The sequence below is a fragment of the Pseudomonas sp. G5(2012) genome, from assembly GCF_000408945.1.
Taxonomy (GTDB): domain Bacteria; phylum Pseudomonadota; class Gammaproteobacteria; order Pseudomonadales; family Pseudomonadaceae; genus Aquipseudomonas; species Aquipseudomonas umsongensis.
Genome location: NZ_APIO01000033.1, coordinates 57672 through 114961, shown reverse-complemented (window position 1 = coordinate 114961; position 57290 = coordinate 57672). Strand labels below are relative to the sequence as shown.

The 57290-nt window shown below is 60.4% G+C and carries 51 protein-coding genes (2 of these 51 cut by a window edge); 19 read left to right on the top strand and 32 right to left on the bottom strand.

From position 1 onward, the window contains the following. Positions 1-500, top strand: the end of a protein-coding gene (locus PG5_RS11035; protein ID WP_020797206.1) for a glycerate kinase. It extends 643 nt beyond the left edge of the window; 500 of the gene's 1143 nt are visible here — the last part of the coding sequence; its start codon lies off the left edge, out of view; it ends in the stop codon at positions 498-500. 314 nt (positions 501-814) lie between these two features. On the opposite strand, the gene PG5_RS11030 is transcribed toward PG5_RS11035, so the two are convergent. Continuing rightward, positions 815-1099, bottom strand: a complete 285-nt coding sequence (locus tag PG5_RS11030; RefSeq protein ID WP_033040402.1) for a LuxR family transcriptional regulator — start codon at positions 1097-1099, stop codon at positions 815-817. A gap of 2 nt (positions 1100-1101) precedes the next feature. On the opposite strand from PG5_RS11030, the gene PG5_RS11025 reads away from it, so the two are divergent. After that, entirely contained in the window at positions 1102-1401 is a 300-nt protein-coding gene (locus PG5_RS11025; RefSeq protein WP_042955339.1) for a hypothetical protein, read from the top strand. Between the two features lie 40 nt (positions 1402-1441). After that, the gene (locus PG5_RS11020; RefSeq protein ID WP_033040407.1) at positions 1442-2629 is read left to right on the top strand and encodes a pyridoxal phosphate-dependent aminotransferase; all 1188 of its coding nucleotides are present in this window, start codon (positions 1442-1444) and stop codon (positions 2627-2629) included. Between the two features lie 141 nt (positions 2630-2770). Here PG5_RS11020 and PG5_RS11015 read toward each other — a convergent pair whose 3' ends face one another. The 8 genes from PG5_RS11015 to PG5_RS10980 form a co-directional block, all read right to left on the bottom strand. Next, positions 2771-3748 (bottom strand): D-glycerate dehydrogenase, encoded by a 978-nt coding sequence (locus tag PG5_RS11015; protein WP_020797202.1) that lies wholly within the window; start codon positions 3746-3748, stop codon positions 2771-2773. 14 nt (positions 3749-3762) lie between these two features. Further along, positions 3763-5058, bottom strand: coding sequence for an MFS transporter (locus PG5_RS11010; RefSeq protein WP_020797201.1), 1296 nt, complete (start codon positions 5056-5058; stop codon positions 3763-3765). Positions 5059-5170: 112 nt separating this feature from the next. Continuing rightward, positions 5171-6145: a sugar kinase gene (locus PG5_RS11005; protein WP_020797200.1), complete on the bottom strand. Its 975-nt coding sequence runs from the start codon at positions 6143-6145 to the stop codon at positions 5171-5173. Continuing rightward, a complete protein-coding gene (locus tag PG5_RS11000) occupies positions 6138-6920 on the bottom strand; it encodes a sugar phosphate isomerase/epimerase (protein WP_020797199.1) in 783 nt (260 codons plus the stop codon). Before PG5_RS11000 ends, PG5_RS11005 begins: the two co-directional genes overlap by 8 nt. Positions 6921-7085: 165 nt before the next feature. Next, positions 7086-8111, bottom strand: a complete 1026-nt coding sequence (locus PG5_RS10995; RefSeq protein ID WP_020797198.1) for a LacI family DNA-binding transcriptional regulator — start codon at positions 8109-8111, stop codon at positions 7086-7088. Positions 8112-8401: 290 nt separating this feature from the next. Further along, entirely contained in the window at positions 8402-9043 is a 642-nt protein-coding gene (locus PG5_RS10990; RefSeq protein ID WP_020797197.1) for a DUF1345 domain-containing protein, read from the bottom strand. Between the two features lie 84 nt (positions 9044-9127). Further along, positions 9128-12226, bottom strand: a complete 3099-nt coding sequence (locus tag PG5_RS10985) for an efflux RND transporter permease subunit (RefSeq protein ID WP_020797196.1) — start codon at positions 12224-12226, stop codon at positions 9128-9130. A gap of 15 nt (positions 12227-12241) precedes the next feature. Further along, a complete protein-coding gene (locus PG5_RS10980; RefSeq protein ID WP_020797195.1) occupies positions 12242-13399 on the bottom strand; it encodes an efflux RND transporter periplasmic adaptor subunit in 1158 nt (385 codons plus the stop codon). Positions 13400-13663: 264 nt separating this feature from the next. On the opposite strand from PG5_RS10980, the gene PG5_RS10975 reads away from it, so the two are divergent. Both PG5_RS10975 and PG5_RS10970 read left to right on the top strand, forming a co-directional pair. After that, positions 13664-14365, top strand: a complete 702-nt coding sequence (locus PG5_RS10975) for a response regulator transcription factor (protein WP_020797194.1) — start codon at positions 13664-13666, stop codon at positions 14363-14365. Between the two features lie 4 nt (positions 14366-14369). Next, positions 14370-15668 (top strand): ATP-binding protein, encoded by a 1299-nt coding sequence (locus tag PG5_RS10970; RefSeq protein ID WP_020797192.1) that lies wholly within the window; start codon positions 14370-14372, stop codon positions 15666-15668. A 104-nt stretch (positions 15669-15772) separates the two neighbouring features. Here the strand turns inward: PG5_RS10970 and PG5_RS10965 are convergent, their stop codons facing one another. The 7 genes from PG5_RS10965 to PG5_RS10935 form a co-directional block, all read right to left on the bottom strand. Then, positions 15773-16534: an anti-sigma factor gene (locus PG5_RS10965; RefSeq protein WP_020797191.1), complete on the bottom strand. Its 762-nt coding sequence runs from the start codon at positions 16532-16534 to the stop codon at positions 15773-15775. Then, positions 16531-17016 carry a sigma-70 family RNA polymerase sigma factor gene (locus tag PG5_RS10960; protein WP_020797190.1) on the bottom strand — a complete coding sequence of 162 codons (486 nt, stop codon included), beginning with the start codon at positions 17014-17016 and terminating at the stop codon, positions 16531-16533. Before PG5_RS10960 ends, PG5_RS10965 begins: the two co-directional genes overlap by 4 nt. 66 nt (positions 17017-17082) lie before the next feature. Further along, on the bottom strand, positions 17083-17616 hold the full coding sequence (locus PG5_RS10955; RefSeq protein ID WP_020797189.1) for a tetratricopeptide repeat protein: 534 nt from the start codon (positions 17614-17616) through the stop codon (positions 17083-17085). Between the two features lie 138 nt (positions 17617-17754). Further along, on the bottom strand, positions 17755-18708 hold the full coding sequence (locus PG5_RS10950) for a D-2-hydroxyacid dehydrogenase family protein (RefSeq protein WP_020797188.1): 954 nt from the start codon (positions 18706-18708) through the stop codon (positions 17755-17757). 13 nt (positions 18709-18721) lie between these two features. After that, positions 18722-19744, bottom strand: a complete 1023-nt coding sequence (locus PG5_RS10945; RefSeq protein ID WP_020797187.1) for an alpha/beta fold hydrolase — start codon at positions 19742-19744, stop codon at positions 18722-18724. An 83-nt stretch (positions 19745-19827) separates the two neighbouring features. Beyond that, positions 19828-20262, bottom strand: coding sequence for a YqaA family protein (locus tag PG5_RS10940; protein ID WP_033040427.1), 435 nt, complete (start codon positions 20260-20262; stop codon positions 19828-19830). Then, complete coding sequence (locus PG5_RS10935) at positions 20262-20708, bottom strand: DUF411 domain-containing protein (RefSeq protein ID WP_020797185.1); 447 nt, start codon at positions 20706-20708, stop codon at positions 20262-20264. Before PG5_RS10935 ends, PG5_RS10940 begins: the two co-directional genes overlap by 1 nt. 380 nt (positions 20709-21088) lie before the next feature. Between PG5_RS10935 and PG5_RS10925 the strand changes: the two genes are divergently transcribed. Next, positions 21089-21277: a hypothetical protein gene (locus PG5_RS10925; protein ID WP_020797184.1), complete on the top strand. Its 189-nt coding sequence runs from the start codon at positions 21089-21091 to the stop codon at positions 21275-21277. A 23-nt stretch (positions 21278-21300) separates the two neighbouring features. Here PG5_RS10925 and PG5_RS10920 read toward each other — a convergent pair whose 3' ends face one another. After that, positions 21301-21672: a hypothetical protein gene (locus tag PG5_RS10920; protein ID WP_020797183.1), complete on the bottom strand. Its 372-nt coding sequence runs from the start codon at positions 21670-21672 to the stop codon at positions 21301-21303. A gap of 255 nt (positions 21673-21927) precedes the next feature. On the opposite strand from PG5_RS10920, the gene PG5_RS10915 reads away from it, so the two are divergent. Then, positions 21928-24264: an acylase gene (locus tag PG5_RS10915; RefSeq protein ID WP_020797182.1), complete on the top strand. Its 2337-nt coding sequence runs from the start codon at positions 21928-21930 to the stop codon at positions 24262-24264. Between the two features lie 54 nt (positions 24265-24318). Here the strand turns inward: PG5_RS10915 and PG5_RS10910 are convergent, their stop codons facing one another. Continuing rightward, positions 24319-25320 carry a FecR family protein gene (locus PG5_RS10910; protein ID WP_020797181.1) on the bottom strand — a complete coding sequence of 334 codons (1002 nt, stop codon included), beginning with the start codon at positions 25318-25320 and terminating at the stop codon, positions 24319-24321. Between the two features lie 96 nt (positions 25321-25416). Continuing rightward, the gene (locus tag PG5_RS10905) at positions 25417-30267 is read right to left on the bottom strand and encodes a dermonecrotic toxin domain-containing protein (protein ID WP_020797180.1); all 4851 of its coding nucleotides are present in this window, start codon (positions 30265-30267) and stop codon (positions 25417-25419) included. A 183-nt stretch (positions 30268-30450) separates the two neighbouring features. On the opposite strand from PG5_RS10905, the gene PG5_RS10900 reads away from it, so the two are divergent. Beyond that, the gene (locus PG5_RS10900; RefSeq protein WP_020797179.1) at positions 30451-31491 is read left to right on the top strand and encodes an Ldh family oxidoreductase; all 1041 of its coding nucleotides are present in this window, start codon (positions 30451-30453) and stop codon (positions 31489-31491) included. A gap of 84 nt (positions 31492-31575) precedes the next feature. On the opposite strand, the gene PG5_RS10895 is transcribed toward PG5_RS10900, so the two are convergent. Next, positions 31576-31893 (bottom strand): YqjD family protein, encoded by a 318-nt coding sequence (locus PG5_RS10895; RefSeq protein WP_020797178.1) that lies wholly within the window; start codon positions 31891-31893, stop codon positions 31576-31578. 164 nt (positions 31894-32057) lie between these two features. Here PG5_RS10895 and PG5_RS10890 point away from each other — a divergent pair, with 164 nt between their 5' ends. After that, positions 32058-32309: a hypothetical protein gene (locus PG5_RS10890; protein ID WP_008061409.1), complete on the top strand. Its 252-nt coding sequence runs from the start codon at positions 32058-32060 to the stop codon at positions 32307-32309. A gap of 120 nt (positions 32310-32429) precedes the next feature. Here the strand turns inward: PG5_RS10890 and PG5_RS10885 are convergent, their stop codons facing one another. Then, positions 32430-33338, bottom strand: a complete 909-nt coding sequence (locus tag PG5_RS10885) for a LysR family transcriptional regulator (RefSeq protein WP_042955336.1) — start codon at positions 33336-33338, stop codon at positions 32430-32432. Between the two features lie 84 nt (positions 33339-33422). Between PG5_RS10885 and PG5_RS10880 the strand changes: the two genes are divergently transcribed. Then, a complete protein-coding gene (locus tag PG5_RS10880) occupies positions 33423-34346 on the top strand; it encodes a carbon-nitrogen hydrolase family protein (RefSeq protein WP_020797176.1) in 924 nt (307 codons plus the stop codon). Here the strand turns inward: PG5_RS10880 and PG5_RS10875 are convergent. Then, the gene (locus PG5_RS10875; RefSeq protein ID WP_020797175.1) at positions 34336-35763 is read right to left on the bottom strand and encodes a nucleobase:cation symporter-2 family protein; all 1428 of its coding nucleotides are present in this window, start codon (positions 35761-35763) and stop codon (positions 34336-34338) included. The two genes, PG5_RS10880 and PG5_RS10875, sit on opposite strands and share 11 nt — an antisense overlap. A 189-nt stretch (positions 35764-35952) precedes the next feature. Then, complete coding sequence (locus tag PG5_RS10870) at positions 35953-36846, bottom strand: LysR family transcriptional regulator (protein WP_042955335.1); 894 nt, start codon at positions 36844-36846, stop codon at positions 35953-35955. 101 nt (positions 36847-36947) lie between these two features. Between PG5_RS10870 and PG5_RS10865 the strand changes: the two genes are divergently transcribed. Both PG5_RS10865 and speB read left to right on the top strand, forming a co-directional pair. Beyond that, positions 36948-38039 carry a polyamine ABC transporter substrate-binding protein gene (locus tag PG5_RS10865; RefSeq protein WP_020797172.1) on the top strand — a complete coding sequence of 364 codons (1092 nt, stop codon included), beginning with the start codon at positions 36948-36950 and terminating at the stop codon, positions 38037-38039. 13 nt (positions 38040-38052) lie between these two features. After that, a complete protein-coding gene (gene speB, locus PG5_RS10860) occupies positions 38053-39012 on the top strand; it encodes an agmatinase (protein WP_020797171.1) in 960 nt (319 codons plus the stop codon). A 24-nt stretch (positions 39013-39036) separates the two neighbouring features. On the opposite strand, the gene PG5_RS10855 is transcribed toward speB, so the two are convergent. Next, on the bottom strand, positions 39037-40089 hold the full coding sequence (locus PG5_RS10855) for an aldo/keto reductase (RefSeq protein ID WP_020797170.1): 1053 nt from the start codon (positions 40087-40089) through the stop codon (positions 39037-39039). Positions 40090-40257: 168 nt separating this feature from the next. On the opposite strand from PG5_RS10855, the gene zapE reads away from it, so the two are divergent. The 3 genes from zapE (at position 40258) to PG5_RS10840 (ending at position 42620) form a co-directional block, all read left to right on the top strand. Then, on the top strand, positions 40258-41376 hold the full coding sequence (zapE, locus tag PG5_RS10850) for a cell division protein ZapE (RefSeq protein WP_033042471.1): 1119 nt from the start codon (positions 40258-40260) through the stop codon (positions 41374-41376). A gap of 18 nt (positions 41377-41394) precedes the next feature. After that, entirely contained in the window at positions 41395-41976 is a 582-nt protein-coding gene (locus tag PG5_RS10845; protein WP_020797167.1) for a DinB family protein, read from the top strand. A 152-nt stretch (positions 41977-42128) separates the two neighbouring features. Then, entirely contained in the window at positions 42129-42620 is a 492-nt protein-coding gene (locus PG5_RS10840; RefSeq protein WP_020797166.1) for a GNAT family N-acetyltransferase, read from the top strand. Between the two features lie 132 nt (positions 42621-42752). Here PG5_RS10840 and PG5_RS10835 read toward each other — a convergent pair whose 3' ends face one another. From PG5_RS10835 to PG5_RS34420, 4 genes are all read right to left on the bottom strand, one after another. Beyond that, on the bottom strand, positions 42753-42968 hold the full coding sequence (locus PG5_RS10835) for a hypothetical protein (RefSeq protein WP_020797165.1): 216 nt from the start codon (positions 42966-42968) through the stop codon (positions 42753-42755). A 109-nt stretch (positions 42969-43077) separates the two neighbouring features. Then, positions 43078-45318, bottom strand: coding sequence for a TonB-dependent siderophore receptor (locus PG5_RS10830; RefSeq protein WP_020797164.1), 2241 nt, complete (start codon positions 45316-45318; stop codon positions 43078-43080). A gap of 236 nt (positions 45319-45554) precedes the next feature. Then, positions 45555-47300 carry a phosphoethanolamine transferase CptA gene (locus PG5_RS10825; protein WP_020797162.1) on the bottom strand — a complete coding sequence of 582 codons (1746 nt, stop codon included), beginning with the start codon at positions 47298-47300 and terminating at the stop codon, positions 45555-45557. A gap of 197 nt (positions 47301-47497) precedes the next feature. Then, complete coding sequence (locus PG5_RS34420) at positions 47498-47674, bottom strand: DUF6026 family protein (RefSeq protein ID WP_020797161.1); 177 nt, start codon at positions 47672-47674, stop codon at positions 47498-47500. Between the two features lie 273 nt (positions 47675-47947). Here PG5_RS34420 and gnd point away from each other — a divergent pair, with 273 nt between their 5' ends. From gnd to PG5_RS10810, 3 genes are read left to right on the top strand one after another with little or no spacing between them, the layout of a single operon-like run. After that, positions 47948-48928, top strand: coding sequence for a phosphogluconate dehydrogenase (NAD(+)-dependent, decarboxylating) (gene gnd / locus PG5_RS10820; protein WP_020797160.1), 981 nt, complete (start codon positions 47948-47950; stop codon positions 48926-48928). After that, positions 48925-50448, top strand: coding sequence for a glucose-6-phosphate dehydrogenase (gene zwf / locus PG5_RS10815; protein WP_020797159.1), 1524 nt, complete (start codon positions 48925-48927; stop codon positions 50446-50448). Before gnd ends, zwf begins: the two co-directional genes overlap by 4 nt. Then, the gene (locus tag PG5_RS10810; protein ID WP_020797158.1) at positions 50445-51266 is read left to right on the top strand and encodes a Cof-type HAD-IIB family hydrolase; all 822 of its coding nucleotides are present in this window, start codon (positions 50445-50447) and stop codon (positions 51264-51266) included. The genes zwf and PG5_RS10810 overlap by 4 nt, the downstream gene beginning before the upstream one ends. Positions 51267-51381: 115 nt before the next feature. Here PG5_RS10810 and nhaB read toward each other — a convergent pair whose 3' ends face one another. The 3 genes from nhaB to PG5_RS10795 form a co-directional block, all read right to left on the bottom strand. After that, complete coding sequence (nhaB, locus tag PG5_RS10805) at positions 51382-52884, bottom strand: sodium/proton antiporter NhaB (protein ID WP_020797157.1); 1503 nt, start codon at positions 52882-52884, stop codon at positions 51382-51384. Between the two features lie 78 nt (positions 52885-52962). Continuing rightward, a complete protein-coding gene (locus tag PG5_RS10800; RefSeq protein WP_020797156.1) occupies positions 52963-54252 on the bottom strand; it encodes a delta-60 repeat domain-containing protein in 1290 nt (429 codons plus the stop codon). A gap of 283 nt (positions 54253-54535) precedes the next feature. After that, a complete protein-coding gene (locus PG5_RS10795; RefSeq protein ID WP_033041741.1) occupies positions 54536-54802 on the bottom strand; it encodes a hypothetical protein in 267 nt (88 codons plus the stop codon). Positions 54803-55145: 343 nt separating this feature from the next. Between PG5_RS10795 and PG5_RS10790 the strand changes: the two genes are divergently transcribed. Next, positions 55146-56471, top strand: coding sequence for a sigma-54 dependent transcriptional regulator (locus PG5_RS10790; protein WP_020797154.1), 1326 nt, complete (start codon positions 55146-55148; stop codon positions 56469-56471). Between the two features lie 160 nt (positions 56472-56631). Here the strand turns inward: PG5_RS10790 and PG5_RS10785 are convergent, their stop codons facing one another. Continuing rightward, positions 56632-57290, bottom strand: the 3' portion of a protein-coding gene (locus tag PG5_RS10785; RefSeq protein WP_042955334.1) for a hypothetical protein. 622 nt of this gene lie beyond the right edge of the window; the window shows 659 of its 1281 coding nt (coding positions 623-1281); its start codon lies beyond the right edge, outside the window — the gene reads right to left on this strand; the stop codon is at positions 56632-56634.

The window sequence follows — 57290 nt, the reverse complement described above, 5'->3', positions numbered from 1 at the left end:
CGCCTGCGCAGGTCGAACAACTGGATCTTGCCCTCGGGCACTTTGCCGACCACTGCGCAAAAGCCTTGAGCAAAGACGTGCGCGACGAACCGGGCAGCGGCGCAGCAGGCGGCCTGGGGTTTGCCGCCAAGGCGTTCCTGGGGGCGCAGTTCAAGGCCGGGGTGGAAGTGGTCGCCGAGCTGGTGGGGCTGGCCGATGCGGTTGCCGGTGCTGATCTGGTGATCACCGGCGAAGGCCGCTTCGATGCACAGACATTGCGCGGCAAAACACCCTTTGGCGTGGCGCGTATTGCTCGTGAATGCGGTGTTCCGGTCATCGTCATTGCCGGTACGTTGGGCGAGGGCTATCAAGCCTTGTATGCCCATGGTATCGACGCCGCGTTTGCCCTGACGAGCGGGCCGATGACATTGGCGCAAGCCTGCAGCGAAGCACCGCGTCTATTGCGTGAACGAGCGGGTGACGTAGCGCGGGTCTGGCGGATGGCCGCTCGTGCGGCCTGACGCGCCTGGGGGAGTCAGTTTTATTGTCAGGACGATCACCAGGGCACAGGGCATTTTCAGCCTTGGCGACCACTGAGCATGTGAAATCGGTAAAGGAGGAGAGAACCATTTCGATGCCCGTCAGTACGATCGGATGATCGTCGGCAATGATGATTCGCAGCCCTTTGTTCGGTCGGTGCCCATGGGACACTGGCGCATCGTCACAGGCACTGGCGTGGTAGAGGTCAAACGGTCGGGATCGAGGTATGGGGTCCCGGCTCATGAATTGTCTCAACAGGGGTCAATGAGAAGCCGACCGCTGAAGAGACAGGGGGTCAAGGTGACTGGATCAGACCTTGTTGCAGTGCCATCACCATGGCGATCCAGCGCGATCTCACGCCGAATTTCCGGCGAATATTGCAAAAGTGATAATTCACACCTGCTTCAGTGCATTGAACGATTTGCGCGATTTCCCAGGACGATTTGCCCAGAGCTGTCCACTTCAAGCACTCCTGTTCCCGAGCCGTCAGCTTGATCGCTTTCGGTTGAGGGCTCTCCTGTGATTGGAAATTGGCCTGTGTGGGCGTTGATCGAACTGATCCGATATTGGCACGGTACATAGTTGAATCTCCCATTCATCATCTTTGACGGCGTGGGCGCGGCGGAATCTTCCTACATCTTGATGGCATGGTTCGCGCGGCCGTCCTTCAGGCACCTGATTCAGGGCTGGAGGCTCGACTTCCTTATAGCGCGAATCACTCCACTTGGAACCTGTCACAAATTACAGGTGCTGGACCTTAATCCGACTGCGCCGAGTTGGCTGTCAGTAAAAGAACCCAGCCATGTAGGAGGATTTGCTGAATTTCTGTTGCCTAACCCGTTCGTCGATTTCATCGAGGTAGTGGCGCGTGGCGCGATTTGAGATAGGGTTGACTCAGGAACTCGCGCGATTGGAGAACTACATGCGCTATTCAGGCTTGACCCAACGCATCGCCGGAGATGGCGCTGCGGCCTGGCAGATTCACGACCGCGCACTGCAAATGCGCGAACAAGGCGTCGACGTACTGCTGCTATCGGTCGGCGACCCGGATTTCGATACACCCAGCCCCATCGTCCAGGCCGCCATCAACAGTTTGCTGGCGGGCGACACTCATTACTCGCAGGTGCGCGGAAGTCGGGGTTTGCGCGACAGCATTGCCCGCCGTCATCGGCGTCGAAGTGGTCAAGTGGTGGATGCCGATCACGTGATCGTGATGCCCGGTGCGCAATGTGCGGTTTATTCGGTCGCGCAATGCCTGCTCGATCCGGGGGACGAAGTGATCGTTGCCGAGCCGATGTACGTAACGTATGAAGGCGTATTCGGCGCGTGCGGGGCCACTGTGGTGCCGGTGGCGGTGCGTCCGGAGAACGGCTTTCGGGTCGATCCGGCGGATGTGGCGGCCCGCATCACACCCAAGACCCGCGCGCTGTTGCTCAACAGTCCGAACAACCCCTCCGGCGCCAGTTTGTCGCTGATGATCTGGCAGGAGCTGGCCTTGCTGTGTGTGCGTCACGATCTTTGGTTGATCAGCGATGAGGTCTACGGCGATCTGCTGTACGAGGGCGAACACATCAGCCCGGCCAGCTTGCCGGGCATGGCCGAGCGCACCGCGACCATCGACAGTCTGTCCAAATCCCACGCCATGAGCGGTTGGCGAGTGGGTTGGGTGATCGGACCGAAAACCTTGAACGACCACCTGGAACATCTCTCGTTGAGCATGCTGTTTGGCATTCCGGAGTTCGTTCAGAAGGCGGCGCAACTGGCGCTGGATGAAGACCTGCCGGAGGTGGCGCTGATGCGTGAAGAATATCGCCAGCGCCGCGACCTGGTGTGTACGCGCCTGAACCAATGCCCGGGTATCAGGGCCATTCGCCCGGATGGTGGGATGTTCGTGATGGCCGACGTGCGCCAGACCGGGTTGTCCGCCCAGCATTTCGCCGAGCGGCTGCTGGAGGGGTATGGCGTGTCGGTACTGGCAGGTGAGGCGTTCGGGCCGAGTGCGGCGGGGCATATCCGCATTGGGCTGGTGGTGGACCGGCGCAAACTGGCGGATGCCTGTCAGCGAATTGGGCAGTGCGCCATGGACCTTCTGGAGGCGCGGCGGGCCTGACAGTTTTTTGTTGTTCGGACCGGCCCCTTCGCGGGCAAGCCCGCACCCACAGGGTCTGATGTGGACACGGATTTTGTGATCACCACCGACACTGTGGGAGCGGGCTTGCCTGAGAAGACGGCCTGACGGACAACTAATTCCTCAAGCCTTCCACGCCCGCACATTCACCAGATTAGCCGGCCGTTCACCCGCCAACGCCGCCAACAGATTTTCCACCGCACACCGCGCCATTGCCTCCCGTGTCTCATGGGTCGCCGAGCCCATGTGTGGCGTTGCCACCACGTTGTCCATCTGCAACAGCGGCGAGTCCAGGTCCAGCGGCTCACGCTCGAACACATCCAGCCCCGCTGCGCGAATCTGCCCCGCACGCAGTGCCTCGGTCAACGCCGCTTCATCCACCACTTTGCCTCGGGAGATATTGATGAAGATGCTTTGCGGGCGCATCAGGGCAAATTCTTCGGTGCCGATCAGCCGCTCGGTTTGCGCGGTCAACGGCAAGGTCAGGCAGATGAAATCCGCCTGCTGCAACAGCTCGCCCAGGCTGCGGTACTGCGCATTGAAACGCTGCTCGACTGCAGGTTTTGGCGAATGGCTGTGGTAGATGACCGGCATGCCGAAACCGAAGTGTCCGCGCTGGGCCAGTGCCTCGCCGATACGGCCCATGCCAATGATGCCCAGGGTTTTGCCATGCACGTCGCTGCCGAAATGTGCGGGGCCGAGGTTACGCTGCCAACGGCCTTCGCGAACCATATTGGCCAGTTCCACCACGCGTCGAGCGGTGGCTAGAATCAACGCAAAACCGGTATCGGCGGTGGTTTCGGTGAGCACGTCCGGTGTATTGCTGAGCAGGATGCGGCGCTCGGTCAGGTAGTCGATGTCGTAGTTGTCGACGCCCACCGAGACGCTGGCGATGGCTTCAAGGTCGGGCGCCAGGTCGAGCAGTTCGGCATCCAGCTTCAGACTGGCACCGAGCAGGCCGTGAGCGCGGGGCAGGGCATCGCGCAATCGGGCCAGGCCATCGGCGTCGAGGTTTTCGATCAGCGTCACTTCGGCCTGCTCGTGCAAGCGAGCCATCAGCAGCGGCGAGAGTTTCTTGTACAGAACAACCTGCTTTTTCATTGTCGTCATCCAATTCAGGAATGTGCAGCGGTGCGGGTTAATGCGACCGTGGGCCGTTCCCGGTCACTGGCGCCGGGCTTGAGGCAAATCGTCAGCACCACCGAGAGCATCAGCGCGCCGCTCATCAATAGGTAGGACGCGCCGGGCGAGCCGGTGGAGCTGTTCAGGTAACCGACCAGGTAGGAGCCGCCAAACGAACCGAGGGCGCCCATGCTGTTGATCAGCGCCATCGCGCCGCCGGCGACGTTGGCTGGGAGGATCTCCGGGATGATCGCGAAGAACGGTCCGTAAGGTGCGTACATGCAGGCACCGGCAATCACCAGCAACGTGTAGGACCACCAGAAATGTTCGGCGCCCAAGGCGTAGGAGCCATAGAAAGCGAATGAGGCGATCAGCAGCGGCGGCCAGACGAAGCGCTTGCGTTTTTGCAGTTTGTCCGAGCCCCAGGACACCAGCAGCATGCCGATCACCGCCGCCAGGTAAGGCAACGCCGACAGCCAGCCGGCTTGCACCATGTCCATCTGTGCACCGGCCTTGAGGATTGAAGGCAGCCACAGCACGAAGCCGTAGACGCCGATGCTCCAGCAGAAAAACTGCAGGGCCAGGAGGATGACTTTCGGCGAGCGGAAGGCTTCGGCGTAGTTCTTCACTGCCTTGATGCCGACTTGCTCGGCGGCCAGGGCGCTTTCCAGGTCCTGCTTTTCCTGGTCGTTGAGCCACTTGGCCTGGGACGGACGATCATCGGCCAGACGCCACCAGATGAAGGCCCAGAACACTGCTGGCAGACCTTCGACGATGAACATCCAGCGCCAGCTGTAATGCTGCACCAGATAACCCGAGACCACCGACATCCACAGCATGGTCACCGGGTTGCCGAGGATCAGGAAAGTGTTGGCCCGCGAGCGTTCGGCGCGGGTGAACCAATGGCACAGATAGATCAGCATGGCCGGCATCACTGCGGCCTCGACCACCCCAAGCATGAAGCGGATGACGATCAGCCAGTAGGCGTTGGAGACGATACCGGTCAAGGTTGCCAGACTGCCCCAGAGGATAAGGCTGACGAAAATCAGCTTCTTCACGCTGTGTTTCTGCGCATAGATCGCCCCCGGCACCTGGAAGAAAAAGTAGCCGAGGAAGAACAGCGCGCCGAGCATCGACGACAGGCCCGGAGTGATCATCAGGTCGGCCGCCATGCCCGAGGCGGCGGCGAAGCCGTAGTTGGCGCGGTCCAGATACGCCAGGCTGTAGGTGATAAAGACGATGGGCATGATGTACCACCAGCGGCGGGTGGCGAGGGTTGCGGTTTTCATGGGTGGTGCTCCTGAGCTTGTTGTTTTTGTCGCAGCAGGTAACGGTGATCGTTCCCACGGTCCGCGTGGGAATGCCTCTAGGGACGCTCCGCGTCCCCTGTGACGCAGAGCGTCACGGGCTGCATTCCCACGCAGGAGCGTAGGAACGAGCGGCGAAAGGGGGAGGCAGTTCGGCTCGGGTTGGTAACCCCTCCATATCCCCCCGGCTCTGCACCGCGCGGCTGCCAATCCAGTTGGCCCGCTGCACGGCGTCGGCAAAGCTGTGGTTCTCGAGCAGAGCACTGATCATGCCCACGGCAAATCCATCACCGGCACCCACCGTATCGATCACTGTTTGCACCGGCACGCCAGCGACAAACCCCTGATCCTGTTGAGTGCGGTAGTAAGCGCCATGCGGGCCGAGTTTGATCGCCACCGCCTCGGCGCCCTGATCGAGGTAGAACGCGGCGATGTCGGCCGGATCGTCAAAACCGGTGAGCAAGCGCCCCTCGCTGAGCCCCGGCAACACCCAATGGGCAAGCGCGGCGAGGCGGTTGATCTCGCTGATCATCTGTTGCTCGCTGGCCCACAGGCTGGGGCGCAGGTTCGGATCGAACGATACGCTGCGGCCGGCCTCGCGCATGCGCGTCATCAATTCGAACGACATTTGCCGGGCGTTTTCCGACAGCGCTGGCGGGATGCCAGTGGCGTGCAGGTGTCGGGCATTGAGCAATTGGGGCACGATCGAGTGTGGTGACAGGTGACTGGCCGCCGAACCGCGGCGGAAATACTCGACGGCGGGGTCGCTGCCATCCTCGGTGCGCGACTTGAGCTGGAAACCGGTGGGGTGAGCGGTGTCGATGTCGACATGGCGGCAGTCCACGCCTTCCTTCTCCAGTGTATCGATCACGAAGCGGCCCAGTGAATCGGCACCGACCCGGCTCAGCCATGCGACCTTGAAGCCCAGGCGCGACAGGCCGATGGCGACGTTGCTGTCCGCGCCGGCGATGCGTTTGTGGAACTGGCCGACGCTGGCCAGATCACCGGCCTGCTCGGCGACGAACATCGCCATGGTTTCGCCGAACGACAGGATATCGATCTCAGACATGTGCATTCTCCCGCTGCGGCTGGCCCAGATGGGCGAGAGCGGCGACGTGTTCGCGGGTCAACTGCACCAGGTCATCGCCTTGCAACGGGTATTCCGCCGCGCGCATGACACCTTGGGCCATGTGCCGCAGCAGGTGTTCCCACTGTTGCAGGTCGCTGGCGGCGGGCGGTATGGCGACCAGCTTGCCGTCGGTGCGACGGGTCACCGCTTTGCAGTGCACATAGTCCACATGGCGCCCGAGCAATCGCGCAGCGCTCGCTGGCGACTGGTCCTGCCAGTGCCAATTGCCGATATCGAAGGTCATCCTGATTGGCAGGCTGTGCTGCTCGACTTGCGCGAAAAAGCGCTGGAAGGGCTCGATGCGACCGCCGTGCAGGGTCTGGTCGTTTTCCACCAGCAACTGCACGGCATTCTCGCGCAGTAGCCGGGCGAGGGTTTGCAGATCGCTGTTGTCGGTGAAATAGCCCAGCGACACTTTTAGCCATTTGGCGCCAAAAGCCTGGGCCCGTTGCAGGGCGGCAATCAGTTCAGGGTTGGGTTTGGATTGACCCGCCAGCCACAGCTCAATCGGCGAGGAATACACGCTCTCCAGACCCTCGGCTTGAGAGGCAATGGCCAGTTGAGCGGGGTCCTCGTTGGTCAGTAGCTCTTCGCGCCACTCAATTCGCGAGGCTCCGGCAGCGGCCAGTATTTCGATAAAACTGCCCTGGCCACGTTGGCGCACAAGATCGGCACCGTAGCTGGAGAGGCTGATGGAAACGGCGGGTGTATTCATTGTTTTTCTACCTCTGAAACCGGTTTCATTTTTGTTCAAAAAATATCGATCTTTAGGGCGCCATCTCGAGCAGGCCCGCTCCAACAGGGTTTTGTGTTGTACAAAAATTGCGCGTACACCGGGTTCCCTGTGGGAGCGAGCCTGCTCGCGATGAGGCCGGAACAATCACCGAAGATCTCCAAGTGTCGATCCCCGCACAATCAATCTCGCCGAAAAATCCAAGGTCCGCACCGCACCATCATCCCCCCGCAAACGCTTGAGCAAACACTCAAACGCACTGGCGCCAATTTCGGTGGTCGGTTGGGCGAGGGCGGTGATGCCGCTACCCACCAGCGGGTACCAATCCAGGTCATCGAGGGCGATCAGGCCGACTTCCGCGAACAGGTGGCAGTTGAGTTCGCGCAATGAATGGGTGCTGGCCAACGCCGCAATCCCATTCGCGCAAAACAGCGCTTTGGGACCGGGCCCTGGCGTGTCGAGAAAGGTTTTCAGATTGGCAGTCAGCTCGCTGCCGGTCTCAGTGATGGCCCCGCGAAGCGCGGGCCGCTGCTCGATCATCGCCTTGAAGCTGCTGACACGTTCGATCCGCGAGCTGGTGCCGTCAAAGGGTTCGGTCACCAGCAGCACGTCGCGGTAACCGCGTTCTTCAAGATGGGTAAGGGCCATGTCGACGGCTGCCGGGTTGTCCAGCCCTACCATGTCACTCTCGAGGTGCTCCACCTTGCGATCCACCAATACCAGCGGCATTTCCCGATGCAGTTCGTGCAATTCGTCGCGGTGATGGCCGAGGGTGTTCACGATCAGGCCTTCGATGTTGTACGAACGCAGCAGCGCCAGGTGCTGGCGTTCCTGCTCGTCGTCACGGTCGGTGTTGCACACCACCAGGCTGTAGCCGTGCTGACGGCAGGCGGTTTCTACCCCGTGCATCACGGCAATCGAATAAGGGTTGCGGATGTCGGCCACCAACATGCCGATCAGGCGCGTGCGGCCGCGCTTAAGACCGCGGGCCATCTGGTTCGGGCGGTAGCCCAGTTCGGCAATGGCCTGCTCGATGCGCTCGGCAATGGCATCGGAGAGCAGGGCGCGATCCTCGCCGATGAAGCGCGACACGCTGGCTTTGGACACCTTGGCGTGTTCGGCGACATCAAGCATGGTCACGCGGCTGCGCTGGGCGGCGGAGAAATCGTTCACGGTCTGAAAACCTTGTTATTGGATTTATTGGGTTTGGCGCATGGCGCTGAAACCGGTTTCAGGAAACACCAAAAACCAATCGTTCGTCAAGGGTCGGGATGATCATCAAGTGAAGAATGTCGACGGATGGAGGTCAGGCCAATGCACTCAACCGGGCCGAGCCCAGCGATAAAGGAGGTCGAGCCCGTTATGTGGGGTCATCTGCGTCTGTCAGGCGGGTTGCCGACGTATGAAACGCCAGCGCGGAGAGATCGCCCTGGTTAGCGAGATAACGACGGAGTAAGGCAACGTCAGCCAAACAACCCGGCGGCGATATTGACCGAAAACCCCAATATCGCCGTGTTGAACAAAAAGCCTATCAACGACTGCGCCAGGACAATCTTACGCATCTCCCGGGTGGCCACGCCGACATCCGAAGTCTGCACTGCCACGCCGATGGTGAACGAGAAATACAGGAAGTCCCAATAGTTGGGTGTGGTCAAGCCTTCGGCAAAACGCAGTGCAGGTTCTTTGCCATTCCAGGTGTAATACAGCCGCGCATAGTGCACGCTGAAAATCACCCCGATCAGCAACCATGAACCGATGACAGTCAATGCGGTGAAGCTGTAGTGCAGCAGCTTGCGGGAGGTTTCCAGGTCTTTGCTGCCGGCCAGTTCGAAGGCGATGGTCGCCAGGCTGGCAATCGCTGCGATGCACACCACGAATAGCACCAGCCCGGCGTTTTCGTCTTCGATATCGGCGATGCGTTTCACATCGGTCGCCTTGGAGCGCACGATGAGCCAGAACATCAGCAGCAGATAGGTCCAGACCCCGACGTTCCAGCCGATAAGAATTTTGCTGATGATCGAGTCGGCCGGAACCAGGATGCCAGCCGCGATGCCGAAGGTGACGGCGGCGGACAGGCGAGGGTGGGTGTGAGTGAGGTAGGGCATGGAGGCTCACTGTGGCAGGGCGTCAGTGCACCATAGCGCAGGAAATATGTAGGAGCATGCTCGCTCCTACAGGGGTGGTGTTGGTTATAGGTTTTTATGGCGCTTGCGCACCCGTTTCATCACCACCACAAAAAACACCGGCACGAATATCACCGCCAGGGTCGCGGAGATCATTCCGCCGATTACCCCGGTGCCGATGGCCTGCTGGCTGGCTGAACTGGCGCCGGTCGCGATCGCCAACGGCACCACGCCGAGGATGAACGCCAGCGAGGTCATGACGATAGGCCGCAGGCGCAAGCGTGCGGCTTGCAGGGTGGCGTCGATCAAATCGTGGCCTTCGTCGTACAGGCTCTTGGCGAATTCGATGATCAGGATCGCGTTTTTTGCCGACAGGCCGATGATGGTGATCAGGCCGACCTTGAAGAACACATCGTTGGGCATGCCGCGCAGTGTCACCGCGAGCACTGCGCCGAGTACACCCAGTGGCACCACCAGCAAAACTGAGGTCGGGATCGACCAGCTCTCGTACAACGCCGCCAGGCACAGGAACACGATCAACAGCGACAAACCGAGCAGGATCGGCGCCTGGCTGCCGGACAAACGTTCTTGCAACGACAGCCCGGTCCACTCCTGGCCCAATCCGGCCGGACCTTGCGCCACCAGCCGTTCGATTTCCGCCATGGCCTGGCCGGTGCTGTGGCCGGGTGTCGGCTCGCCGGAGATGCTGATCGCCGGATAACCGTTGTAACGGGTCAGTTGCGCCGGGCCCTGGGTCCATTCGGCCTGGGTGAAGGCCGATAGAGGCACCATTTTTCCGTTGTTGTTGCGTACGTGAATCTTCAGCAGATCGGCGACCTGGCTGCGTTGATCGCCTTCAGACTGGACCACCACCCGTTGCATCCGCCCCTGGTTGGGAAAGTCATTGATGTACGTCGAACCGATCGCGGTGGAGAGCACGCTGCCGATGTCGGCAAACGACACGCCCAAAGCGTTGGCCTGCTGACGGTCGACGACCAACCGCACTTGCGGAGCCTCTGCCAGGGCGCTTTCGCGCACGTTCATCAGTACCGGGCTCTTTTCAGCCGCCGCGAGCAATTCACTGCGCGCCTGCATCAGCGTGGCATGGCCGAGGCCGCCGCGATCCTGTAAGCGAAATTCGAAGCCACTGGACGTGCCCAGGCCATCGACGGGTGGCGGCAGTACCGAAAACGCCATGGCATCCTTGATCTGGCTGAGGGCAGCGTTGGCCCGGTCGGCAATGGCAGCGGCCGAGTCCTTGACGCCTCTTTCGGACCAATCCTTCAACGTACTGAACGCCAGCGCCGCGTTCTGGCCACTTCCGGAGAAGCTGAAACCGAGAATGACCACGCTGTCGCTGATGCCCGGTTCGCCGGCATTGTGCGCTTCGATCTGCTCGACCACCTGCACCGTACGGTGCTTGCTCGCGCCGGGTGGCAATTGAATGTCGGTGATGGTGTAGCCCTGGTCTTCCACCGGCAGGAACGAGGAGGGCAGGCGCATGAAACACACGCCCAGGGCCACCAGCAGCACCGCGTAGATCAACAGGTAACGCCCGGTGCGCTGCAATGCATAGGCAACCCAGCCCTGATAACGCTCGGTAAGTCGCTCGAAGCGGCGGTTGAACCCGCCAAAGAATCCGGTCTTCTCGTGGTGTACGCCTTGGGCAATCGGTTTGAGCAAGGTCGCGCACAGCGCTGGGGTCAAGGTCAGGGCGAGGAAGGCCGAGAACAGGATCGAGGTGGCCATCGACAGCGAGAACTGTTGGTAGATCACCCCGACCGAACCCGGCATGAAGGCCATCGGAATGAACACCGCCACCAGCACCAGGGTGATGCCGATGATCGCCCCGGTGATCTGCTTCATCGCCTTGCGGGTCGCCTCCCTGGGCGACAGGCCTTCGCTGGCCATGATCCGCTCGACGTTCTCCACCACGACGATCGCGTCATCCACCAGGATACCGATGGCCAGCACCATGCCGAACATGGTCAGCACGTTGATGGAAAACCCCAGGGCCAACATGGTCGCGAAGGTGCCCATCAGCGCCACCGGCACCACCAGCGTGGGTATCAGGGTGTAGCGGATGTTCTGCAGGAACAGGAACATCACCGCGAACACCAGCAACATCGCCTCGCCGAGGGTGTAGACCACCTTGGTGATCGAGACCTTGACGAAAGGCGAGGTGTCGTAAGGAATCGTGTACTGGACGCCCGCGGGGAAGTAGCGCGACAGTTCGTCCATCTTGGCCCTCACCAGGGTCGCGGTGTTCAGGGCATTGGCCCCCGGTGACAACTGGACGCCGACGGCAGTCGACGGCTTTCCGTTCAGGCGCGTGGAAAACTGGTAGTCCTGACTGCCGATCTCGACCCGCGCGACATCGCCGATGCGCACCGTGGAACCATCAGGGTTGGCCTTGAGCACGATGGCGGCGAACTCTTCAGGGCTCGACAGCTGGCCTTTGACCAGGATGGTCGCGGTGATTTCCTGAGTCGTGCGACTCGGCAAATCGCCAATGCTGCCGGCTGAGACCTGGGCGTTTTGCGCGACGATGGCGGCGTTGACATCCGCCGGGGTCAGGTTGAAACCGATCAACTTGCGCGGGTCAATCCAGATGCGCATGGCGCGCTCGGCGCCATACAGCTGCGCCTTGCCGACGCCGTCGAGGCGCTTGATCTCGTTCATCACGTTGCGCGCCAGGTAGTCGCTGAGCGCCACGTCGTCGAGCTTGCCGTCGCTTGAGGTGAGGGCGATCAACAGCAGGAAGCCGGCGGACACTTTTTCCACCTGCAAGCCTTGCTGGTTCACCGCCTGCGGCAGACGCGACTCCACCACCTTGAGGCGGTTCTGCACGTCGACCTGGGCCATTTCCGGATCGGTGCCCGGCTGGAAAGTGGCCTTGATCGTGGCGCTGCCCAGGCTGCTCTGCGATTCGAAGTACAACAAATGGTCGGCGCCGTTGAGTTCTTCCTCGATCAGGCTGACCACGCTTTCGTCCACGGTCTGCGCTGACGCACCGGGGTACACGGCATAGATTTCGATTTGCGGCGGTGCGACGTTGGGGTATTGCGCCACCGGCAACTGCGTAATGGCCAGGGCACCGGCCAACAGGATGAACAGCGCGACCACCCAGGCGAACACCGGGCGATCGATAAAGAACTGCGGCATAAACAAGCGTCCTGCTTACTGGCCAGAAACCTGGGCAAGTGGAAGAGGGGTGTCGTCGACCTGCACTTTTTCGCCGGGGCGGGCGTGTTGCAGGCCTTCGATGACGATGCGGTCGCCGGGCTTCAACCCGCCCGTGACGACCCAACGGTCGTTCTGCACCGGCCCCAGTTCGACCGGCTGTTGGCTGACGCGCTGCTCTGCGTCGAGCAGCAATACCTGGGCGATGCCGGCGCTGTCACGCTGGATGGCCCGTTGCGGCACGCTGATGCCTTGCTGGTTGACGGCTTGCTCCAGGCGCACGCGCACGAAGCTGCCAGGCAGCAGGTCGAGATCCGGGTTGGGGAATTCGCTGCGCAGGATGACCTGGCCGGTGCCCGGGTCGACGGTGATGTCGGTAAACAGCAGCTTGCCGGGCAACGGGTAGAGGCTCCCGTCGTCCTGGATCAGGGTGGCCTTGGCCTGGCCTTGGCCCACTTCCTTCAATTGGCCGGACCGGAACGCCCGGCGCAGGTCGTTGAGTTCGCGAGTTGATTGGGTCAGGTCGGCGTGGATCGGATCGAGTTGCTGGATCAGCGCCAAAGGCGTGGTCTCGTTTTGCCCGACCAGTGCGCCTTCGGTGACCAGCGCGCGACCGATACGTCCGGAAATCGGCGCGGTGACCGTGGCGTAGCCAAGGTTCAGCCGGGCGCGTTCAACCGCCGCCTTGCTGGCGGCTACGTCGGCGGCGGTTTGCCGGGCGTTGGCCCGGGCGTTGTCGTAGTCCTGGCCGCTGATGGCCTTGTCGTCAATCAACTGGGCGTACCGCTGCTCTTGCAGTTTCGCCTGGAACGCGTTGGCCTCGGCCTTGCGCAATACTGCCTCGGCGCTATCGAGATCTGCCTTGAACGGCGCCGGATCGATCCGGAACAGCACCTCGCCCTTTTTCACGTCACTGCCCTCGCGAAAGGCCCGTTGCAGTACCACGCCGGCGACGCGGGCGCGCACCTCGGCCATGCGCGGCGCGGCAATGCGCCCGGTCAATTCGCTGCTGATCGACAGCGCTCGGGTTTCGACGGTTTCGATGCGAACGCTGGCCAATGGCGGCTGTTCTTCGGCGATCGAAGACTTGTCGCACGCGCTCAGCGTCAACGCCAGTGCGATCAGGCTGAGCCCGGCAAGCAGTTTCTTTGACATGGATGACCCCAATAGTGACCCCCAGCATCCTACTGGGCGACGGCGATGGTAACGGTGAAGCTTTGTTGGTGCTGTGTGAAATTGTGTAAGGGTTTTGCTCAGGTGTGTGTGAGGGCGTATATCCTTCAGGCCATGAATTTTATTGCGCCTGTCAGATAGTCTTCGCGAGCAGGCTCGCTCCCACAGTTGAAATGCATTCCCTGTGGGAGCGAGCCTGCTCGCGAAAGCGGCCTGACCGGCACCACAGCATTTCTGGAAACACCCATGCCCAACATCCTCCTGGTCGAAGACGACACCGCACTCGCCGAGCTGATCGCCAGCTACCTGGAACGCAACGGTTACTCCGTCAACGTAATCGGTCGAGGCGATCAGGTGCGCGAACGCGCACGGCTCACACCGCCGGACCTGGTGATCCTCGACTTGATGCTGCCCGGTCTCGATGGCTTGCAAGTCTGCCGCCTGCTACGCGCCGATTCAGCGAGCTTGCCGATCCTCATGCTCACCGCCCGCGACGACAGCCACGATCAGGTGCTGGGCCTGGAAATGGGCGCCGACGACTACGTCACCAAACCCTGCGAACCCCGGGTGCTGCTGGCCCGTGTGCGCACCTTGCTACGGCGCAGCAGCCTTGCCGAGCCATTGGCGGCCAATGACCGGATCCTCATGGGCAACCTGTGCATCGATCTGTCCGAGCGCACGGTGACCTGGCGCGGGCAACCGGTGGAAATGTCCAGCGGCGAGTACAACTTGCTGGTGGTGCTGGCCCGACATGCTGGCGAAGTGTTGAGCCGCGACCAGATCCTGCAACGCCTGCGTGGCATCGAGTTCAACGGCACCGACCGCTCGGTGGACGTGGCCATCTCCAAGCTGCGGCGCAAGTTCGACGACAATGCCGGCGAGGCTCGCAAGATCAAGACCGTGTGGGGCAAGGGTTACCTGTTCAGTCGATCCGAGTGGGAATGCTGAGACGATGTTCAGAATCCTCTTTCGCCTGTACCTGGTGACCATCGTTTCGTTCAGCACCGCGATCTACCTCGTGCCGGACCTGGTGATCAAGGTCTTCCACGAGCGCTTCATCACCTACAACCTGGACTACTCGCGTGGTTTGCAAGCCCTCATGGTCAGGCAGTTCAAGGCCGTCCCGAGCGAACAATGGCCAGCCTTGGCCGCGCAAATGGACAAGGAATTCGAACCGCTGCATATCGTGCTCAGCGCCATTGACGATGCCAGCTTGTCGAGCGAAGAACAGCAGCGTTTGCAGCGCGGCGAAAACGTCGTGCGCGTTGGCGACTGGGGCTGGCGCACCCTGGCGGTGGCACCGCTGAACGAGCGCACCGTGGTGCAAATGGTCGTGCCGCCAGACCCGATGGACGTCAGCCTGTTGTACTGGAGCATCAACGTGCTGATCGGCGCGACCATGCTCGCCTGTCTGTTGCTGTGGCTGCGCCCGCACTGGCGTGACCTGGAACGGCTCAAGGGCGCGGCGGAACGCTTCGGCAAGGGGCACTTGAGCGAGCGTACGCAGATTGCCGCCAGTTCCAACATCGGCAGTCTTGCCAACGTTTTCGACACGATGGCTGGCGACATCGAAAACCTGCTGAATCAGCAGCGGGACCTGCTCAACGCCGTATCCCACGAGTTGCGCACGCCATTGACCCGCCTGGATTTTGGCCTGGCCCTGGCCCTTTCCGATGATTTGCCCGCCACCAGCCGCGAGCGCTTGCAGGGGTTGGTCAATCACATCCGTGAGCTCGACGAACTGGTGCTGGAATTGCTGTCGTACAGCCGCCTGCAAAACCCCGCGCGTTTACCGGAGCCTATCGAAGTGTCGCTGGATGAATTCATCGACAGCATCCTGGGCAGCGTCGACGAAGAACAATCGCCGGATATCGTCATCGACGTGTTGCTGCACGGCCAGCTCGAACGCTTTAGCCTCGACCCACGCCTGACCGCCCGCGCCCTGCAAAACCTGTTGCGCAACGCCATGCGCTACTGCGAAAGGCGCATTCAGGTAGGCGTACAGGTGTGCCCCAAAGGCTGTGAGATCTGGGTGGACGACGACGGGATCGGTATCCCGGATGACGAGCGCGAGCGGATATTCGAACCGTTCTATCGACTCGATCGCAGCCGGGATCGGGCCACCGGCGGGTTTGGCCTGGGGCTGGCAATCAGCCGTCGGGCATTGGAAGCCCAGGGTGGAACGTTGACGGTGCAAGCGTCGCCGTTGGGTGGGGCAAGGTTTCGGCTGTGGTTGCCGACAGCGAACTGATCCATCATCACCCGGTAGGAGCTGCCGCAGGCTGCGATCTTTTGATCTTGCTTCTTCCAATATCAAGATCAAAAGATCGCAGCCTGCGGCAGCTCCTACAAGGCTCAGGCGCGGATCCGAGTGCGTAATTGCGTGGCCATCTCCTCAAGATCCACCGGCGAATTACGCCCGATCAGCATCCACGCGTGCTCCATATCCGACCAATACACGATGTTCATCCCGTGCCGTCGCTCTTTGGCAAAATGCCGGCTGCCACTGTTGGAGCGCGTGACGCACAGCGCCATCGGCCCATGGACCGGGTCGAGGTAGGTGATCTGGGCGATAGCCACGCCGTCGTATTCAAGGATTTGCGCGCGCTTGAATTGGGCGCGTGGCAACGCCAGTTTTGCCGGCAGCAGATTAAGGCCCAATCGTGCGTCGATGGTGCGTAGCTGCGCCAGTTGTGTCGCTTCGTCACTGGGCAAATGGTCGAGGGTTTCCGGTACGTAGAGCACCATGTAGTCGGCGACCAGCCCGCGCCAGTTGTGGGTCTGCTGGCTGGTTTGCCAACCGAGGAACAAACGATCCGCCAGCACACCGCCCGCCAGCAATCCGGCGGCGGCCGCGAGGAACCAGCGCCGACTCAGTGCAGGGCGTGTCGGGACGGGCAGGGTATCGAGCATGGCTTGGAGGCGCTCGACCGGGGCTTGTCGAGTCACTTCGTCGTAAGCTGACTTGAACGGCATGCTGCTGCGGTCTAGCCATTGCAGGCGCAGGCCGAGCATCGGGTCTTCGGCGAGGGCGGCATCGATGCGGCTGCGTTGTTCGGCATCGAGCTGGTTGTCCAGGTAGGCCACCAGTTGCTCATCCGACAGTTTCGCGTTCATCGACGTTCTCCGGTGGAAGGGTTCGGCACCGTGTGCAGGGGCGGATACTCGGCGAGTTTCAGCCGGGCGGCGGCCAGTCGGCTCATCACGGTGCCGATGGGGACTTGCAGGACATCGGCCACCTCGCGGTAGGACAAGCCTTCGACGTAGGCCAGAAACACCGTTTCGCGCTGGGCCTCGGGCAACGCCTCTACGCGCCGGATCACCTGCGCGGCGCGAACATGGGTATGTGCCGCTTGTTCGCCATCGAACGACAGGGCTTGATCGGCATCCACCACGCCCTGGCCCTGGTGCACTCGGCGGGCTCGCACTTCATTGACCCAGATCGAATGCAGAATGCTCATCAGCCAACGGTCCATGCGCGTGCCCGATTCAAATTGCCCGCCGCGTTCGAGCGCCCGCACGCAGGTGGCCTGCACCAGGTCCTCGGCGACATGCCGTTGTCGGGACAACAGCAAGCCGTAACGCCACAGACGCGCCAAGTGCTGTCCCAGTTCTGCCCTAATGTCCTGATCGCTGGCGATAGCGACCTCCCTCCAATCGGGTTGTCAGGTTTTCGATGACGCGTTGATGGCTTCGGCGAGGTCCTGGTATTGCTCGCAGGTGGTGTTGCCGCAGATCGATTTGATCTGCTGCAACTGTTCCCGGGCGAGGTCCAGCCGGCCCTTGATCACATAGGCTTCGCCAAGGTACTCGCGAACCAGCGCATATTGCGGATCAAGCTTGACCGACTGCAGGTAATAACCGATGCCTTCATCGGTACGTCCCAGTTTACGCGTGGCGTAGCCCCGATAGTTCAAGGCCTTGGCAGTGTTGGGTTGCTTGAGCGTATCGAGCAGGGCCAAGGCTTCTTCGTAACGCCCGTCCTTGGCCAGCTGATAGGCGTAGTCGGTGCGGTCGGCATCCGGCAAGAGCATGCTGGTCTGCTTGACGCACCTTTGTGCCTTGCTGTCGAACACCTGCCCTCGAGGGCACTGCGGTTTGGCAGGGGTATCTTCCTCGCCGTTGGCCCATGCCAGGGAACTGGACAGCGCGACGGCAAGCACCAGCGATGCAGTAACAATCGAGAGACGGCGATTCATGGGCAATGCTCCGAACGGGCCGAAAACGTTGAGAAGGGCTGATGACCCTTCATGCGAAACATAAACACTTCTGCCTGAACATTTATTCGTTTTTTTTGGCGATTTTTTGCAACAAAAGCCCCAGGTTACCGGGCGCTGTCAACTCAGTAGACGCATCGGCTTTCCCGCCGCCCAAGCCTGGATGTCCTCGATCATCTGCGCAAAGAATAGATGGTAATTTTGCTGGCTGACGTACCCGACGTGGGGCGTTGCCAGCACGTTGTCCAGGGTTCTGAACGGATGATGCGCGGGCAGGGGCTCTTGCTCGAACACGTCCAGCGCCGCGCCACCCAGGCGTTGTTTCTGCAGGGCCTTGATCAGCGCCGCTTCATCGACAATCGGCCCGCGCGCGGTGTTGACCAGCAGCGCCGTGGGCTTCATCCATGCCAACGCCTGCGCGTCCACCATGCCACGGCTGCGCTCACTGAGCACCAGGTGCACCGACAACACGTCGGCCTGCTCGAACAATTGCTGCTTGCTGACGTAGGTTACGTCGAACTCGGCGGCGCGTTCGGCGTTGAGGTTTTCACTCCAGGCGATGACCCGCATGCCGAACGCCTGGCCGAAGCGGGCGACCCGTTGGCCAATGCTGCCCAGGCCCAGGATCGCCAGGGTCTTGCCATGCAGGTCGCCACCGAGGCCTTGCTGCCACTTTCCGGCGCGCAAGGCGTTGGCTTCGACCACCAGGTTGCGGGTTGCGGCCATGATCAGTGCCCAGGTCAGCTCCGGCGCGGCATGTTTATAGCTGTCGGTGCCACAGACCTGAATGCCGAGCGCAGCAGCGGCCTTGAGGTCGAGGGCGGCATTGCGCATGCCACCGGTCACCAGCAGCTTGAGATTGGGTAAGCGGCGCAGCAGGTCTTCGTCGAAGCGCGTGCGCTCGCGCATCACGCAGATCACTTCAAACTCGCCCAGGCGCGCGGCCAGGGGCGGGTTGTCAGCGGGGTAGTCGTGGATGAACGCGACCTGGCCGATGGTCTCCAGCGCCGACCAGTCCACCACGTCGCGGGCCACATCCTGCCAATCATCGATCACTGCAATCTGTACCGCCATCAGCCTTACCTCATCAAGGAACGGGGTTGGTTTTGTCCAGCCAGCCAAGCAAGGCCTTGTGAAATTGCGCCGGCTCTTCCATCTGCGGCGCGTGCCCCATGCCGGGGAATTCGACCAGGGTCGATTGGGGAATCAGTTTCGCCACCTGCTTGCCGAGCAAGTCGTAATGACCGATTTTCGCCTTGACCTCGGGGGGCGCGATGTCCTTGTTGATCGCCGTGGTGTCGGCGGTGCCGATCAGCAGCAAGGTCGGCACCTTCAGGTCCTTGAACTCGTAGTAGACCGGTTGGGTGAAAATCATGTCGTAGATCAAAGCCGAGTTCCAGGCGACCTGGTTTTTTCCAGGGCCCTTGGCCATGCCGGCGTACATGTCTACCCAGCGGTCGAATTCGGGTTTCCAGCGGCCATCATAATAGGTGTTGCGCTGGTAGTCGTGGATGCCTTCGGCTGTCACCTTCAGTTCGCGCTCATACCATTGATCGACGGTGCGATAAGGCACGCCGAGGGCTTTCCAGTCTTCCAGGCCGATCGGGTTCACCATCGCAAGCTGGTCGACCTGTTCGGGGTATTGCAGCGCATAGCGGGTGGCGAGCATGCCGCCGGTGGAATGTCCGAGCAAGCTGGCTTTCTGGATGCCGAGGGCCTTGAGCAGTTGCTGGGTGTTGCTCGACAGTTGCTGGAAGGTGTACTGATAATTGTCCGGTTTGCTGGACGTGCAGAAACCGATCTGATCCGGGGCAATGACCCGGTAGCCGGCGTCGCTCAGGGCCTTGATCGAGGTTTCCCAGGTGGCGCCGCAGAAGTTCTTGCCGTGCATCAGCACCACGCTGCGGCCGTTGGCCTTGCCATGGGCTGCCACGTCCATGTAGCCCATTTGCAGGGATTTGCCCTGGGACTCGAACGCAAAATGCTTGAGGGTGTAGGGGTATTCGAAGCCTTGCAGCTCCGGTCCGTAGACCGGGCCCTCGGCAGCGATGGCGGGCATGGCGGCGGTCAGCAGCAGGCCGGGCAGCCAGCATGAGCGGGTAAGGGGCATGGATGAACTCCGTTGAAAATCCGCCGATGCTGGATCGGCACGATTAGGGCGACATTAAACAGGCAATCGCCGCGGCACTTGGTTCAACTCATCCACCCCAGGGTGGCCAACGCCACTGCGCCATAACGGGCGCCCTTGGCCAGGGTCACGATCAACAGGAAACGCCCCAGCGGCTCGCGCATGACGCCGGCCACCAGGGTCAGTGGGTCTCCGATCACCGGCAGCCAACTGAGCAGTAACGACCAGTGGCCGTAACGTTGATAGTGACGACGGGCGTTTTCCAGGTGCCTGGCGCTGACCGGGAACCAGCGCCGGTCCCGAAAGCGCTCGATGGCGCGCCCCAGCCACCAGTTCACCACTGAACCGAGGACGTTGCCCAGCGTGGCGACAGCCAGCAGCAACCACAGCCAGTACCGATCGCTGAGTATCAGCCCGACCAGCACTGCTTCGGACTGCAGCGGCAGTAAAGTCGCGGCACCGAATGCCGCCAGGAACAAGCCGAAGCAGGCAGTGAAAATCAATGGGCGGGGTAGTCCGCCACCACCACATCCGTACCGTCCTTTTTCAGGCCGATCACCTGATAGGCATCGCTCATGCCGTCCATTTCCATGCCCGGCGAGCCCATGGGCATGCCAGGGGCGGCAACACCCAACAGGTCATCGCGTTTGCTCAGGGCCAGTACTTGATCGGCTGGCACATGGCCTTCTACGAATTTGCCGTTGATCAAGCCGGTGTGGCACGAGGCCAGGCGCGGTGGTACGCCGTGTTGTTGCTTGAACTCGCTCATGTTGCTTTCGACGTGGTCTTCTACCTTGAAGCCATTGGCTTCGAGATGGCTGATCCATTTCTTGCAGCAACCGCAATTGGCATCACGATGGACCTCGATCGGGATCAGGTCGGCGGCTTGGGCCAGGGAGGAAATCAACAGGGCGCCCAAGGCAGCCAGACGTAAATGAGTTCGCATGAGGGAAGGGTCTCGGGTTGCGGGCGAAAATCATATTTTGAGGGTTTTTTGCGGGTAGGCGCTGCGAGTGTGTTTCGAAGTGCTACCGAGTTGCTTGGCCTTATTATCGTAGATCAAAGTTGTCAGGCGGATGAGGGGAAGATGACAAGTTTGTCAGGTTGGCGGCCGCACCCGTTGCACACGGCTCACGTCATGCGTCGTCAGCGGAACGCCGAGCGTCCCTGGAGGAACTCCCACGCAGAGCATGGGTACGATCACACATGGGGCGGCTGTCAGGCCGCCTTCGCCGCGATAAAGCTAAAAATCTTCATCGGCTGTAACATAAGCCCCCGTTTGATGGATACACAGCGGATACATATTTTCAGCTTCAGGAATTACCAATGACTCAATCGCAACGTTTGAAATACTCGATTCTGATCTCCCTCGTGGTACTGGGAATCATGTTTGGCCTTTCGTATTTGCAGAACACCGGTGTCATCAGTGAAAAACTGTTCCAGTACATCGCCATTGGCGTGGCGGTGGTCGTGGTGGTCGTCAACGGCATGATGCGCCGCAAGGTCAAGCCCTGAGCGACGCGCCGGGCCTGGCTCGATCAGTCGTGGTGCAGCAGGGCGACGGCGCGTGGGTGGAGGCTGTAGCTCTTGTCCGCATTGAGGACAATCACGCCTTCGCTGCACAGGCGTTTCAACACTTCGCGCACACTCAGGAACGATAAGGGAATATCCAGTTCCAGCAACTGCGTGTGCACGCCGCGCACGCCCAGGCTGCGGTCGTTCTCGGCGGCCGACAGCAAGGCGTCGATGACTTTCAGGCGAATCAGACTGGTTCGCAGGCCAAAGCTCTTGAGCAGGATGCGGATGCGCTCGTTGCCGTGGCGCTCGGTACGCTGGTCGAAAACACCGACCCCAATGGAAGTGCCCTTTGGCGCTTTGCTACCGTCCGTTGGCAGTTGCGAGTTGTACATTGCAAAAACTCCTTTTCAGAGCCTGATCGGGAAAAATTGGGCGCTCTTGCCTTACAGACGCATGAGCGACCCAAATCATGAAGACTTAAATGTAGAAATTTCGTCGTCATGATGTGACCACTGTGTAAGGTGGCGTTGAAATGCGGTCCGCGACCGCCATCCATTCTCCTAAATTTTCGTCGTTTGCTTCGTCCCTAACAGGATGCGCAGTCTGTACGCAGAACTGTGACCATCGTTTTTCGATCAGGAGCGAGTGTGATTATTTCCAGCCAGTTAGCCAGGATAAGCCTGGCGGGTGTATTTCTCGGGCTGAGCCTTGCGGCGAACGCACACAACCTGCCTGGGCAGGCGAGTGCCGATATCCGCCGCACCAGTTTCGGTGTGCCGCATATTCGAGCCGAAAACGAGCGGGGGCTCGGTTACGGCATCGGCTATGCCTACGCTCAGGATAACCTGTGTTTGCTGGCCAACGAGATCGCCACGGTGAACGGTCAACGTTCACGGTTCTTCGGTCCGGACCCGTCCACCGTCGAAGGGCGTGAAAACCGCGTCAGCGATCTGTTTTTCACCTGGTTGAACACCCCGCAGGCGGTCGATGCTTTCTGGCAGGCGCAACCCCTCGAAGTGCGGCAGCTGATGGAAGGTTATGTGGCCGGTTACAACCGTTCCCTGGACGAGCGTCGGGCGCGGGGCCTGCCGCCGCAGTGCCAGGGCGATTGGGTGCGGGACATCACCGCGATGGATCTGGTCAAGCTGACCCGGCGCTTGCTGGTCGAGGGCGGCGTCGGGCAGTTCGCCGAAGCCCTGGCGGGTGCGACGCCGCCGGCCGCGGTCGCGGCAACTGGCCATGAGCAGGCTTCATTCCAGGTGGCCGCTTTACGCTTGCAGCGCTTTGCCCTCGATCGCGGCAGCAACGCGGTGGCGGTGGGCAGCGAGCGTTCCTTCAACGGACGCGGCATGTTGCTGGCCAACCCGCATTTTCCGTGGGTCGGCGGGATGCGTTTCTACCAGATGCACCTGACCATCCCTGGCAAACTGGACGTCATGGGCGCCGCATTGCCTGGATTGCCGTTGATCAATATCGGCTTCAACCAGCACCTGGCCTGGACCCACACGGTGGATTCGTCCAAACACTTCACGCTGTATCGACTGCAGCTCGATCCCAAGGATCCGACCCGTTACCTGCTCGATGGCCAATCCCTGCCAATGCACAAACAGACGCTGACGGTTGACCTCAAACAGCCGGATGGCACGGTCAAAGCGGTGTCCCACGTGGTGTACAGCTCGCAATTTGGCCCGATTGTGCAATGGCCGGGCAAGCTGGATTGGGATAATCAATTCGCCTATAGCTTGCGCGATGCCAACCTGGACAATGACCGGGTGTTGCAGCAGTGGTACGCCATGAACCGTGCCGGCAGCCTCAAGGAGTTCCAGGCTTCGGTCCATGAAATCCAGGGCATCCCGTGGGTCAACACCCTGGCGGCGGACGATCAGGGCCAGACGCTGTACATGAACCTGTCGGTGGTGCCGAACGTGAGCAACGAAAAACTCGCGCAGTGCAGTGATCCACGAATCGGCTTGCAGATGATCATCCTCGACGGTTCAAACAGCGCCTGCGCCTGGGACATCGACCCGCACGCCGCACAAAAAGGCATTTATGCCGCAAGCCAATTGCCGCAATTGCTGCGCAAGGACTTCGTGCAGCATTCCAATGATTCGGCTTGGCTGGCCAACCCGGCGCAGCCGCTCACCGGGTTCTCGCCATTGATCAGCCAGGACGGCCAACCCTTGGGGCTGCGCGCGCGGTTCGCCCTGGATCGCTTGGGTTCACTGGCCCAGTCCGGGCCGATCGCGGCGGCGGATCTGCAACAGATGGTGCTGGATGACCAGGTGTATCAGGCGGCGCAAGTGATGCCGGACCTGTTGCAATTCTGCGCGGCCGACCTGGGGGCCGATGCGCAGGCGCTGGCGCCGCTGTGTGCCAGTCTCAAGGCCTGGGATCGCAAGGCCAACCTCGACAGCGGCATGGGCTTCGTGCATTTCCAGAATGTCATGGAGGCGCTGGATCAGGTGCCCGATGCCTGGCGCGTGGCGTTCGATCCGCTGGACCCGCAACACACGCCGAGAGGCGTGGCGGTTGATCGTCCACAGGTGGCGCAGGCGTTGCGCCAAGCGATGCTGGCATCGGTAGAGCAGGTCCAGGCGTCAGGGCTCAGGAAAGATGCCCGCTGGGGCGATGTCCAAGTGGTCAGCAGCGGTGGGGAGCAAACGCCGATCCATGGCGGGCCGGGTACGTTGGGCGTCTACAACGCCATCCAGAGCGTGCCCAGGACCGACGGCAAACGCGAAGTGGTCAGCGGCACCAGCTACCTGCAAGTGGTGACGTTCGATGAAAAGGGCCCGCAGGCCAAGGGGCTGCTGGCATTTTCGCTGTCGAGCGATCCAGCCTCGAAATACTCGCGGGACCAGACGCTGGCTTTTTCGAAGAAGCAGCTCAGTGTGTTGCCGTTCACCGAGCAACAGATCCTGGCGGACCCGGACTATCAGGCCCAGACCATCCGTGAACAGGACGCCAGGGTGGTCACCCAGTAAGCTGAAGACGGATTGATCGAAGCGTGAAGGCCGCAGCCGCGAGGGCTGCGGCCTTCAGCTTTTCGGGGCTTGCTGCGGAATGGAGTTGAGGACCGGGTTGCCGTCCTTGTTGCGGGTCAGGTAGACCGGCAGCACCTTGGGCAGGGACGTCACCAGGGTATCAAGCTCCTTGATGTTGTAGATGCCGCCGATGCGGATCGCGCCGGTGCTGTTGTCGGCGACCATCAAGGGGTTTTCAAGGTAGCGGTTGATCAATGGCAGGGCATCGCTGAGCGCCAGGTCGTCGAGCACCAGTTTGCCGTTGCGCCAGGCCAGCGAGTTGTCGTTGTCGTAGGTCTGGCTGATCCGCGGAACGTGGTCGCCGTGGCGATAGCTCGCTTGCATCGAAGGGCCGAGCCTCAAGCCATCCCCCGACAGGTCATCGTTGCTGCTGACCAGTACCGAGCCTTCGACCAGGTTTACCTTCACCTGGTCTTCATACATCCAGACGTTGAATTTTGTCCCGGTGACCCGGATTCGGCCTTCGGACGCCTTGACGACGAATGGGTGCGACGTGTCGTGGCTGACGCTGAAGAACGCTTCGCCTTTTCCCAGGGTGACCTGGCGTCGATCCTTGTAATTGCTGTAGGTCAACTCGCTGCCCAGGTTCAGTTCGACCTGGCTGCCGTCGTTCAAGGTGACCTGACGCACACTGTCGGTCGCCTCGAAGTGTTGATACGAATTGGGCAGCCACCCCAGGTTCCAGCCGCTGTACGCCGCCAAAGGCAACGCCAATGCACAAACGGCCGCCGCCATGCCGACAGTGCGCCAGGACGTCCGGGTGCGGCGCACCATTGGCGCAATGCTGGAGTCTGGTCGCGGAAGATCGCCTGCAACTTCCCAGATTTCCAGCATGGCCTCGTACTCGACCAGATGCAGTGGATGAACATCCAGCCACTGCTCGAATGCCTGCCGCTCTTCAACGGTGCAGTCAGGTTCATGCAGGCGCATGCACCAATGCGCGGCGGCTTCGGTGATGGCGTCAAACTGGGCTTGCGAGAGAGGGGTGTCGGTCATTGACTCATCCTGATTTCCCGCATTCTAACCTTGAGGGCAGCTTGCGAAAACAGCCGTCATGGCATTTACCCATCAAACGACGGTTTATTTTCTGAATCAAGGCGTGTGGGTGTGAAGCTCCCGCCCGAGTTGACTGATTAACCAGGCCACGCTGTCAGCATTGCCAAGTTGTACCGCCAGGCGAGTCAGTGAGTTTTTTTTGAAGATCTCACGGGCACCGCTCAGGTTTTTTGCGCCCGTCAACGCCAGAATATGCGCTTTTACCCGACCGGTATCTTCCAAAGAAGAACTTCCCGGGTCTTCCCATTCGCCGGTGTCGGGATCCTGGGTCATGAACAGTTGTGTGTAGGGTGTCTTGATCGACAACGCGGCGTCCTGAACACTGGTCAGCGCATTTTTGAGCTGGCTGGCGGTCCCGCTGGCAGTGCCGATCAGATCGGCGAAAGGTCTACCAGGGTCCATGTAGGAAATGTCCTCGGTCTGACAAACGATGTGTGAAAGTTCATGCAGGAGAGTCGTCGCCCGTGCATGCGTACTGATCGGGAAGGTCTTGTCGGTAAGGTGTTGGCGGTAGTGCTCGTAACCGGTGTCAAAGAACTTTTCTCCCAGATAGATTTTCTTTTTTATGTCCTTCGGGACGACAAAACCGAATGTATTCTCGGCGCCTTCGATTACCCTGCCGACGACAAAACGATCGGACTTGGCCTTTCTGAGGGAAGGGTCCAACAAGGCGGCGAACATGTCGCCCACGACTTTTTCCAGCTTTTCCACATGTGCGGGCAGTACTTCTGGCACGTCGAGGAAACGCTTGATGAGTTGGTGCACGGGGGTGGTCGTGTCGTTGGCGTTCTTCAGCAACTGCAGGTTTTGAACACTGTTCCAGGCATAGCTCGTTGCCAGGTCCAGCGCTTCGTCGATTTGTCGGGCCTTGAGCGGGAAAAGGCGTCGTATTTGCGCCATTCCATGGGCGTCGATGTTCATGCCGTCCCAGGCCGCTGCCAGCGCATCCAGTCGGCGGATGAGGCCAAATTGCGGTGTGGGTACAGCCCGGTCGAGCACCCATTGTTTCGCTTCGTTTTGCCGTAGATAAGGGCCGAGCGCCTGTGTGTCGGCGATGCGCCAGCGGGTGCCGCGTTTGGCCACCGCGAATACCTTGCCTTCCACCGGCGCGTAAAGTTGCCGGGTCGTCGGGTGCGCGTAGAGCCCGGGTGTTGAGTCGGGCTTGAGCGTAGCCAGGTCGACGTGCAGACGTTCATGGCGCTTCAGGCCAGTGCGTTCGGGGGCGGTGACCTTGATGTCCTGCCATTTACAGGCGGCTTCAGGTTTTTCTTGCAGCGCAACGATCGACCTGGAAGTCGGCGCTGCGGGAATGTCCAGCGATTGGCGCAACGACGCGAGTTGAGCAATGCCGCTGATGAACGCCTTGATGGCCGCCGACCATTTATGCGTTTGCAGGTCTTCAGCGGATTGCTTGATGTCACGGTAGCTGTAGTACACCGTGACAGGGTAGGCCAGCTTGCCCATGAAAAACGAGTAGGCCTCGTGCAGGTCTTCACCCAGAACGTGCTTGATGGTTGCCCATTCACCCTGCTTTCTGTCATCGGACTGACAACCGAGCAATCGGCCCAACAACGCGGCATTGTCATGGAACAATTGACCGAACAGGTGCCCCTTGATGGGGTTGGATGCCAGCGTGACTTCGGCTCTGGTATTGCCCGAGGCCACCGGCGCGGCTCTTGTCGCCCGGTTGCTGGACGTTGCCATCCGCGTCTCCAGCAAGATCCGCTCGGGGTTCTCCAGGTTCATGAGTATCCAATCGAGCAGTGGGCCGCGTGTCTTCAGTTCGGCCAACAACTGGGCTTCGCTTGCGTATTCCTTCATCCCGTGCCGAGGACTGTGAGGGGCCAACAGCACCTGCGGCGCTGTGCTGTCTGCCGATGAACCGATCAGGTAGATGCCTGGCACCTTTACGGTTTGGCCGCTACTGACACCGAGGAACTCCAACGGCCGAATGATGGCGTGGGCACCTTCGACGGCGGCTCGGGCGATGGCGTCCGGCATGTCCATGACTTGGCGGACAAGGTCAAAACCGGTTTCGCTCAAGCGCTCCTGCAGTTTTTCTTCATGGGCGTGGTGCATCAGTTGCCAGGGCAGCTGCGTGTAGAAACGCTGCCGGCGAACCCTGTTTGCCTCTGTATCGGCGAGGGCTGCGCTGAGTATTTTCCGCTGATGCTCACCCGGTTTCAGATTGCGTATCAGGTCTTTGATGTAGCGTTCGTCGAAGCCTTGCGCAATGACCGTGGTGTCCAGGGACGTCAGTTTGAGGTGGACGGTGTCCAGATCCTTGAGGTGAGCCAACGCAAAATCGGTCAGGGTCTGGCTGCTGGATGCAGTCCTGGCACTCGCGCTGATCTCGACCTGGACCTTGTCGGGGTCGATGTTGAAGTTGTCTGCCTTGAGTTGTTTTTCCAGTTCATGGTGGGCAGTGCGCTGCAATGAGCGGATGCCGGTGAGGTAATCCTGGTCGTCCTTTACGTTTTTCAGGTATTGCTCAAGCAGTTCGCCATGCAGGATCAGCTCATTGATCGACGCCTTGGCCAGCCACGCCGGCAGTTTTTGCTGGGTGGCCAGGGACTGGGCAATGTCGGTCGCGCGACCGAGGCCAGTCATCGGCTCACGCAGGGCTACCAGATTCAACAGGTTGGCCAGCGGCGCGGGGGAGAGTGGGGTGGTCAGTGCACGGGTGACGAAGGCTTGGTCCAGATCAACAAAGGGCTTTTGCACATGGTCGAGAAAATGCCCATGAATCCGTTGCAGCGGCGCCAGCGTGTAGACTTTGCCCGGCGACCGCTCGCTGCGGCCGAGGTTTTCCAAGAGCATAAAACGATGATTTTCGTTTTCCAGGCGTCGTTCGAGCTCGTCCTTTAGCGGCGTCAGTGCCTTGAAGGCTTCGAATCCCAGTGCTGGCGTCCACAGAATGGCTTTGCCCGAGTGCACCGGATCCAGGCCACCGCGTTCAGTCAAGACAAAACAGCTGGCCAGTTTCAGCGGGGTTGCAGTGGTGCCAGCCTTCAACGCCAAGGCAAAGACTTCCGGTAAAAAGCCGTTCAATGCTGCTCGCTGCGAGTGTATGGGCGTATCGAGCACGGTTTTGATGATCGCCCGTTCTGACGCACCCAGGGTGCGCGAGACGGTGCGTAGCTTCAGTTCACTGCGCAGGGCCGTTGACAGGGTATGGGTAAAACTCGATTGCAAACTCGCCAGCGACAGGTTGACCAGGTTTCGCGCATCGGTGAACGTGCGGGTCGCCGTGGGAATGGCCGGGTGTTTTTCAAGAAGTTGATCGAGCGCCTGTTCGACCGAATTCAGCAGCGACAGCTCCTGTTTAGCCGACTCGGCGCGCACGGTGGCCGGTCGCGCGTTAATGCCGCGGTCCGGCCGTGTGCTCCAGCGTCCCTGGGCTTCAGCCAGCAGCAAGCGGTGATCGATCAATCCCCGGACGTCCAGGGCGTTGTCGAGCAGGGCGTGAGGGTCCAGCATGCCTTCGCTTTCACGGTAACGGCTCAACGCATGGCTGAGGTTTTGCCGTTGTTTATCCACGATGTCATGCATCAAGCGAGTAAACACCGAGCCGACGATGGGCTCACCGATGATCACCCGTTCGTTCGGTTGCAGACCCAGAAAGGTACTGCGTTCGTCCAATGACATGAAATTGAGCAATGTGTCTTCATGCCCCTCGCTTTCGAGCATCTGCAGGACGATTTTTTTCACCGCGGGCAGGTCGCTTGAGGCCTCGATGCCTCGGGACGGGCTGTACAGGAAACCCAACGAGTTGGCGCCGCCAATCATCAAGGTCGAGGCAAGCTCCGCAAAATGTTTGAAGGGGGCGGTGACCCGTACTTTTTCTATGCGAAGAGGGTCAATCGAGGCGGGGGCGAGGCTGACATTCATCAGTCGCTGGTATTGCTCTGTGGTCAAAGTGCCCTGCTGACGCTGGTGTAACAGTCTCGCGTGAAAAGTGTCACGCAAGCTCTCGGCGAAAAACGCCTGTCGCGACAAGCCATTGGCCATGGGCGTGTTCCAGAACGTCGCAAGCAGGCTGTGCAGGTGCGGGGTGAGACTCTGCGCGATTTCTTTTATTGCGCTTTCCCAGGCCTGGTTGTCGGCTTCGCTGCTGATGACGTGCTCGGGGTGTGCAAACACCCGGGAGTCGCCCCTTGGCCACTGGTTCGTCAGGTAAAAAACCAGCAGCGCGCTGCTCAATGGCATCGAGGCAACCGTATGCGTCGATTTGCCGTCATCAAACGCAGAACCTGTACCGACAAAGCTTTTCAGCTGCGTCAGGCGCTGGTCGAGTTTGGGGAACGACTTGTACAGCGAGTGCTTGAGGGTGTCGTCCAGCATTGATTGCAAGGTGGGCATCTTGACCAATTCGTCGATCATCGCCTTCAGGTTGTGTTCCTGCTGTTGCTTGAGCGTGAGTTCCTGATCTTCAAACACGGCACCGTCGATTTCGCGGGTGGAAATATCGCGTGCTGCGACGGCGGCCATGCGTTGTTCGATGGAGAGGAAACGCAACAGTTCACGTTGTCCAGTGGCCTGCGCCAACCACTCTTCAAGTTTGCTTTTGAGGTCGATCATGTCCGCGAATTTGATCAAGCCTTTCCACGGTGTGTAGAGCGTGACCTCGCCATTGCCGGGTCGGCTCATGGCAAAGCTGCCGGCCAACGGGATGTCGGCCTTGTCGGTCAAAGACAACAGCAGATTGAAGACCTGCATCGGTTTTACATGGCTTTTGCGGGCTGCCTGGGTCGGCAGGTAAACCGTCTTCAGCCAACTCAGATCGTCCAGGGTAAAGCCCAGCGCATTTTCCCGCTCGCCGGGTTGCCTGGCACTGGACGCGCGCTCAGCCTCGTCAAAAAAATACGGCAATGCAGGTATTGTCATGATGCTTCCTCGTTGGACTGCGACACTGTTCGGCGCAGGTCGTTGAATCGAGGGGCGACAATAGGGAGCGGGATCAGGTTGGGTGCGGTACATATTGCTTGCGCGAGAGACTTGACAGGACGCCGGTAAGAAAGCGCTTAATCGACATGTCGCCCGCCTCTAACAATAAAACTGGAGCTTCAGATGACCGCTTCGCCTGAAATGGCAGTCAGTTCGGCCAACTCAACCCTGGATTTCGATTCTCTCGTCCTGTTGCTCGAACGCATTTTCGTTCGGCACGGCACCTCCAACGAGGTTGCCAGGACACTGGCCCTCAACTGCGCCGGTGCCGAGCGCGATGGTGCCCACAGTCATGGCGTGTTCCGCATGCCCGGTTATGTGTCCACGCTCAAGAGCGGCTGGGTCAATGGCCAGGCCGTGCCTGTGGTCGAGGACGTGGCCTCGGGTTTTGTCCGGGTGGATGCCGGCAATGGTTTCGCCCAACCGGCGCTCGCCGCCGCACGCGCCTTGCTGGTGGAAAAGGCTCGCAGTGCCGGCATTGCGGTGTTGGCGATTCGTAACTCCCATCACTTCGCGGCGTTGTGGCCGGACGTCGAGCCGTTCGCCTATGAAGGGCTGGTGGCGTTGAGCGTGGTCAACAGCATGACCTGCGTGGTGCCACACGGCGCCGATCGCCCACTGTTCGGCACCAACCCGATTGCCTTCGCCGCCCCACGGGCAGACGGTGAGCCAATTGTCTTCGACCTGGCTACCAGCGCCATTGCCCATGGCGATGTGCAGATCGCCGCGCGCAAGGGCGAACGTTTGCCGCAGGGCATGGGCGTCGACAGCCTTGGCCAGCCGACCCAGGACCCGCAGGCAATTCTGGAGGGAGGCGCGTTGCTGCCGTTTGGTGGCCATAAAGGTTCGGCGCTGTCGATGATGGTGGAGCTCTTGGCGGCGGCGTTGACCGGCGGCAACTTCTCGTTCGAGTTCGACTGGAAGAACCACCCGGGGGCCAAGACTCCGTGGACCGGCCAACTGTTGATCGTTATCGATCCGGCCAAGGCGGCCGGGCAGAGCTTTGCCGAGCGCAGCCAGGAGTTGGTGCGGCAGATGCACGGTGTGGGGCTCAAGCGGTTACCGGGTGATCGGCGTCATCATCAGCGCGCCAAGTCCAGCGCGGGCGGCATCCAGCTGGATGCGGATACGCTGGCGAATTTGCGGGAATTGGCTGGCGACTAGATATTGAAATGTGGACCTGTGGGAGCGAGCAAGCCCGCTCCCACAAGGAATGCATTTCATTTTGAGGTTGTTTGCCGGTAGTGCTTACCGTCGCCCCAACAACAAGCCCACGACCAACCCAAAACCTGCGGAAATGGCCACGGTCTGCCATGGGTGTCCACCTATGTAGGTTTGTGTGGCTTCGACCGCCGGCAGGGTCCGAGCGCGGACGCTGGTAACGGAGTCCCGTGCCTGTTGGAGTTTCTGGGAGATTTGTCCACGAAGCGTGTCTGCTTCTTCACCGACCAGTGACGCACTGCTCTTGAGCAGTTTTTCCGACTCTTCGATCAGCGACTGAAGTTCGCTGAAAGCCTGGTCCTTGATCTGGTCTTCGGCAGCTTGTGCGGCGGTTTTGCGGGCCATTGGGTGACTCCTTGCAGGTAATGGACAGTGAACAATGGAGTCCGCCGCGATAGAAAAAGTTGCAGTGACATTGCGTGCGGACGCCATCCTGTTGAAAAATCCAGCGCAGGACATTTCTTCCTACAGTGTAAGATGTAGCCTATTTACGCAGCAGGTAATTTCCCATGAGTTTCAATCTGGCCGACAAACCCCTTGCCGAGCGCGCAGCGCTGGAAGACGAGAAATCCCGTCTGTTCGAACTCTGGCAAAACAACCTGGGCAAGGCCAAGGGCGAAGCCGCACGTCTGTTCGGTGAGCGCGCCAAGCGCAAGGGCAAATGGGCCGAGTGGGTGCGCGCCGAGCTGGATGGCATGTCGCCACCGGAGTTCTCGAACATGGTGCGAAGTGAAGTCAATCGGCTGATGGCCGCCAAATAATTTCTCGCGGCTGTACCCGATCTACTGTAGGAGCGAGCAAGCTCGCGATGGACGTCAACGATAACGAGGGCTTTCTGGGAGACCACGCTGTCCAGACGTTTTTCGCGAGCGTGCTCGCTCCTACAGGAAGCTGGCGGCAATCGCTTCACGCACCTTCACGACCACAGGATCGAGCTGGGTGCTGGTGCGCCAACCCATTTCAATCGGGTAGCGCGGCAACGCCAAGGGGCAGGGCAGCAGTGCCAGGCCGCTGAGCGTGGCGATGCTTCGGGCGGCATGGGCTGGGATGGTCGCCACCGCCTGGCTGCCCTTGAGCAGATGCGGCAACGCGGCGAAATGCGTGGTCGAAGCGCACACCCGGCGGCTAAGGCCCAGTGCGGCCAATCCTTCGTCAGTGATCCCGATAAAGCCACCCGATGACACCAGGATATGTTCACGGGTGACGAACTCTTCAAGCTCGATGGTTTGCTGTCCCGCGGCAAGACTCATCGGGTCGACCAGGCACAGGTAATCGCCTTCACCCAATACCTGGCGACTGAGCAACCGCTCGGCAAACCCGCCGGCCGTGATTGCCAGATCGATGCTGCGTTCCATCAAGGCGTGGGCGACGATCTGACTGTGGGTCTGGCGGAAGATCAGCCTCAGTTTCGGCGCGCAACGGGCGATTTCCTCGATCAAACGGCGACCGTAGGCGATTTCGAAATCATCCGACATGCCCACTGTGACCGAGCGCCCTTCGTAGTGATGGGCCGCCGGGTCAACCATCGCCAGGCTTTGCCGGCATTTGTTCAGCGCGTCGCTGACCACCGGCTTCAACTGATTAGCCTTGAGCGTCGGCGCCAGGCCGCGGCCGGTGCGCACAAACAACTGATCGCCATACAGCTCGCGCAGCCGGCGCAATGCCGCGCTTACCGCCGACTGCGTGACGCCCAGGCGCAACGCCGCGCGGCTGGCGCTGGACTCTTCGTGCAAGGCTTCGAAAACTTTGAGTAAGTTAAGGTCGACGGTGGCGATATTCATTTGGTTCATATCATTTAGCAGTGAGTTGGGCTTTATTGATGATCCGATGCCATCCGAGAATGAGCAACACCCGATTCGAATGGAGTTACCGCAATGCCCAAGTCAATCGTTGCAGCACTGCAAATCGGCGCTCTACCCGGCGGCAAGGCTGAGACCCTGGAGCAGATTCTCTCGTACGAAAATGCCATCCTTGAAGCCGGTGCGGCGTTGGTGGTCATGCCCGAAGCGTTGCTGGGTGGTTACCCGAAGGGCGAGGGGTTCGGCACGCAACTGGGTTACCGACTGCCGGAAGGCCGGGAAGCATTTGCCCGATATTTCGCCAACGCCATCGATGTGCCTGGCGCGGAAACCGAAGCGCTGGCGGGGCTGTCGGCGCGCACCGGGGCCAATCTGGTCATTGGTGTGATCGAGCGCGCTGGCAGCACCTTGTACTGCACCGCGCTGTATTTCGATCCGCAGGCTGGACTGGTCGCCAAACACCGAAAGCTGATGCCCACGGGCACCGAACGGCTGATCTGGGGCAAGGGTGATGGCTCGACCTTACCGGTGATCGACAGCCAGGTAGGGCGGATCGGCGCGGTGGTGTGCTGGGAAAACATGATGCCGCTGTTGCGCACCGCGATGTACGCCAAAGGCGTGGAGGTGTGGTGCGCACCCACGGTGGACGAGCGGGAGATGTGGCAGGTGAGCATGCGCCACATCGCCCATGAAGGGCGTTGCTTCGTGGTCAGCGCCTGTCAGGTCCAGGACTCACCGCAGGCCCTGGGCGTGGAGATCCCCCATTGGCCGGCGGACCGTCCGTTGATTGCCGGTGGCAGCGTGATCGTCGGGCCGATGGGGGACATACTCGCCGGGCCGCTGCGGGGAGGGCGCGGATTACTCACCGCCCAAATCGACACCGACGACCTGATCCGCGCGCGTTACGACTACGACGTCGTCGGTCATTACGCGCGCCCCGACGTGTTCGAGTTGACCGTGGATGAGCGTGCCAAACCCGGCGTCAGGTTCAACACTTGACCGGCACCTCCGGGTTTTCCATGACCTGGAGGATCGAGGCTTCCGGATCGAAATCGTCTTCTTCCAGCTCGATGAATTCCTCCGGCAGGAAGATGTTCAGCACGATAGCGCACAACGCGCCGACGGTAATCGGCGATTCGAAGATGTTATGCAGCGCCTTGGGTAGCTCGCGCAACACTTCCGGCACGGCCGCCACACCCAGGCCCATGCCGATGGAAATCGCCACGATCAGCATGTTGCGTCGATGCAATCCGGCTTCGGCGAGGATCTTGATCCCGGCCACGGCGACGGTGCCGAACATCACCAGTTCAGCACCGCCGAGCACCGGCTTGGGCATCAGCTGCAGCACGGCGCCGATCATCGGGAACAGCCCCAGCAGCACCAACAGGCCGGCAATGAAAAACGCCACGTAGCGGCTGGCCACGCCGGTCAGCTGGATCACCCCGTTGTTCTGCGCGAAGGTCACCATCGGCATGCTGTTGAACACCGCGGCCATGGCTGAGTTGAGGCCGTCGGCGAGCAGCCCGGATTTGATTCGGCGAATGTAGACCGGGCCTTTGACCGGTTGACGGGAAATCATCGAGTTGGCGGTCAGGTCACCGGCCGCTTCCAGCGGCGACACCAGGAAAATTACCGCCACCGGGACGAACGCCACCCAGTCGAAGGCAAAGCCATACTTGAACGGTACCGGCACGCTCATCAGCGGCACGGCCGGCAAGCTGGTGAAATCGACGTGGCCCAGCATCCAGGCGACGGCGTAGCCGAGGGTCAGGCCGATGACAATCGCACCCAGGCGCAGGAACGGCACGTCCACCCGGTTCAATATCACGATGGTGCCGAGCACCAGGGCTGCCAGGCCCAGGTGACTGGCCGCGCCGAGGTCGGGGGCGCCGAAGCCGCCAGCGATGTCGGTCATGGCGACCTTGATCAACGACAGGCCCATCAGGGTGATGATGGTGCCGGTCACGACCGGGGTGATCAGCATCCGCAGCTTGCCGATGAACTGGCTCAACACCACTTCGATGAAGGCGGCGAAGAAGCACACGCCGAAGATCGTCGAAAGGATTTCATCGGTGCCGCCGCCCCGGGCCTTGACCATGAAACCGGCACTGAGGATGACGCTGATGAACGAGAAACTGGTGCCTTGCAGGCACAACAGGCCCGAGCCCACCGGACCGAAGCGCCGGGCCTGGACGAAAGTGCCCAGGCCCGAGACGAACAGCGCCATGCTGATCAGGTAGGGGATTTCGCTCTGCAAGCCCAGGGCACTGCCCATGATCAGTGTCGGGGTAATGATCCCGACGAAGCTGGCGAGCACGTGCTGCAGCGCGGCGAACACCGTGGCGGTGAGGTGCGGGCGGTCGTCGAGGCCGTAGAGCAGGTCACTGTGGCGCGGGGTTTTTTCAGGGGAAGTCATGGTGGTTTATGTGCCGGGAGGCGGGGCCGGGTCAGAAAATGGAGGCGCAGGATGCCAGAAAGACTTTGAAACAGAAACTCGGGATTGTCCCAATCCCGTAGTGAGGGCATTCATCTGTGGTGGGTGGATTTATCTGTGGCGAGGGGATTTATCCCCTCGCCACGGATACATACCCAAGGCACAGAGTGTTCAGGCAAACGCCGCGAGCAGGTCCTCTTCAAACGCCTTCTGCGCATCCCCCGGTACCTGCGCGCGATGGCGAGCAAGGTGAAACGCCACCTCGAAACTCAAGTCGTCGCGACGTACTGGCCGCAGCAAACCCTTGTCCTCCCAACTGCGGGCGAAATGACTGGGCAGATATCCCACATGCTTGCCAGACAGGATAAAGGCGAGGGTGCCTTCAACCTGCTCCGAGCGCGCCGAGCAGACCTTGCCTTGAAAGGGCTCGTCGCTGCGCAGGAAACGGTAGGGGTGATCGACCCGGTCGCACGCCTGGAGCGCCTGGTCATCCGGCGCCTCGTCGGTGAACAAGGGATGGCCAACGGCGCAATACAGGTGCTGGGTTTCGGTAAACAGCTCGCGGTAGTCAAACGCGCTCTGGATCTGCGAGAAATAGCCGATGGCCAGGTCCAGCCGCTGCTGCAACAGCAAGCGCTCCATGTCGCCGGGCATGGCGCTCATCAACTCGATGCGCACCGATTCGTCACGCTCGCGAAAGCGCCGGATCGCTTCGGCCACCCGCTGCAGCACCGATTGGTCGAGCGCTTCGGACAAGCCCAGGCGCACCTCGCCGATCAAGCGCCCGGCCACGCCGTTGGACTGGTGACGAAACGCCTCGATGGACTGGAACAGGCTGCGCGTCGCACTAAGCAATTGTTCGCCTTTGGGCGTGATCCGAAAGCCACCCTTGCCACGGCTGCACAAGCGATAGCCGAGACGGGTCTCCAGCCGGGCCATTTGCTGGCTGATGCTCGACTGGCTCAGGCCCAGTTCACCCTGGGCTGCGCTGAAGCCACCGCACTCGACCACGCTGACAAACAGGCGCAGCAATTGAAGGTCCAGGTCATGCAGTTGACCGAGCATCAAACATTACTCCGGGATAATGTCAGGTTAACAATCTTTATATTTTACCAATGTAATCGACGACGCATCCTGCATCCACTTTCCCCGGTCAGGTGTTGGTCATGAATTGCCTATTCAAGCTGTGTGTTCCCGCGCTGTTCGTTGCCATGGCCACCGCGGCTCAGGCCGAGGACAAAGTCGTCAATCTGTACAGTTGGGCCAATTACGTCGCGCCCGAAACCCTGCAGCGCTTTGAACAGGAAACCGGTATTCACGTGCGCTACGACACGTTTGATGCGCCGGAAGTGCTGGAAACCAAATTACTCACCGGCGGCAGTGGCTATGACGTGGTGGTGCCGTCGTCCAGTGTCCTGGCCCGTGGCCTGGCGGCCGGTGCGTTGCAAGCCATCGCCCACGAAGGCTTGAAGGGCTACGCCAACCTTGATCCGGATCTGCTGGAGAAACTCGCGACTGTCGATCCCGGCAATCAATATGGCGTGCCCTACACTTGGGGCACCCTGGGGCTGGGAATGAATGTCGACGCGGTACAACAGCGCCTCCCGAACATGCCGCTCAACAGCCTGGACCTGCTGTTCAAACCCGAGTACGCCAGCAAGCTCAAGGACTGCGGCATTGCGATCATCGACTCGCCGCAGGAAGTGATCGGCCTGGCATTGCATTACCTGGGCAAGGACCCCTACAGCACCGACAAGAAAGATCTCGACGCGGCGCAAGCGCTGCTGCATCAACTACAGCCTTCGGTGCTGTATGTCGCAAGCGGCCGGCAGATCAACGACCTGGCCAACGGCAGCGTCTGCCTGGCCCTGGCTTACAACGGTGATGCCAGCATGGCTGCCGATCAGGCGCGCAAAGCCAACAAGCCCTATGAAATCGCCTATCGGATTCCCAAGGAAGGCACCCTGGTTTGGCAGGACAACCTGGCGATCCCCAAGGATGCGCCACACCCGGAAGCCGCGCGCCAATTCATCGAATTCATGTTGCGCCCCGAGTCCGTCGCCGCGCTTACCAACACACTGTTCTTCGCCACCGCCAACCAGGCAGCGACGCCGCTGGTCGACGAGGCGGTGCGCAGCGACCCGGACATATTTCCACCCGCCGACATCCGTCAGCGCCTGTACGCCGACCGCAGCATGAACCTCAAGGACATGCGCCAGCGTACCCGCGTGTGGACCACTTTCCGTAGCCGCCAATAACAAGGAACCTTCAATGGACGTCCCCCTGCAGAACGACCAGGCCATCACCCGTGACAGCCTTTATGGAACCGCCGCCGAAAGCACCTATGCCGGCATCACAAGTTTCATGCGTCGACGCTACAGCCGCGACTTGCGCGGCGTCGACGTCGCGGTCAGCGGCGTGCCGTTCGACACCGCGACCAGCAACCGCCCCGGCGCCCGCTTCGGTCCCCGGGGAATCCGTGCCGCGTCCACCGGGATCGCCTGGGAGCGCCACTGGCCGTGGACCTTCGACCCATTCGATCATCTGGCGGTGGTCGACTTCGGTGACTGCGACTTCGACTACGGTTCGCCGCAGTCGACTCCCGAACGTATCGAAGCCCATGCCGGGCACATCCTCGATGCGGGCAGTGCCATGCTGACCTTCGGCGGCGACCATTTCATCACCTATCCGCTGCTCAAGGCCCATGCGCGCAAGCATGGTGCGCTGTCGCTGATTCACTTCGACGCTCACAGCGATACCTGGCCGGACGAAGAGGGCAAGCGCATCGACCACGGCACCATGTTCTGGCATGCGGCCAAGGAAGGACTGGTCGATCCGTCACGTTCGGTGCAGATCGGTTTACGCACCACCAACGATGATCACCAGGGCTTTGCGGTGCTGGACGCGCGGCAGGTGCACCGGCGTGGCGTCGATGCGATCGTCGAGGCCATTCGTGCAAGGGTCGGCGACAACCCGGTGTACCTGACGTTCGACATCGATTGTCTCGACCCGGCGTTCGCACCGGGCACCGGCACCCCGGTGTGTGGCGGCTTGAGTACCGTGCAGGCGCTGGAAATCCTCGGCGGCTTGCGCGGGATCAACCTGGTGGGCATGGATGTGGTGGAGGTGGCGCCGGCCTACGACAATGCGGACATCACTTCATTGGCGGCGGCGACGCTGGCGATGGAGATGCTGTGCCTGTATGCGGCGAAACATAAGCTCGATCTGTAACACACGCTCCTACAGGGGGCGGTGTCAGGCCACCGGAATTTTCGGTAGATCCAGGGTTACACCCCCGCTGAACCGCGCGAACGACCCGGCTATGGATTCGTGCGGCACGCCCTTGGGCACATCACTGACCCCGTCGAGCCGCGCCAGATGCTCTTCGTCCAGTTCTACGCTCAACGCCCCCAGGGTTGCATCCAGTTGTTCACGGGTGCGCGAGCCCAGGATCGGAATCAGCGTGGTGGTCGAGCGCCTGGCTTGTTCGCGCAACCAGGCAATGGCCACGTGGGTGGGGCTCGCGCCCAGCTCCGTGGCGACGGCCAGCAGGGTATCGAGCAGGGCGGTCTCGCGGGCGCTTTTCTCGGCGTGAACCAACATCCCCAGTTTGCTGGCGCGGTTGTCGCCATCGCCAGTGCGGTATTTGCCGGTGAGAAAACCTCCTCCCAGCGGTGACCACAGGGTCGCGGCCAGGCCCAGGGCTTCAGCCATGGGCAGTTGTTCGCGTTCGGCGCTGCGTTCGGCCAGGCTGTACTCGACCTGGATCGCAGCAATCGGCGCAAAACCGCGCACTTCGGCCAACAGGTCGGCGCGGGCGATGCGCCACGCCGGAAAGTTCGACAGCCCGGCGTAATGGATCTTGCCGGCGCGCACCAGGTCGTCGAAACCGCGCAGGATCTCTTCCATCGGCGTCACGCCGTCGCTCATGTGTGCCCAGAACAGGTCCAGGTGATCGGTTTTCAGCCGCTTCAAGCTCTCTTCAACGGCGCGAACCATATTCTTGCGGTTATTACCGGTGTGGGAAATGCCGGCGTCCGGCGTCGTGCCCAGCGTGTATTTACTGGCGATGACCAGATGGTTGCGTTCGACTGCAATGAATTCGCTGAGCATGGCTTCCGACTGGCCCGCTTGGTAGCCGTTGGCGGTGTCGATGAAATTACCGCCCGCGGCGAGGTAACCATCAAAGATCCGCTTGGCTTCTTCGCGCTCGGCACCATGACCCCAGCCGGTGCCAAAGTTGCCGGCACCCAACGCCAGTTCGGAAACCCGCAAGCCGGTTTTACGGCCGAAAACTTTGTAATGCATGGGGGAGACTCCTGAGGGACCGTTCGAATAATTTATATGTTATGTGTCATCTATTAAATATGATGCCAATCATATTTTCCGTCAAGGCGTATTTTCCTTTAGCGAAAAGCACACAAACGGCGTGAGATTTCACAGATGACGCTGTCGACGGGTGGCATACTGCCGCGCATGAATGTCGACTCTCCCCTCAGTGCCTGGCAGCACGCGATCGAACAGAAGGGTTTCGTCCAGGACGAAGCTCAGGAACATGCCGTCTGGGCTCTGCAAAAGTGCCATGAAGCGCTTCATGAAGGCCGCAGGCCGATGATGGGCGTGTACCTCTGGGGTCCGGTCGGGCGTGGCAAGACCTGGTTGATGGACCAGTTCTACCAGAACCTGCGGGTGCCGGCCCGGCGTCAGCATTTCCACCATTTCATGGGTTGGGTGCACCAGCGTTCATTCCAGCTCACCGGTACCGCCGACCCATTGAAGGCCTTGGCCCGCGAACTCAGCGAAGAGGTGCGCGTACTGTGCTTCGACGAATTGTTCGTCAATGACATCGGCGACGCGATCATCCTCGGGCGCCTGTTCCAGGTGATGTTTGAACAGGGCGTGGTGGTGGTCTGCACCTCCAACCTGCCACCGGACCAGCTGTACGCCGACGGTTTCAACCGCGATCGCTTCACGCCGGCCATCGCCGCGATCAAGCAGCACATGCAAGTGATCGCGGTGGACGGCGGCGAAGACCATCGCCTGCATCCGGGGCAGGGCTTGCAACGTTACTGGGTGGCGGCGCCCGGTCAGCCCAGTGCATTGGCAGACGTATTCAAGGTACTGACCCTGGGCCAAGCGGTTTCCAGCGCGCCGATCAAGGTCGGCTACCGTTCGCTGGAAGTGGTTCAGGCCAGCCAGAGCGTGCTTTGGTGCCGTTATGCCGACCTCTGCGAGCAGCCCTTTGCCGCGATGGATTTCATGACCCTGTGCGACACCTTCAGCGCTATTCTTCTAGGTGACGTGCCCAACCTCAGCGCGCAAAAGCGCGCCGGGCGCATTGCCCGGGGCACTGAGGACGGGGTCGAGCGCGTGGTGGCAGGCGACCGGGAATTGCCGCAGTTGTCGGTGCACGATGATGGCGTACGGCGTTTCATCGCGCTGGTGGACGAGTGTTACGACCGTAAAGTGCCGCTGTACCTCGAAGCCCAGGTGCCCATGGACGCGCTTTACACTGAGGGCTACCTGGAATTTCCGTTCCGCCGCACCCTCAGTCGCCTGCAGGAAATGCAGCTGCAACGTTTTGCCGAGGCGTGAATTCCAGGAGGCGTGAACATGAATCAACCTCTGTCACACCATTTGTTGACCATGGCCTATCAGAATGCCTGGGCCAATCACCGGTTGGCCAAGGCCTGGTGTCAGTTGAGCCAGGAGGCGTTGGCGGCCCCCCGGGTCAGCTTCTTTCCCAGTATCATCGCAACCCTCAACCACATCCTGACCTGCGACTGGTTTTACGTGGATGCCCTTGAGCGCGAGTTGCGCGGTGACGACCCTCATCCTGATTGCTACGTGTTCTTCAAGGACGACGAGCCGTTTACCCAGGCCGTCGACCTCAAGCGCGAACAGGCGCAGGTCGACCGGCGATTGATCGCCTACTGCGAACAAATGCGCGACGTCGACCTCGGCAAGATCGTGACCATTGCCCGGGATACACCGCAATACGACAGCCGCCTGCGCCTGCTGTCGCATCTTTTCGAGCATCAGATTCATCATCGCGGGCAGGTGCACGCGATGCTCAGTGGGACTTCGGTGAAGCCGCCGCAGCTGGACGAGTTTTTCTGTGCCGGCGAGTCGCACCTGCGGGCTGAGGATTTTGCCGAGCTGGGATGGACCGAAGCGTTGATCTGGGGGCATTGAGATAAAAGATCGCAGCCTGCGGCAGCTCCTACACCGAACTCTGAGCTGCCGCAGGCTGCGATCTTTTGATCTTGCAACACACATGACGCTCAGGATAGGGTCGTAGTCCGATGCTGACGTATCGGGACTACTTTATGTGATCGAGGATGGAAATGGATTCCGCAGAAATTCTTGTGCTTCAAGCCAGCTATACCAATCCGGTACATGCCGAGGCGATCTGCCTGGTATTGAACAGTTACGCCGAAGATCCAATGGGGGGTGGTCATTCTCTTCCTGCCACAGTGCTGGAGCATCTGCCGGCTGAATTGGCCAAGCGCCCCCATGCGTTCAGCGTGCTGGCCTTCGTGGGCGGCGAACCGGCCGGGTTGATCAATTGCTTTGAAGGGTTTTCGACCTTTGCCTGTCGGCCATTGGTCAACGTGCACGACGTGGCGGTGGTGCCGAAGTTTCGCGGCTTGGGTCTGAGCCAGCGGATGCTGCACAAGGTCGAGGACATCGCTCGCCAGCGCGGCTGCTGCAAGATCACCCTTGAGGTGCTGGAAGGCAATGGGCCGGCGCAGGCGTCCTACACCAGGTTCGGCTTTGCCCCGGGAGAGTTCGATCCGGCGCACGGGCGCATGATGTTCTGGATCAAGCCGCTTTAATCCCCCTGTGTAGGAGCGAGCATGCTCGCGATGGACTCAAGGACAACGAGGGGTATCTGGTGCCCCGCGTCATCGTTGACCACCATCGCGAGCATGCTCGCTCCTACAGAAAGACAGACAGGCAGAAGTCGATCATTTCGGCCTATAGGACTCGGTCATTTGCGCGGTTTGATCGTCCGGCACTCGCAGTTCCTTCGCCTGGCCTGGCGTGATGTTGCCCAGCGCCACCTGCTGGTTGTAGTGCAAGGTCTCGTAGTAGTAGCGCATGCGTTCGGCGCCGCCTTCGGCAAAGGCGCTGGCGGAGCCTAACGTCATCAGGACTGCGAGGATCAACGTGGATCTTTTCATGGTGTGCCTCCCACTTACAGATGTCGGATGCCTTTCGTCCATGAGTCAATGAATCAAAGTCGAACGCTCATTATCCGCCGATTCCGTTAAATGGGAATTAACATCGCCTCTAGAGTGTCCAGTCCAGGCTCAGGGTCACCGTGCGCGGATCGCCCCAATACACACCGTTATAGAACCCGACGTTATCGTAGTACTTCTTGTCGAACAGGTTGTTGACGTTCAACGAGGCTGACAGGTGCCGCTCGAATGCGTAGCGCGACATCAGGTTGACCACGGTGTAGGCCTGCTGGCGGATGTCCGTGCGCGCGGTGACCAGGCTGCCATCGGCGCCGCGCCCGACCGGGCGACTGGCGTTGCGATACACGTCGCTCTGCCAGTTCACTGCAGCACCCACGGTCAACGGCTGCCACTCGCCGGGCAAGTGATAAGCCGTGGAGAAGCGCAGCATGTTCAACGGTTGGTTGGTGTTGTTACGTTCCTTTTCACCGTTGACCGAGTGGGTGTAGGTGTAACCGGCGGTCATGTTCCAGCCCTGCATGACTTCGCCTGACGCCTCGGCTTCAAAACCCTGGACTTTGTTGCCCTTGCCGCCGGACTTGAAGAACTCTTCGCCGGTGACCGGGTCCGGCGGAACGGAATCGTCAAGTTCCGCGACGTTGTCCTGCTTGCTCCAGAACAACGCGGTGGCGAGGTTCAATCGCTCTTCGAGCAGGCTGCCCTTGAGACCCAGTTCATAGTTACTGCCGACCACAGGTTCAAGGTACTTGCGATTGCTGTCGCGGTTGGATTGTGGTTTGAAAATATCGGTGTAGCTGACGTATGCGGTGTACTGCGGGGTGAGGTCGTAGAGCAACCCGGCGTACGGCGTCCACATATCATTGTGCTGTTGGCTGCTGTGGTCGACGCTGGTCAGTTGCAGGTTGGCGTCATAGGCGTTGGTGGTGCTTGAGGCCTTCCAGCTGCCGTAGCGGCTGCCGAGTACCGCGTGCAGTTCATCGGTGAGGCTCAGGCGCGTGGCCAGGTAGCCGGCCTTTTGCCGAGTGTTGTCTTTAGCCCCGGAAAGGCCGGTGACGGTGTCGGGAAACTTGCCGATGTTGCCCATGTACTTCCAGTCGGGGACGTTTTCGTAATCCGCGGCCCGTGGGCCGTCTTGCGTGAAAGGACTTTCTTCGCTGCGTTCGGCCTCGCCATAGCCGACCATCATTTCGTGGTAGCGTCCCAGCAGTGTGTAGGGGCCGGACACGTTGAAGTCATAGGCTTTCATTTTTTGCGTGCCGATCATGTGACTGACGTTGGCGACCATGCCGCTGCGGTCCGCCTCGGGAAAGCCGCCACCGGCATAGTAGATCTTGCCGTCGGTGTCACTTTCACGGTGGGTGTAGGCGGCCTTGAGTTGCCACCCGCCACCGAGCTGGTGATCGAGGTTGGCGAACGCAGTCTTGTCCTTGAGCGGCCAGGAACTCCAGGACGTGGCCATGTTGGTCGAGCGCCCAAGGTTGGCCTTGCTGCCGTCAGCGTTCCAGTACGGCACCGTGCCCCAGGACGTACCTTGCACGTGCTTGTCCTGATAGTCGTAACCCACCGCCAGCAGGGTGTCGTCGGTCAGGTCGGCCTCGAGCACCCCGTAGCCGACTTCCCGTTGCTGCTGGTATTTGTCCCGGTACGAATCGCTGTCGCGATAGGCCACCACTCCACGACCGCGCAGTCGCCCGTCGAAAGCCAGCGGACCGCCGACGTCCAGGTAGCTGTAGTAGTCGTCATAGCTGCCGCCACTGACGCCGGTCTTGGCCTCCCACTGCGAAGTCGGTCGCTTGCGCACCATGTTGATGGTGGCCGAAGGGTCGCCTGCGCCGGTGGTCAAGCCCGTTGCACCGCGTACCACTTCGATGCGGTCGTAGATGATGGTGTCGGAATCGGACTTCATGTAGCTAAAGGTATTCAGCATGCCATCGACCTGGAAATTGTTGATCGTGTAGCCACGCGAGGAATAGCTGACACGGTCCGAGTCGTTGTGCTGGACCACCACGCCTGTGGTCTGGCTCATGGCTTCGGACAGGCTACCGAGTTTGAAATCGTCCATTTGCTGGCGCGTGACCACGGAAACCGATTGCGGCGTGTCCTTGATCGACAGGTTCAGGCGGGTGGCCGTGCTCATGGCACCGGTGGTGTACGACTCGGTGTTTTCAGTAGTGCTGCCCAGGTTCTGGGCGGTGACGTTGGTGGCACCGAGCATGAGGGTGGACGCCAGCGGGGCGGGCTCGGTCTCGGATTCAGCCAGTAGATCCGGGCTCAGTGCGGCGCCGCACAGGCCAAGGGTAAAAGTCATGGAACGGGTGATAGGCGCGAACATCGCGGCCGACTCCTTGTCGTCGAGGGAAAATTCCGTTTATGCAAAGACGAAGGAGGGGGGAGGGATTTAGGGGTAAACGAGAATAATTATTATTATGACGTTGCTTCCTACAACACGAAACAACTGTGGGAGCGAGCCTGCTCGCGATGGCGATGGATCAATCAACATCAATGTTGACTGTGCCGACGTCATCGCGAGCAGGCTCGCTCCCACAGGTTTGAATGGTGTTGAAAGGACTACTTTTGCACGACTTCAGGCAAGACTGGCGCAGCTTTTGGCTTGATCAGGCTGAAATCGATCAAGGGCCGCTGTTGCCGCTCATAAGGGTTGCCGATCAGCAATGGGCGCGCCTTGAAGCTGTCGCTGACCACGCTCTTGCTGCGATCGAGTTCATCGAAACTCAACCCCGCCAGGTCTGCCCAGGTATGGATCATGTGCGAACTGCTGTACGGGCGCCCCAGGTCGCCGGCAAAGTTCCAGTCGTGGGTTTCGCGCCACTTTGGCGAGGCCCAGGCCATGAACGGGATGGTATACATCGGCGCCGTCGGCTTGCTCTCGTTGCGCCCGAGGGTGCCATGGCCAGGGGAGTCGAACACGTCTTCGCCGTGGTCGGAGAGGTAGAACAGGAAGCCATTCGGGTCAGACTTGGCGAAGTCCTTGATCAGGCTCGACACCACGAAGTCGTTGTACAGCACGGCGTTGTCGTAGCTGTTATAGGTGGGCAGTTGATCGTCCCTTACGCCGGCCGGAACACCGTTGCGATCCTTGAACTTGTCGAAGGTCGCAGGGTAGCGGTACTGATAGCTCATGTGCGTGCCAAGCAAATGCACCACGATCAGCTTGCGCGGTGCCGCGTCGGCCAGGGCCTTGTTGAACGGCTCGATCACATCGCCATCGTACTGGGCGGCATTCTGGTTGCGATTGTTGTTCAGGTACACCTGTTCGTCGGCCTGCTCGGAAAAGGTCGTGAGCATGGTGTTGCGCTTGGTCATGGTCTGCTGGTTGGTGATCCAGAACGTCTTGTAGCCAGCCTGTTTCATCATGGCGACCAATGACGGCGTGGACAGGTACAGCTCAGGGTTTTCTTCGTCGGCGAAAGTCAGAACCTGTTGCAATGCCTCGATGGTGTAGGGGCGCGGCGTGATGACGTTATCGAAGACCGCCAGTTGGTCCTTGAGCTTGTCCAGTTCCGGGGTGGTTTGCCGAGGATAGCCGTACAGGCTCATGCGCTGTCGGTTGGTGGATTCGCCGATCACCAACACGAGGGTGGCGGGCTGGTTGGCCGTCGAATCCTTGAAGTTGTGCAGTGGTGCGGCCTTGCTCGCGCTGTGCAGCATCTGCTGCATGTTGGCCAGGGTATCGAGGTAGCGGTGATAGGCCACGGCCATCTGCCACGGCACAGCCGGCTCGATGCGTGTTTCGAATTTCTCGAAGCCCTCGGCGAAGCTGCCGGTACGCAGGGTTTGTTTGACCAGCGGATAACCGACCACGCCGACCAGTATGGCGGCGGCCACCGCCAGGGCCTTGGCGCGAGGCAGGTACACCGGGCGCAGGCGTGTCCACAGGAAATAGCCGACCGCGGTGTGCGCGAGGAAGGCCGGAACCATCCACCAGGCAAAATACTGGGTCATGTATTCGCCAGCTTCGGACACGTTCGACTCGAACATGATGAAGATGACGCTTTGGGAGAATTCCTGCTGATAAATGAAGAAGTAACCGAGGCTGGCCATCGAGCACGCCCACAGCACCACGCCGATGACCGCGGCCATCACTCGGGTTTGCCTCGGGAACAACAGCATCGGCGCCAACCAGATGGCACTCATCACGAACGCCTGGCGAAACCCGGTGAAACCGGAGGTGCCGGTCAGCTGGATCAACAGCTGGGTGATGCCGGAAAAATACCAGAAGAACAGGAACAGCCAGAGGAACCCTGCCCAATCGAAACCTTCCGCAGACGAATCGCTGCGTTTAAACCAAGTCATTCAACGCTCCAGCCAGTAGTCACTCGTACCGCCAGGCCACGCAAGCGCCGAAAACGGCGGCCGCGCACAGTCCAGGCGGCGCACAATGCGCCGGAGTATCAACAGGCGAATGTGAAAATTTCGTGAGTGATCGCAGGCAAAAGGGGATACGGCGCGCCGGAAGCAGTGCAGTACTACTTCCGACAAAGGCGAGGAGATCAGGCGTGCGGTGCCCGCTGGGGCAATGGCAAGGGCTGTTGGCCCTGAATCAGCAAGCGCAATTGCGCCAGCTCCTGTTTCAACTGGTCACGCTCGTCTTTCAACTGACGCAATTCATCGCGACGGATAGTGACGTAAAGGGTTTGTGCTGGCAGTGCGGTGTGTACTGTGCCCATTGCTCACCTCGCAAATGGCGTGTCTCAACTGTAGGTTGGCCGCCGAAATCGGTGGCTCATCTACTATCGGCGCCAATTTTGATTTCTTTTGCCCCTGAAGGGAACTTTTTTATTTTTCATGGTCGTTGTGTCTTCGGCACGATTCCCGACGTTATCCATCAGGATCGGGCACAATGCCCGGAAACTTCATGCCAACGCTCTGGACTAACCTCATGAGTCGCGTTGGGCTATAACCTTTGACACACTTTTATTTGTAGTAGGGAGCATCAGCACATGCAACTCGGGATTATTGGACTGGGCCGCATGGGCGGCAATATTGCGCGGCGCCTGATGCTCAACGGACATACCACCGTTGTGTACGACCGCAATACCGCCTTCGTCGATACCTTGAGCAGCGAAGGCGCCACCGGCGTCGCCGATTTGCCGGCCCTGGTCGCTGGCCTGGCCAAACCACGAGCGGTGTGGGTCATGTTGCCGGCAGGCGCACCGACCGAAGACACCATCGACACCCTGAGCACCTTGCTCGAAGCCGGCGATACCATCATCGACGGCGGCAACACCTTCTATAAGGACGACATCCGCCGGGCCAAGACCCTTTCGGAAAAAGGCCTGCACTATATCGACGTCGGCACCTCCGGCGGTGTCTGGGGCCTGGAGCGCGGCTATTGCATGATGATCGGCGGCGATACGCAGACCGTTAAGCGTCTTGATCCGCTGTTCGACAGCCTCGCGCCAGGCATGGGTGATATCCCGCGCACCAAGGACCGCAAATCCGATGACGATCGCGCCGAGCGCGGTTACATCCACGCCGGTCCCGCCGGTGCCGGGCATTTCGTCAAGATGATCCACAACGGCATCGAATACGGCATGATGCAGGCCTTCGCCGAAGGTTTCGACATCCTCAAGACCAAGTCCAGCACCAAGCTGCCGGAAGACCAGCGTTTTGACCTGAACGTCGCCGACATCGCCGAAGTCTGGCGTCGGGGCAGCGTGGTGTCGTCCTGGCTGCTGGACTTGACGGCCGACGCGCTGGCCAGCGATCCGAAACTCGACGGCTTCTCGGGTTCCGTGGCTGACAGCGGCGAAGGTCAATGGACCATCGAGGCCGCCATGGAGCAGGCCGTGCCTGTACCGGTGCTGTCGAACTCGCTGTTCGCCCGCTACCGCTCCCGTGGCCAGGGCACTTTTGGCGACAAGATTCTCTCGGCCCAGCGCTTCGGCTTCGGCGGCCACGTGGAGACCGCGAAAAAATGACCCATGGGATCCGCAGGAAATCCAAGACTGAACCCGCGCCACCCACCACGCTGTTCCTGTTCGGCGCCCACGGTGATCTGGTCAAGCGCCTGCTGATGCCGGCGCTGTACAACCTCAAGCGCGACGGTTTACTCGGGGATGGCTTGCGGATCGTCGGCGTTGACCATAACGCCATCAGCGATGAAGGCTTCGCGCAAAAGCTCGAGGACTTCATTCGCAATGAGGTGGCCGGCAAAATCGGCAAGGGCGATCAGGCCCTTGACCCGGCTGTGTGGGCCAACCTCGCCAAAGGCATCAGCTACGTCCAGGGCGATTTCCTGGACGACGGCACTTATCAAGCGCTGGCGGCAAAAATCGCCGCCAGCGGCACTGGCAACGCGGTGTTCTACCTGGCCACCGCGCCACGCTTTTTCAGTGAAGTGGTGCGCCGTCTCGGCGCGTCCGGCTTGCTGCAGGAAAGCCCCGAGGTGTTTCGCAGGGTGGTGATCGAAAAGCCTTTCGGTTCCGACCTGCAGACCGCCGAGGCCCTGAACGCCTGCCTGCTCAAGGTCATGACGGAAAAGCAGATCTACCGTATCGATCATTACCTGGGCAAGGAGACCGTGCAGAACATCCTGGTCAGCCGGTTCTCCAACAGCCTGTTCGAAGCGTTCTGGAACAACCATTACATCGACCACGTGCAAATCACCGCCGCCGAAACCGTCGGCGTCGAAACCCGTGGCAGTTTCTACGAAAACACTGGCGCCCTGCGGGACATGGTGCCCAATCACCTGTTCCAGTTGTTGGCGATGGTGGCCATGGAGCCACCGGCCGCGTTTGGCGCCGATGCGGTTCGCGGCGAGAAAGCCAAGGTGGTCGGCGCGATTCGTCCCTGGTCGGTGGAAGAGGCCCGGGCCAATTCGGTGCGCGGCCAGTACACCGCTGGCGAAGTCGATGGTCAGCGACTGCGCGGTTATCGCCAGGAAGACAAGGTAGCGCCCGACAGCAACACCGAAACCTATGTCGCCCTGAAAGTCATGATCGATAACTGGCGCTGGGTCGGCGTGCCTTTCTACCTACGAACCGGCAAGCGCATGAGCGTGCGCGACACCGAGATCGTCATCTGCTTCAAACCTGCGCCTTATGCGCAGTTCCGCGATACCGAAGTCGATGAGCTGGCACCCACCTACCTGCGCATCCAGATTCAACCCAACGAAGGCATGTGGTTCGACCTGCTGGCCAAGCGCCCCGGCCAGACCCTGAAGATGGACAACATCGAACTGGGGTTTGCCTACAAGGATTTCTTCGAAATGCAGCCGTCCACCGGCTACGAAACCTTGATCTACGATTGCCTCACCGGCGATCAGACCCTGTTCCAGCGTGCCGACAACATCGAGAACGGCTGGCGTGCGGTGCAGCCTTTCCTGGACGCCTGGCAGCAGGATGCCAGCGTGCAGGGCTACGCTGCAGGCGAAAACGGACCGCAAGCCGCCGAAGAACTGCTGGCTCGCGATGGTCGCGTCTGGCACGGCCTCGGATGAGTGACGAGTCGCAACAACCCATCCGCTTGCTGCTCAGTGACATGGACGGCACGTTATTGTTGCCCGATCACAGCCTCAGCCAACGCACCATCGACGCGGTCCGTTCGTTGCGTGAAGCCGGAGTGTCGTTCAGCCTGGCCACGGGGCGTCCACCCAGGGCCATGTTGCAAACGATCGAGGCCTTGGGCGTTGACCTGCCCACGGCAGCCTTCAACGGCGGCACCGTCGTTCATCCCGATGGCAGTTTGCTCGTCGCGCATTATTTACCGGCCGCGGCGGCATTGATGACCCTGGCGCTGTTCGCCGATCAACCGGAGATCGAAGTCTGGGTGTTCAGTTGCGGCGACTGGCTGGTGAAAGACGCGACCGGCCCCTTGGTGCCGCGCGAACAACACGGGCTGGGATATCCGCCAGTGGTGGTCGAAAGCTACGAACCGTACCTGGCCCGCATCGACAAGATCGTCGCCGCCAGTAACAACACGCAGTTGCTGGTTGAGCTGGAGGCCCGGTTGCTGGCGAAAGTTGAAGGCCAGGCCCAAGTCTCGCGTTCACAGCCGGTGTATCTGGACGTGACTGCGATGCAGGCTAACAAGGGGCAGGCGTTGGCGACGCTGGCCGAGTTTCTCGGTGTGCCGCTGGAGCAGACAGCGGCCATGGGCGATGGCGGCAATGACCCGGCGATGTTTCATGTGGCCGGGTTGTCGATCGCCATGGGCCAGGCGGAGGACGAAGTCAAACGTCAGGCCGATGTGGTAACGGGGACCAACACCGAGGACGGGGCGGCCCAGGCCATCGAGCGCTACATCCTCCCTCGATAGCCACACAATCCAAATGTGGGAGCGGGCTTGCTCGCGAAGGCGGTGTGTCATTCAACAATAATGTTGCCTGGCACGGCCCCTTCGCGAGCAAGCCCGCTCCCACATTTGTTAAGTGTTACAACCAGAAACTCACGGCATACCAACCCAGAATCCCCATCACCACGGTATATGGCAACGCCATCCACACCATCCGTCCATACGACAGGCGAATCAGCGGTGCAATCGCCGAGGTCAGCAGGAACAGGAACGCCGCCTGGCCATTGGGCGTCGCCACGCTGGGCAGGTTGGTTCCGGTATTGATCGCAATCGCCAGCGTCTCGAAATGTTCGCGGCTCATGTGCCCGGAGAGGAAGGCCTGTTTTACCTCGGTGATGTAGATGGTGGCCACGAACACGTTGTCGCTGATGGCTGAGAGCAAGCCGTTGGCGATGTACAGCATGCCCGGTTGTTGGTCGGCGGGCAGGGCCAGCACCCAATGGATCAATGGCGTGAACAACTGTTGATCGTGGATCACCGCCACCACGGCGAAAAACACCACCAGCAACGCGGTGAAGGGCATGGCGTCCTTGAATGCGTTACCCAGGCGGTGCTCGTCGGTGATTCCGGTGAACGCGGTGATCAGCACGATCACCATCAGCCCGATCAGGCCCACTTCCGCCACATGAAAGGCCAGCCCGGCAATCAGGACCAAGGCCGCCGCACCTTGCACGAGCAACGCAGCACGCTGGCGGGAAGTGCGCTCGGCATTGTCCTGGGCGGCGTAGTTGGCCAGCACGGTACGAACGTTGTCCGGCAGCAACGTGCCATAACCAAACCAGCGCAGCTTTTCCAGCAGGACACAGGTGACCAGGCCCGCGACCAGCACAGGCAAGGACACCGGCGCGATCTGCAGGAAAAATTCGGCGAAGTGCCAGCCCATTTCATGGCCAATCAGCAGGTTCTGCGGTTCGCCCACCAGCGTGCACACACCACCGAGCGCAGTGCCCACGGCGCCGTGCATCAGCAGGCTGCGCAAAAACGCGCGGAATTGCTCGAGGTCGGCGTGATGCAGGGTGGGCAGGTGCTGGTCATCGCTGTACTCGCTGTCCTGGCGCGGATCGCTGCCCGAGGCGACGCGGTGGTACACCGAGTAAAACCCGACGGCGGCACTGATGATCACCGCGGTTACGGTCAGGGCATCGAGAAACGCCGACAGGAACGCCGACAAAAAGCAGAACATCAGCGCCAGCAGGGCCTTGCTGCGTACCCCTAGCAGCAGGCGCGAGAACAGGAACAGCAGCAGGTCTTTCATGAAGTAGATACCGGCGACCATGAACATCAGCAGCAGGATCACCGGGAAGTTGTGCAGCAACTCGTCATAGAGTGCCTGGGGCGTGGTCATTTTCAACAACAGCGCTTCGACCAACAGTAGGCCGCCGGGCATCAGCGGATAACATTTGAGGGCCATGGCCAGCGTAAAAATGAACTCCAGCACCAGCAACCATCCAGCCACCACCGGGCCTGCGGTCCATAACGTCACGGCGTTGAGAAGCAGGAAACCGACAATGCAGGCCTTGTACCAGCGCGGTGAGTTGCCGAGAAAATTGTGCGCGAACGCCTGGGCCATCGAGCCGGACATCGGCTACTCCTTGAGTTAAGAAGCGCGCAACTTGCCGTAAGCCGAACAGAAGATCAAGCGTAGGAAAAGTCTATCGAGTTAGCCCAAGTAGCGTGCGACGATCGCCCGATAGGTACCGTCCAGCGAATAGCCGCCGACGAGGATGTTGCCATCATTCTGCACCGCGATTGAAGTGGCTGTGTCAAGGCTGCGGCCCAGTCGGGTGCGTACAAATCCGCTGCCGTCGCCAAAGTCGCCATCGAGCTGCCCGCCCGGCAGGTATCGGCCCAATACAAAGTCGGCCTCGACGCCGCCAATGGTGGCGCCCGCGGTCAACACGCTGCCGTCCGGCTGCATTTGCGCGGCAGTCCATTGGCAACCGCTGCGACCGATTTCCAGTAATTGCGCCTGGCCGCCATTGCAATGATGATCCGGGCGTCCATTGGCATGCATTTTCATGGCCATGCAGCGCATGGGGTCGCGGCTGCTGCCAAAACATTGCACGTCGCCGTTGGCCTGCTGGACGATTTGGCTGACCTGGGCACTGTGTCCGCATGCCAGGAAACTCATGAAGCCATCCAGGGCAAAACTGCTGTCCAGGCTGCCATCGGCATGATAGCGGGCCACCAGGCCTTCTTCCGGGAAATTGATTGAGCCACCCACCAGGATGCGGCCGTCGCCTTGTACCGTCACACTGCTGAGCCAGGTATTCATCAGCAGGTGCCTGACCATCACAAAGCCGCGGCCATTGAAGCTGTTGTCCAGCGCGCCCTCTGCGGTCAGCCGTATCAACATGGCGGCATGATCGGCGAGTTCGAAGTGATGATTGGTCACCAACAGTATGCGACCGTCGTCCTGCACGTCGACGCCGCAGGCCTCGGCGCCTGGTACGCCCGGGGGTAGCCAGACGTCGCGCATGCCCTGGGAGAAGTTGCCTGGCAGCCGCACGACGCGACGGCCATTGTCGCCAAAACGCTTGACCGGTTGACCCAGCGAGTCAAACAGCGCCAGCGCGGGGAGTGTGCAGTGTTCGCTTTCGTATTGCAGGCCGACGATCAAGATGTGCCCATTGGGCAGCACCTTTACCTTTCCCGCCATGGCCTCGAAACCCGGCTCGAATTGCCCGATGACACTGCCTTGTTTGCCAAAAGCCAGGTCCGCTGAACCGTCCCTGAGCAAACGTGCCAGGCCAAAGCGGCTGCCACCAGGCAGGGTGACCTTAGCCGCCACCAATAGCCGGCCCTGTGAATCAATTGCGATGTCGTTTGCCAAGCTTGAAGTGCTGCCGAAGAAATACACCTGGGCGGTGCCTTTGGCAGCGAAGGAAGTGTCTAGCTTTCCAGCATCACGGACAATTGCCGGGAAAGCCAAAACAGACTGGATTGACATGCACGCATCTCCTTGCGAGTCGTCCTTATCCAGAAGTTGGGCGGTGGCGACTTTCTAGAGAATATTCAATCCCTGAATGATTAAATGCACAACTGTCATAACTAACAGACGGAGGGTCGTTGTGTGCCACAACAGTGTCTTTTCGAACCAATGGCAAGCCAGCAAAGAATTAAGGGCGCGTCGAAGTTCAAGTAAGAAAGCGTCTTGAGTGCGCTTGGCGTGAAAAAACAGCCAAATAATTCCAGCCAGGGATGCGGATTACCTGGCGTAATCCGCCATACAGTTATTGCGGCATCGACCATGATTGCAACGTGTAGCCTTCTTCGCTCAGCTCGGCGCGGGCCTGTTGCAGCAAGCACTCAAGCTGCGCTGGATCGGTATAGGCGCTGCTCGGGATCTGCTTGCGTCCAATATTGTTATTGGTGCGGTCGATCACGGTGAGGGTCAGTTCGCCATTACCGTCTTGTGGGGCCCAGGCCACGCATTTGAACGGTTTAAATGCGCGGTCGGCAATCAAAAGAGCTTCGTTGACACGGAGTGGGGCGTTCATAGGTCGTCTCTCTATAGGCCCAGTCAAGTCAATTGCCGTCGGTTGGGCTTACCGTTCGGCTGGTTACTTGTACTGATGCCCGCAACCGGGGTTCAGGTCACACTCAAGCAAAAGAAATTTCAACTTTCTTTCGCATCCCAAGGATACAGCCTCGCGTTGAAAGCGTAATGAAAGAAAACTTTCGTCAGATGGCTGGAAAATCCCGCTTCTTATAACTCTTTATCTAGAGGGCCTATAGTCAAACGGTACAAGCGTCCGTCAAATTCTTGCTAACGTTACAGCCAGGTCCGCCAAATGACTGTTTTTAATAAAAAATCCTAAAATTTGGCGTCAAGGAAATCACATGAACGAAGCGCCTGCGTTACGTCGTTTATTAGTGGTGGATCCCTGCGACGACTGCCATCGTCTGCTGCCGGGATTACGCTCCGTGGGATGGGACGTTGATAGCTGTTCGCTGGACAACGCCGCCGATCGAAGTTGTGACGTGGGCTTGTTACGATTACAGCCCTTTCACCTTGAGCATCCGGATACCGTCAAAGAGGTGATCAGCCGAAGCGGTACCGAGTGGATCGCCGTACTCAATCAGGATGTCCTGCGGCTACAGAATGTCGGGGACTTTGTCTGCGAGTGGTTTTTCGATTTTCATACCTTGCCGTTCGATGTCTCCAGGGTCCAGGTCACGTTGGGTCGGGCCTTTGGCATGGCGCGCCTGCGCGGACAGGGCACGGTTCATATCGATCAGCCTGAGCACGAACTGCTGGGCGACAGCAAGCCCATTCGCGAATTGCGCAAGTTACTGAGCAAGCTGGCGCCCACCGAATCGCCGGTGTTGATTCGTGGCGAAAGCGGTACTGGTAAAGAATTGGTGGCGCGTACGCTGCATCGACAATCCCTGCGCCACAGCAAGCCCTTTGTCGCTATCAATTGCGGGGCTATTCCCGAGCACCTGATCCAGTCCGAGCTGTTTGGCCACGAGAAGGGCGCCTTTACGGGTGCCCATCAACGTAAGGTCGGGCGGATCGAAGCGGCCAACGGCGGCACGCTGTTTCTCGACGAGATCGGTGATCTGCCCCTGGAACTGCAGGCGAGCCTGTTGCGGTTCCTCCAGGAAAAACACATCGAGCGGGTGGGCGGCAGTCAGCCGATTCCGGTGGATGTGCGGGTACTGGCGGCAACCCATGTCGATCTTGAAGCGGCGATTGAAAAAAAAGGCTTTCGAGAAGACTTGTATTATCGTTTGAACGTGTTGCAAGTCGCGACCGCGCCCCTGCGTGAGCGCAATGGCGACCTGTCGATGCTGGCCAACCATTTTTCCCATTTCTACAGCCATGAAACTGGCCGCCGTCCCCGCAGCTTCAGCGAAGACGCACTGATAGCCATGGGCAAACATGACTGGCCGGGCAATGTGCGCGAGCTGGCCAACCGGGTTCGGCGCGGGTTGGTGCTGGCCGAGGGCCGGCAGATCGAAGCGCGTGACCTCGGGCTGATCAGCCATCACACCGTTGCCGCGCCGATGGGCACGCTGGAAGACTACAAACACCGGGCAGAGCGCCAGGCCTTGTGTGATGTACTAAACCGCCACAGCGACAACCTGAGCATTGCCGCCAAGGTGCTGGGGATATCCAGGCCGACCTTCTACCGGTTGTTGCACAAGCATCAAATTCGCTGAACCCGATACTGTAGGAGCGAGCCCGCTCGCGATGGACCACAGGACACCACGGGGTGCCAGGCTTCCCGCGTAATCGTTGAGGACCATCGCGAGCATGCTCGCTCCTACAGAAAGAAAAAGCCCCGTTGCGATTGAAGTCGCAACGGGGCTTTGTCGTGGGTCAGAAGTAGTACGGGAATTTCAGGCTGAAGGAAAAGTCCGGCGAGTCGTCGGTCAGGCCGATGGCCAGGTTGGGAACGATCGTAAGGTTGTCGGTGGCGGCCAAGGTCATGCCGATGTTGAAGTTGGCCGAGTTGTAGTCGCTGTTGGAGATCGATTGCCAATCGCCGCCGTCCGGCTTGATCTTGCTCTTGCGTGCGAACTGATCGGTGAAGGAGAACGACATACTCATCTTCTCGTTCAAGGCGAAGGCAATGCCGGCGCCGATCTGCCAGGAATCGCCCAGTTTCACGTCCCCGGGCACCTTGGAATTGACCTGAGGGCTGATGTCGCTGAAAGAGTCCTCCATGTTGTAGGTGTAGGCCAAGCTGCCGAACAGCACGGCCGGGTCGAAGGTCTTGACCAGCGAGATCCCCGGGGTGATCGACCAGACACCATTGCCGGTCGGCAAGTCTTCGGGTACCGCGAGGTTATCGTTGCCCGGGACCTCGATCAGCTTGATACCGTAAGGGTCTTCCCCGGTTGGCGCCTTGATGCGCAGTGTCGCCACCGCGTCGGGCAGGTTGGCCGACTCGTCGAGGAATTTGTAGGCCACGCCAACGTTCACATCGCCGATGGCCGGGTCGCGGGTAACGGTTTCGTCTGAAACCCCGTTGGCGG

Excerpts from the sequence above, each read along its gene's own strand:
- PG5_RS10955 (WP_020797189.1), bottom strand. The coding sequence starts at position 17,616 with ATGAATCGCCGTCTCTCGATTGTTACTGCATCGCTGGTGCTTGCCGTC.
- PG5_RS10925 (WP_020797184.1), top strand. The coding sequence starts at position 21,089 with ATGACTCAATCGCAACGTTTGAAATACTCGATTCTGATCTCCCTCGTG.
- PG5_RS11000 (WP_020797199.1), bottom strand. The coding sequence starts at position 6,920 with ATGAATACACCCGCCGTTTCCATCAGCCTCTCCAGCTACGGTGCCGAT.
- PG5_RS10935 (WP_020797185.1), bottom strand. The coding sequence starts at position 20,708 with ATGCGAACTCATTTACGTCTGGCTGCCTTGGGCGCCCTGTTGATTTCC.
- PG5_RS10885 (WP_042955336.1), bottom strand. The coding sequence starts at position 33,338 with ATGAACCAAATGAATATCGCCACCGTCGACCTTAACTTACTCAAAGTT.
- PG5_RS11015 (WP_020797202.1), bottom strand. The coding sequence starts at position 3,748 with ATGAAAAAGCAGGTTGTTCTGTACAAGAAACTCTCGCCGCTGCTGATG.
- PG5_RS10865 (WP_020797172.1), top strand. The coding sequence starts at position 36,948 with ATGAATTGCCTATTCAAGCTGTGTGTTCCCGCGCTGTTCGTTGCCATG.
- PG5_RS10970 (WP_020797192.1), top strand. The coding sequence starts at position 14,370 with ATGTTCAGAATCCTCTTTCGCCTGTACCTGGTGACCATCGTTTCGTTC.
- speB (WP_020797171.1), top strand. The coding sequence starts at position 38,053 with ATGGACGTCCCCCTGCAGAACGACCAGGCCATCACCCGTGACAGCCTT.
- PG5_RS10855 (WP_020797170.1), bottom strand. The coding sequence starts at position 40,089 with ATGCATTACAAAGTTTTCGGCCGTAAAACCGGCTTGCGGGTTTCCGAA.
- PG5_RS10810 (WP_020797158.1), top strand. The coding sequence starts at position 50,445 with ATGAGTGACGAGTCGCAACAACCCATCCGCTTGCTGCTCAGTGACATG.
- PG5_RS10945 (WP_020797187.1), bottom strand. The coding sequence starts at position 19,744 with ATGCCCCTTACCCGCTCATGCTGGCTGCCCGGCCTGCTGCTGACCGCC.
- zapE (WP_033042471.1), top strand. The coding sequence starts at position 40,258 with ATGAATGTCGACTCTCCCCTCAGTGCCTGGCAGCACGCGATCGAACAG.
- gnd (WP_020797160.1), top strand. The coding sequence starts at position 47,948 with ATGCAACTCGGGATTATTGGACTGGGCCGCATGGGCGGCAATATTGCG.
- PG5_RS11010 (WP_020797201.1), bottom strand. The coding sequence starts at position 5,058 with ATGAAAACCGCAACCCTCGCCACCCGCCGCTGGTGGTACATCATGCCC.
- PG5_RS10830 (WP_020797164.1), bottom strand. The coding sequence starts at position 45,318 with ATGTTCGCGCCTATCACCCGTTCCATGACTTTTACCCTTGGCCTGTGC.
- PG5_RS11030 (WP_033040402.1), bottom strand. The coding sequence starts at position 1,099 with ATGTACCGTGCCAATATCGGATCAGTTCGATCAACGCCCACACAGGCC.
- nhaB (WP_020797157.1), bottom strand. The coding sequence starts at position 52,884 with ATGTCCGGCTCGATGGCCCAGGCGTTCGCGCACAATTTTCTCGGCAAC.
- PG5_RS10835 (WP_020797165.1), bottom strand. The coding sequence starts at position 42,968 with ATGAAAAGATCCACGTTGATCCTCGCAGTCCTGATGACGTTAGGCTCC.
- PG5_RS10980 (WP_020797195.1), bottom strand. The coding sequence starts at position 13,399 with ATGTCAAAGAAACTGCTTGCCGGGCTCAGCCTGATCGCACTGGCGTTG.
- PG5_RS10905 (WP_020797180.1), bottom strand. The coding sequence starts at position 30,267 with ATGACAATACCTGCATTGCCGTATTTTTTTGACGAGGCTGAGCGCGCG.
- PG5_RS10965 (WP_020797191.1), bottom strand. The coding sequence starts at position 16,534 with ATGAACGCGAAACTGTCGGATGAGCAACTGGTGGCCTACCTGGACAAC.
- PG5_RS10990 (WP_020797197.1), bottom strand. The coding sequence starts at position 9,043 with ATGCCCTACCTCACTCACACCCACCCTCGCCTGTCCGCCGCCGTCACC.
- PG5_RS10880 (WP_020797176.1), top strand. The coding sequence starts at position 33,423 with ATGCCCAAGTCAATCGTTGCAGCACTGCAAATCGGCGCTCTACCCGGC.
- PG5_RS10890 (WP_008061409.1), top strand. The coding sequence starts at position 32,058 with ATGAGTTTCAATCTGGCCGACAAACCCCTTGCCGAGCGCGCAGCGCTG.
- PG5_RS10950 (WP_020797188.1), bottom strand. The coding sequence starts at position 18,708 with ATGGCGGTACAGATTGCAGTGATCGATGATTGGCAGGATGTGGCCCGC.
- PG5_RS10895 (WP_020797178.1), bottom strand. The coding sequence starts at position 31,893 with ATGGCCCGCAAAACCGCCGCACAAGCTGCCGAAGACCAGATCAAGGAC.
- PG5_RS10790 (WP_020797154.1), top strand. The coding sequence starts at position 55,146 with ATGAACGAAGCGCCTGCGTTACGTCGTTTATTAGTGGTGGATCCCTGC.
- PG5_RS10840 (WP_020797166.1), top strand. The coding sequence starts at position 42,129 with ATGGATTCCGCAGAAATTCTTGTGCTTCAAGCCAGCTATACCAATCCG.
- PG5_RS10920 (WP_020797183.1), bottom strand. The coding sequence starts at position 21,672 with ATGTACAACTCGCAACTGCCAACGGACGGTAGCAAAGCGCCAAAGGGC.
- PG5_RS11020 (WP_033040407.1), top strand. The coding sequence starts at position 1,442 with ATGCGCTATTCAGGCTTGACCCAACGCATCGCCGGAGATGGCGCTGCG.
- PG5_RS10825 (WP_020797162.1), bottom strand. The coding sequence starts at position 47,300 with ATGACTTGGTTTAAACGCAGCGATTCGTCTGCGGAAGGTTTCGATTGG.
- PG5_RS10975 (WP_020797194.1), top strand. The coding sequence starts at position 13,664 with ATGCCCAACATCCTCCTGGTCGAAGACGACACCGCACTCGCCGAGCTG.
- PG5_RS34420 (WP_020797161.1), bottom strand. The coding sequence starts at position 47,674 with ATGGGCACAGTACACACCGCACTGCCAGCACAAACCCTTTACGTCACT.
- PG5_RS10875 (WP_020797175.1), bottom strand. The coding sequence starts at position 35,763 with ATGACTTCCCCTGAAAAAACCCCGCGCCACAGTGACCTGCTCTACGGC.
- PG5_RS10795 (WP_033041741.1), bottom strand. The coding sequence starts at position 54,802 with ATGAACGCCCCACTCCGTGTCAACGAAGCTCTTTTGATTGCCGACCGC.
- PG5_RS10845 (WP_020797167.1), top strand. The coding sequence starts at position 41,395 with ATGAATCAACCTCTGTCACACCATTTGTTGACCATGGCCTATCAGAAT.
- PG5_RS10870 (WP_042955335.1), bottom strand. The coding sequence starts at position 36,846 with ATGCTCGGTCAACTGCATGACCTGGACCTTCAATTGCTGCGCCTGTTT.
- zwf (WP_020797159.1), top strand. The coding sequence starts at position 48,925 with ATGACCCATGGGATCCGCAGGAAATCCAAGACTGAACCCGCGCCACCC.
- PG5_RS10985 (WP_020797196.1), bottom strand. The coding sequence starts at position 12,226 with ATGCCGCAGTTCTTTATCGATCGCCCGGTGTTCGCCTGGGTGGTCGCG.
- PG5_RS10800 (WP_020797156.1), bottom strand. The coding sequence starts at position 54,252 with ATGTCAATCCAGTCTGTTTTGGCTTTCCCGGCAATTGTCCGTGATGCT.
- PG5_RS10900 (WP_020797179.1), top strand. The coding sequence starts at position 30,451 with ATGACCGCTTCGCCTGAAATGGCAGTCAGTTCGGCCAACTCAACCCTG.
- PG5_RS11005 (WP_020797200.1), bottom strand. The coding sequence starts at position 6,145 with ATGTCTGAGATCGATATCCTGTCGTTCGGCGAAACCATGGCGATGTTC.
- PG5_RS10910 (WP_020797181.1), bottom strand. The coding sequence starts at position 25,320 with ATGACCGACACCCCTCTCTCGCAAGCCCAGTTTGACGCCATCACCGAA.